The organism is Cupriavidus sp. CuC1 (genome assembly GCF_044627735.1).
Taxonomy (GTDB): Bacteria; Pseudomonadota; Gammaproteobacteria; order Burkholderiales; family Burkholderiaceae; genus Cupriavidus; species Cupriavidus ulmosensis.
Genome location: NZ_JBIUHC010000039.1, coordinates 1 through 56,711 on the forward strand (window position 1 = coordinate 1; position 56,711 = coordinate 56,711).

The 56,711-nt window shown below is 66.6% G+C and carries 47 protein-coding genes, 1 pseudogene and 2 riboswitches (1 of these 50 running past the window's edge); of the genes and pseudogenes, 29 read left to right on the forward strand and 19 right to left on the reverse strand.

The features are described 5' to 3' along the window. Window positions 1–587: 587 nt before the first annotated feature. Entirely contained in the window at window positions 588–1,097 is a 510-nt protein-coding gene (locus ACGLHR_RS18270; protein WP_400095757.1) for a lecithin retinol acyltransferase family protein, read from the forward strand. Between the two features lie 124 nt (window positions 1,098–1,221). Here ACGLHR_RS18270 and ACGLHR_RS18275 read toward each other — a convergent pair whose 3' ends face one another. Continuing rightward, a complete protein-coding gene (locus ACGLHR_RS18275; protein ID WP_400095685.1) occupies window positions 1,222–1,839 on the reverse strand; it encodes a TetR/AcrR family transcriptional regulator in 618 nt (205 codons plus the stop codon). 164 nt (window positions 1,840–2,003) lie between these two features. Here ACGLHR_RS18275 and ACGLHR_RS18280 point away from each other — a divergent pair, with 164 nt between their 5' ends. From ACGLHR_RS18280 to ACGLHR_RS18330, 11 genes are all read left to right on the forward strand, one after another. Next, complete coding sequence (locus ACGLHR_RS18280; RefSeq protein WP_400095687.1) at window positions 2,004–3,092, forward strand: MBL fold metallo-hydrolase; 1,089 nt, start codon at window positions 2,004–2,006, stop codon at window positions 3,090–3,092. An 8-nt stretch (window positions 3,093–3,100) separates the two neighbouring features. Next, entirely contained in the window at window positions 3,101–4,051 is a 951-nt protein-coding gene (locus ACGLHR_RS18285; protein ID WP_400095688.1) for an SDR family oxidoreductase, read from the forward strand. A gap of 85 nt (window positions 4,052–4,136) precedes the next feature. Then, window positions 4,137–4,300, forward strand: a riboswitch (FMN riboswitch). A gap of 87 nt (window positions 4,301–4,387) precedes the next feature. Next, the gene (locus tag ACGLHR_RS18290) at window positions 4,388–4,900 is read left to right on the forward strand and encodes a 6,7-dimethyl-8-ribityllumazine synthase (protein WP_400095689.1); all 513 of its coding nucleotides are present in this window, start codon (window positions 4,388–4,390) and stop codon (window positions 4,898–4,900) included. Window positions 4,901–5,119: 219 nt separating this feature from the next. Then, window positions 5,120–5,237, forward strand: a riboswitch (guanidine-I (ykkC/yxkD leader). A 58-nt stretch (window positions 5,238–5,295) separates the two neighbouring features. Next, the gene (locus tag ACGLHR_RS18295; RefSeq protein ID WP_400095691.1) at window positions 5,296–6,309 is read left to right on the forward strand and encodes an ABC transporter substrate-binding protein; all 1,014 of its coding nucleotides are present in this window, start codon (window positions 5,296–5,298) and stop codon (window positions 6,307–6,309) included. Between the two features lie 7 nt (window positions 6,310–6,316). After that, complete coding sequence (locus ACGLHR_RS18300; protein WP_400095692.1) at window positions 6,317–7,219, forward strand: ABC transporter permease; 903 nt, start codon at window positions 6,317–6,319, stop codon at window positions 7,217–7,219. Window positions 7,220–7,223: 4 nt separating this feature from the next. After that, window positions 7,224–8,108, forward strand: coding sequence for an ABC transporter ATP-binding protein (locus ACGLHR_RS18305; RefSeq protein WP_400095694.1), 885 nt, complete (start codon window positions 7,224–7,226; stop codon window positions 8,106–8,108). A gap of 22 nt (window positions 8,109–8,130) precedes the next feature. Then, on the forward strand, window positions 8,131–8,937 hold the full coding sequence (locus ACGLHR_RS18310) for an urea amidolyase associated protein UAAP1 (protein ID WP_400095696.1): 807 nt from the start codon (window positions 8,131–8,133) through the stop codon (window positions 8,935–8,937). A gap of 18 nt (window positions 8,938–8,955) precedes the next feature. Next, on the forward strand, window positions 8,956–9,627 hold the full coding sequence (locus ACGLHR_RS18315; protein WP_318235941.1) for an urea amidolyase associated protein UAAP2: 672 nt from the start codon (window positions 8,956–8,958) through the stop codon (window positions 9,625–9,627). 128 nt (window positions 9,628–9,755) lie between these two features. Beyond that, window positions 9,756–13,418, forward strand: coding sequence for an urea carboxylase (gene uca / locus ACGLHR_RS18320; RefSeq protein WP_400095698.1), 3,663 nt, complete (start codon window positions 9,756–9,758; stop codon window positions 13,416–13,418). Further along, entirely contained in the window at window positions 13,415–15,256 is a 1,842-nt protein-coding gene (gene atzF / locus ACGLHR_RS18325) for an allophanate hydrolase (protein WP_400095700.1), read from the forward strand. The genes uca and atzF overlap by 4 nt, the downstream gene beginning before the upstream one ends. 90 nt (window positions 15,257–15,346) lie before the next feature. Beyond that, on the forward strand, window positions 15,347–16,327 hold the full coding sequence (locus ACGLHR_RS18330; RefSeq protein ID WP_400095701.1) for a TorF family putative porin: 981 nt from the start codon (window positions 15,347–15,349) through the stop codon (window positions 16,325–16,327). 263 nt (window positions 16,328–16,590) lie between these two features. Here the strand turns inward: ACGLHR_RS18330 and boxA are convergent, their stop codons facing one another. The 4 genes from boxA to ACGLHR_RS18350 all read right to left on the reverse strand — a co-directional run bounded on the left by boxA (window position 16,591) and on the right by ACGLHR_RS18350 (window position 22,229). Next, window positions 16,591–17,871, reverse strand: coding sequence for a benzoyl-CoA 2,3-epoxidase subunit BoxA (gene boxA / locus ACGLHR_RS18335; protein ID WP_400095702.1), 1,281 nt, complete (start codon window positions 17,869–17,871; stop codon window positions 16,591–16,593). A 91-nt stretch (window positions 17,872–17,962) separates the two neighbouring features. Beyond that, window positions 17,963–19,390, reverse strand: a complete 1,428-nt coding sequence (boxB, locus tag ACGLHR_RS18340) for a benzoyl-CoA 2,3-epoxidase subunit BoxB (protein ID WP_318235951.1) — start codon at window positions 19,388–19,390, stop codon at window positions 17,963–17,965. Window positions 19,391–19,478: 88 nt separating this feature from the next. Then, on the reverse strand, window positions 19,479–21,137 hold the full coding sequence (gene boxC / locus ACGLHR_RS18345; RefSeq protein WP_400095704.1) for a 2,3-epoxybenzoyl-CoA dihydrolase: 1,659 nt from the start codon (window positions 21,135–21,137) through the stop codon (window positions 19,479–19,481). Window positions 21,138–21,254: 117 nt separating this feature from the next. Then, window positions 21,255–22,229 (reverse strand): helix-turn-helix transcriptional regulator, encoded by a 975-nt coding sequence (locus ACGLHR_RS18350; protein WP_400095705.1) that lies wholly within the window; start codon window positions 22,227–22,229, stop codon window positions 21,255–21,257. 89 nt (window positions 22,230–22,318) lie between these two features. Between ACGLHR_RS18350 and ACGLHR_RS18355 the strand changes: the two genes are divergently transcribed. The 8 genes from ACGLHR_RS18355 (at window position 22,319) to ACGLHR_RS18390 (ending at window position 32,755) form a co-directional block, all read left to right on the forward strand. Further along, a complete protein-coding gene (locus ACGLHR_RS18355; RefSeq protein WP_400095706.1) occupies window positions 22,319–22,783 on the forward strand; it encodes a DUF4863 family protein in 465 nt (154 codons plus the stop codon). 10 nt (window positions 22,784–22,793) lie between these two features. Then, window positions 22,794–24,338 (forward strand): 3,4-dehydroadipyl-CoA semialdehyde dehydrogenase, encoded by a 1,545-nt coding sequence (locus ACGLHR_RS18360; protein WP_400095707.1) that lies wholly within the window; start codon window positions 22,794–22,796, stop codon window positions 24,336–24,338. Window positions 24,339–24,435: 97 nt separating this feature from the next. After that, a complete protein-coding gene (locus ACGLHR_RS18365) occupies window positions 24,436–26,007 on the forward strand; it encodes a benzoate-CoA ligase family protein (protein WP_400095709.1) in 1,572 nt (523 codons plus the stop codon). Window positions 26,008–26,230: 223 nt separating this feature from the next. Next, the gene (locus ACGLHR_RS18370; RefSeq protein ID WP_400095710.1) at window positions 26,231–27,610 is read left to right on the forward strand and encodes an MFS transporter; all 1,380 of its coding nucleotides are present in this window, start codon (window positions 26,231–26,233) and stop codon (window positions 27,608–27,610) included. A gap of 109 nt (window positions 27,611–27,719) precedes the next feature. Next, window positions 27,720–28,652 (forward strand): LysR family transcriptional regulator, encoded by a 933-nt coding sequence (locus ACGLHR_RS18375; protein ID WP_400095711.1) that lies wholly within the window; start codon window positions 27,720–27,722, stop codon window positions 28,650–28,652. A gap of 335 nt (window positions 28,653–28,987) precedes the next feature. Then, window positions 28,988–29,899 carry a porin gene (locus ACGLHR_RS18380; protein WP_400095712.1) on the forward strand — a complete coding sequence of 304 codons (912 nt, stop codon included), beginning with the start codon at window positions 28,988–28,990 and terminating at the stop codon, window positions 29,897–29,899. A gap of 20 nt (window positions 29,900–29,919) precedes the next feature. After that, window positions 29,920–31,257, forward strand: a complete 1,338-nt coding sequence (locus ACGLHR_RS18385; RefSeq protein ID WP_400095713.1) for an MFS transporter — start codon at window positions 29,920–29,922, stop codon at window positions 31,255–31,257. Between the two features lie 4 nt (window positions 31,258–31,261). Further along, a complete protein-coding gene (locus ACGLHR_RS18390; RefSeq protein WP_400095714.1) occupies window positions 31,262–32,755 on the forward strand; it encodes a carboxylesterase family protein in 1,494 nt (497 codons plus the stop codon). Between the two features lie 283 nt (window positions 32,756–33,038). Here the strand turns inward: ACGLHR_RS18390 and ACGLHR_RS18395 are convergent, their stop codons facing one another. Next, window positions 33,039–34,280 carry an MFS transporter gene (locus ACGLHR_RS18395; RefSeq protein WP_400095716.1) on the reverse strand — a complete coding sequence of 414 codons (1,242 nt, stop codon included), beginning with the start codon at window positions 34,278–34,280 and terminating at the stop codon, window positions 33,039–33,041. Between the two features lie 125 nt (window positions 34,281–34,405). Here ACGLHR_RS18395 and ACGLHR_RS18400 point away from each other — a divergent pair, with 125 nt between their 5' ends. From ACGLHR_RS18400 to ACGLHR_RS18410, 3 genes are all read left to right on the forward strand, one after another. Further along, window positions 34,406–35,368, forward strand: coding sequence for a LysR family transcriptional regulator (locus tag ACGLHR_RS18400; RefSeq protein ID WP_400095717.1), 963 nt, complete (start codon window positions 34,406–34,408; stop codon window positions 35,366–35,368). 133 nt (window positions 35,369–35,501) lie between these two features. Then, window positions 35,502–36,485, forward strand: a complete 984-nt coding sequence (locus ACGLHR_RS18405) for an NAD(P)H-quinone oxidoreductase (protein WP_400095718.1) — start codon at window positions 35,502–35,504, stop codon at window positions 36,483–36,485. Window positions 36,486–36,561: 76 nt separating this feature from the next. Beyond that, on the forward strand, window positions 36,562–37,092 hold the full coding sequence (locus ACGLHR_RS18410; RefSeq protein WP_400095719.1) for a DUF3016 domain-containing protein: 531 nt from the start codon (window positions 36,562–36,564) through the stop codon (window positions 37,090–37,092). A gap of 27 nt (window positions 37,093–37,119) precedes the next feature. On the opposite strand, the gene ACGLHR_RS18415 is transcribed toward ACGLHR_RS18410, so the two are convergent. Further along, window positions 37,120–39,174 (reverse strand): NAD(+) synthase, encoded by a 2,055-nt coding sequence (locus tag ACGLHR_RS18415; protein WP_400095759.1) that lies wholly within the window; start codon window positions 39,172–39,174, stop codon window positions 37,120–37,122. 405 nt (window positions 39,175–39,579) lie between these two features. Further along, a complete protein-coding gene (locus ACGLHR_RS18420) occupies window positions 39,580–40,131 on the reverse strand; it encodes a hypothetical protein (RefSeq protein ID WP_400095721.1) in 552 nt (183 codons plus the stop codon). 445 nt (window positions 40,132–40,576) lie between these two features. On the opposite strand from ACGLHR_RS18420, the gene ACGLHR_RS18425 reads away from it, so the two are divergent. After that, the gene (locus ACGLHR_RS18425) at window positions 40,577–42,862 is read left to right on the forward strand and encodes a helicase C-terminal domain-containing protein (RefSeq protein WP_400095722.1); all 2,286 of its coding nucleotides are present in this window, start codon (window positions 40,577–40,579) and stop codon (window positions 42,860–42,862) included. A gap of 66 nt (window positions 42,863–42,928) precedes the next feature. On the opposite strand, the gene ACGLHR_RS18430 is transcribed toward ACGLHR_RS18425, so the two are convergent. Next, window positions 42,929–43,207, reverse strand: a complete 279-nt coding sequence (locus ACGLHR_RS18430) for an MFS transporter (protein WP_400095760.1) — start codon at window positions 43,205–43,207, stop codon at window positions 42,929–42,931. A 145-nt stretch (window positions 43,208–43,352) separates the two neighbouring features. Continuing rightward, complete coding sequence (locus ACGLHR_RS18435) at window positions 43,353–43,793, reverse strand: DoxX family protein (protein WP_400095723.1); 441 nt, start codon at window positions 43,791–43,793, stop codon at window positions 43,353–43,355. Window positions 43,794–44,050: 257 nt separating this feature from the next. On the opposite strand from ACGLHR_RS18435, the gene ACGLHR_RS18440 reads away from it, so the two are divergent. Then, window positions 44,051–45,055 (forward strand): tripartite tricarboxylate transporter substrate binding protein, encoded by a 1,005-nt coding sequence (locus ACGLHR_RS18440; RefSeq protein ID WP_400095724.1) that lies wholly within the window; start codon window positions 44,051–44,053, stop codon window positions 45,053–45,055. 38 nt (window positions 45,056–45,093) lie between these two features. Here the strand turns inward: ACGLHR_RS18440 and ACGLHR_RS18445 are convergent, their stop codons facing one another. From ACGLHR_RS18445 to ACGLHR_RS18460, 4 genes and pseudogenes are all read right to left on the reverse strand, one after another. Next, the gene (locus ACGLHR_RS18445; RefSeq protein WP_400095725.1) at window positions 45,094–45,570 is read right to left on the reverse strand and encodes a hypothetical protein; all 477 of its coding nucleotides are present in this window, start codon (window positions 45,568–45,570) and stop codon (window positions 45,094–45,096) included. A 242-nt stretch (window positions 45,571–45,812) separates the two neighbouring features. Continuing rightward, the gene (locus ACGLHR_RS18450; RefSeq protein WP_400095727.1) at window positions 45,813–46,118 is read right to left on the reverse strand and encodes a hypothetical protein; all 306 of its coding nucleotides are present in this window, start codon (window positions 46,116–46,118) and stop codon (window positions 45,813–45,815) included. A gap of 117 nt (window positions 46,119–46,235) precedes the next feature. Beyond that, entirely contained in the window at window positions 46,236–47,312 is a 1,077-nt protein-coding gene (locus ACGLHR_RS18455) for a LacI family DNA-binding transcriptional regulator (RefSeq protein ID WP_400095728.1), read from the reverse strand. 10 nt (window positions 47,313–47,322) lie between these two features. After that, window positions 47,323–47,642, reverse strand: a pseudogene (locus ACGLHR_RS18460) (TRAP transporter large permease subunit); the annotation flags it as partial. Between the two features lie 379 nt (window positions 47,643–48,021). Between ACGLHR_RS18460 and ACGLHR_RS18465 the strand changes: the two are divergent. The 3 genes from ACGLHR_RS18465 to ACGLHR_RS18475 all read left to right on the forward strand — a co-directional run bounded on the left by ACGLHR_RS18465 (window position 48,022) and on the right by ACGLHR_RS18475 (window position 51,325). Then, window positions 48,022–49,155 (forward strand): alkene reductase, encoded by a 1,134-nt coding sequence (locus ACGLHR_RS18465; RefSeq protein ID WP_400095730.1) that lies wholly within the window; start codon window positions 48,022–48,024, stop codon window positions 49,153–49,155. A 48-nt stretch (window positions 49,156–49,203) separates the two neighbouring features. Further along, complete coding sequence (locus tag ACGLHR_RS18470; RefSeq protein WP_400095731.1) at window positions 49,204–50,184, forward strand: TIGR03571 family LLM class oxidoreductase; 981 nt, start codon at window positions 49,204–49,206, stop codon at window positions 50,182–50,184. A gap of 217 nt (window positions 50,185–50,401) precedes the next feature. Then, window positions 50,402–51,325, forward strand: coding sequence for a transcriptional regulator GcvA (locus ACGLHR_RS18475; protein WP_400095733.1), 924 nt, complete (start codon window positions 50,402–50,404; stop codon window positions 51,323–51,325). 18 nt (window positions 51,326–51,343) lie between these two features. Here the strand turns inward: ACGLHR_RS18475 and ACGLHR_RS18480 are convergent, their stop codons facing one another. From ACGLHR_RS18480 to ACGLHR_RS18500, 5 genes are all read right to left on the reverse strand, one after another. Continuing rightward, a complete protein-coding gene (locus tag ACGLHR_RS18480) occupies window positions 51,344–51,751 on the reverse strand; it encodes a thioesterase family protein (protein ID WP_318238054.1) in 408 nt (135 codons plus the stop codon). Window positions 51,752–51,760: 9 nt separating this feature from the next. Continuing rightward, window positions 51,761–52,690 carry an amidohydrolase family protein gene (locus ACGLHR_RS18485; RefSeq protein WP_400095734.1) on the reverse strand — a complete coding sequence of 310 codons (930 nt, stop codon included), beginning with the start codon at window positions 52,688–52,690 and terminating at the stop codon, window positions 51,761–51,763. Window positions 52,691–52,694: 4 nt separating this feature from the next. After that, on the reverse strand, window positions 52,695–53,675 hold the full coding sequence (locus tag ACGLHR_RS18490) for a tripartite tricarboxylate transporter substrate binding protein (RefSeq protein WP_400095735.1): 981 nt from the start codon (window positions 53,673–53,675) through the stop codon (window positions 52,695–52,697). Window positions 53,676–53,788: 113 nt separating this feature from the next. Beyond that, complete coding sequence (locus tag ACGLHR_RS18495) at window positions 53,789–55,021, reverse strand: CaiB/BaiF CoA transferase family protein (RefSeq protein ID WP_400095737.1); 1,233 nt, start codon at window positions 55,019–55,021, stop codon at window positions 53,789–53,791. Window positions 55,022–55,073: 52 nt separating this feature from the next. Further along, window positions 55,074–55,853 carry an enoyl-CoA hydratase-related protein gene (locus ACGLHR_RS18500; protein WP_400095738.1) on the reverse strand — a complete coding sequence of 260 codons (780 nt, stop codon included), beginning with the start codon at window positions 55,851–55,853 and terminating at the stop codon, window positions 55,074–55,076. A gap of 315 nt (window positions 55,854–56,168) precedes the next feature. Here ACGLHR_RS18500 and ACGLHR_RS18505 point away from each other — a divergent pair, with 315 nt between their 5' ends. Next, window positions 56,169–56,711, forward strand: the start of a protein-coding gene (locus ACGLHR_RS18505; protein WP_400095740.1) for an iron-containing alcohol dehydrogenase. The gene runs 597 nt beyond the window's last position; the window shows 543 of its 1,140 coding nt (coding positions 1–543); it begins with the start codon at window positions 56,169–56,171; the stop codon falls past the right edge of the window.

Below are 56,711 nucleotides of genomic sequence, written 5' to 3' on the forward strand. Positions count from 1 at the left end.
CAGGTGGCCGCCGGAAACGACGCCGGCATCGCGCGTCTTCTGCTTGAGAGTGTCTTCGGCCGTGGTGGTCTCGGGCCGCGTGGATACGACTGCAGACATGTTTTGGTCTCCTCGTTGACTTTAGCGACTGGGGTGAACGAGCGTTGCTGGCACCTACCGGCGCTCGCTGCCCGCCACGTGAAGTCTTCGCTCACGTTCGCTGATCGTCTTTGCGAAATACAATATGTGATATATCAAAACGCCACAAGAAAAATTTGCGGCTTTGACACGTGAGAATTGGATGCTGCGGCGCAGCAGATGGCTACTCGTGGCGGGATTCGGGCGCAAACACTGGATTCAGTGGACGCATTCCACGTCCGCGGCAACGTTACACACCACATCGAGCGAAGGGATTTACGCGCGCAGGGAGGCTCGGCGCCTTATAGCTTCCAGCCTACCCAGGACGGGATGTTGGTGATCTGGGCCGGTCCAGTAGCAAATGGCATGGCATAAGCAAAGACTTATCGTTATGCCAAAAACCTTTAATTGTTATTAATGTATTGCCACGGCTACGCTTTGATCAAAGTCACCTCCTGGGGCATTTGATCATGGGCCGGCCAACCACCTATCCAATCCACACCGCGCAGGCGGTGTCGGCACCGTGGCATCTCGATGTCGGGATGGAACCACCCCTCGGTGCCCATCTCGTCACCCCGAGGCACGGCTACAGCCACCATGGCATTTATGTTGGCCACGGCAATGTGGTGCATTACGCCGGGCTTGCCGAGGCGCTGCGTCGCGGTCCTGTCGAGGAAGTCAGCATTGAGCGCTTCGCCGCCGGCTACCAGGTCTCGATCAAGCCAAGTCCTCAGCCGGCTTACGGCGAGAACGAAGCCGTGCAACGTGCGCGCTCAAGGCTGGGCGAGAATCGCTATCGGCTCCTGACCAATAACTGCGAGCACTTCTGCGCATGGTGCCTGTATGGTGTAAGCCGCAGCCAACAGGTGCGGGCCTGCTTTATCGACCCTCGCGCTGCCCTGCAAACGGCGATATGCCTGCTCACGGCAATCCTTTCGGCGGCATTGCAGCTACGGCACATTGGATCTTCCGTGGCCTGAGGCTCGAAGTTTGGCGAACCGGAAATAGTGCTGGCTCAGGGCCGCTAGAGCTTGAGGCGTGACGGGCTTGTACATGCTCAGGTATCAGGGCCGGTGCTTTCAGCCTTGTCCAAGCTGGAGCCCTTCAAGCCCCATCCACCCCGTACTGCGCAAGAAACATCGCAACCGCCGAATCCACCACCTTCCGCTGCATCGCCGCATCCAGCGGCGGCTGTCCCATGGTGATCTGCGGCCAGAAGGCAAACGCCTTGATCAGCGCTTGCAGCTGACAAGCGGCAAAGCCGGGATCCGCCGCCTTCAGCTTCCCGTCGGCCTGGGCCGCGCGTATCCAGACGTTGATGCCCTCTTCCCGCTCGCCTAGCCTGGCCACCATTTCCCGCGCCCGTTCCGGCGAGTGAATCGTCTCGGCAATGGCAACGCGCGCCAGATCCATGAAGCTGGCGTTGTTGAGCATGTTCATCTTGAGCCGCATCAGCGCGCGCAACTGCGCATCCATCGGCTGATCGCTGGCGTAAGCCACTTCAAGCTCGCCCTGGCTGCTCTCCCACAACTGGGAGAGCATCTCGGCAAACAACTCGTCCTTGCTGGCGAAGTGGTTGTACACCGTGCGCTTCGATACCTCCGCCCGGGCGGCGACCTTGTCCATGCTGGTGACTTCGAAGCCGTTGTCGCGGAACTCGGCAATGGCGGCCTGAATGATGGCTTCGCGCTTGCGATCCGTCAGGCGTTGGGCTGGGGGCATGGCGTTTCTGGTGTCCTGGGCATCGGGGGAAGTCAGCAATTTTACACCGACAAGTTTACTTTCCAGAAAATTACACTACACTGTGCAGTGCAATTTATGCAGCCATGGCAGGTCGATGCCCCCCCGCCGCTTGCCTTGCTCCTCTTGGGATCCTGATTGCCATCATGACCATTCCATCGCCCCACCCCGCCAGCAGCAAGACCCTCGTCCAGTCGCCAGAATCGCGCGCGAGCCAGAAACGCGCCCTGGCCGGCCCGCCAAAGGGCGGCTTGCTCAAGACCCTTGGCATCGCCTGGCGCTTCCTCTTCGACAAACCCGCGGATACCCAGCCCGCCGGCCCGGTGCCGGTGCAAACGCTGACGCAGGCCGACCTGCTCGCCGCGCCGGACAACACGGTGTTCCGCCTTGGGCATTCGACTGTCCTGCTCAAGCTGCGCAATGCATTCTGGATCACCGACCCGGTCTTTAGCGAACGCGCTTCGCCGGTGCAGTGGGCCGGGCCGCAGCGCTTCCATCAGCCACCGATCGGTATCGACGCTTTGCCGCCCATCAGGGCGGTGATTCTCTCGCACGATCACTACGACCACCTGGATCGCGCCGCCATCATGGCGCTGGCGGGCAAGGTCGAGCACTTCCTGACGCCGCTCGGCGTAGGGGACCGCCTGATCGACTGGGGGATCGACCCCGCCAAGGTGCGGCAGCTCGACTGGTGGCAAACCACCGAGGTCGAGGGCATCCGTTTTGTGGCGACGCCGGCGCAGCACTTCTCCGGGCGCACGCCGTTCGACGGCAACCGTACGCTGTGGGCGTCGTGGGTGATTCTGCACGCGGATCTGCGTGTGTTCTTCAGTGGCGACACGGGATACTTCGATGGTTTCAAACGCATCGGCGAACGCTACGGCCCCTTTGATCTCACCCTGATGGAAACCGGCGCCTACGACGTCAACTGGCCTGCCGTGCACATGCAGCCGGAGCAGACCCTGCAAGCGCATATTGACCTGAACGGCCACTGCCTGCTGCCGATCCACAACGGCACCTTTGACCTGGCGATGCATGCGTGGCATGAGCCCTTCGACCGTATCGTCGCGCTGGCGGCCGCGCGCGGCGTCCCTGTCAGCACCCCGCGCATGGGTGAGGCCGTGAGCATCCTGCAGGCACACAGCGCAGATCGCTGGTGGCTGGACGTGAAAACGCGCCGCAACACCAGACCGGCGCCGGCTGCAAATACGCGCGTCGTGAACGAGCAACCTTGAGAGCGGCAATGACCACCTGGACCACCAAGGACATCCCCACGCAGGCCGGCAAGCGGGCCGTCATCACCGGTGCCACCGGCGGCCTGGGCCTTGAGACCGCACTCGCGCTGGCGGGTGCCGGGGCCGATGTGATTCTTGCCGGACGCAATGCGGCCAAGGGGCACGAAGCGCTGCGCCTTATCCGTGCCACGCATCCCCGGGCAACGCTGCGGTTCGAGCTGCTGGACCTTGCCAGCCTTGCCTGCGTCGCGGATTTCTCGCGTCGGCTGATCGAAGAGGGACGCCGCATCGACATGCTGGTCAATAACGCAGGCGTCATGGCCCTGGCGACGCGGCAAGTCACGGCCGATGGTTTCGAGATGCAGCTCGGGACGAACTACCTGGGGCACTTTGCGCTTACCGCGCAACTGCTGCCGCTATTGCACGGCGGGCAGCACTCGCGCGTCGTCAGCCTGAGCAGCATGGCGCATCGGCAAGGACGGATCAACCTGGACGGCCTCCAGGGCAGCCGTGTCTACAAGCCCTGGGGGGCCTACGCGCAATCGAAGCTCGCCATGCTGATGTTCGCGCTGGAGCTGCAGCGGCGCAGCGATGCCAACGGCTGGGGCCTGCTGAGCAATGCGGCGCATCCGGGCTGGGCGCGCACCGACCTGATGGCCAATGGCCCGGGCACCAACGGCATGCTTGGGATCCTCTCCCGGCTTTTCGCGCCGTTCTTCAGCCATTCGGCGGCGCACGGCGCATTGCCGACCTTGCTGGCGGCAACCTCGCCCGAAGCACGGGCCGCGGCCTACTACGGTCCTGACGGGTTCTCGGAAATGAAAGGCGCGCCGGCTCGCGCGAAGATCATGCCGCAAGCCGTGGATGCGCAGGTATCGGCGCGGTTGTGGGAGCGTTCGATCACGCTGACCGGGGTGAAATGGGAAACGAGCGCTAGCCTGGCTTTGCGTCATTCCTGACAGCCAAACGGATGGTCCGGGCCGCGCCAAACTCACATTCGCATCAAGGTGTATCATTGCCGCGTTGCAGGCTTTGCGCCTGCATCAGCGTTCTCAGGGCGGGGTGAAAGTCCCCACCGGCGGTGATGGCGATTTTTTCGCATAAGCCCGCGAGCGCCCGGTTCTCCCAGAAGTCTCAGGGAGCCGGGGTCAGCAGATTCGGTGTAACTCCGAAGCCGACGGTCATAGTCCGGATGAAAGAGAGCGCGATGTTTCTGTCCCCCGCCCCGTCTCCCGGCGCCGGGGGACTAAACTCGTGCGCCCTGATTCTGGTAACCCACTCTTCTGAAGAAGACCATGAATCAGCTAGTTTCTCCTGTCCAGCGCGATCCTCGCGACCTCCAGAACACCGCTCCCGTCAATCCGGCCTGGCGCTTTGCGTTTATCCACGCGCAATGGCATGCGGATATCGTCCATCAGGCCCGCGACGCCTTCCTCGCTGAAATGGCCGCGCGCGGCGTATCGCGCGATGCCGTGGACGTGATTGAAGTGCCTGGCGCGTTCGAGATTCCGCTGCATGCACGCAAGCTGGCGGACACCGGGCGCTATTCGGCGATCGTGGCGTCGGGCTTTGTGGTCGATGGCGGCATCTATCGCCACGAGTTTGTCGCGGACGCCGTCATCAGCGGCCTGATGCGCGTGCAGCTCGATACGCAAGTGCCTGTCCTGTCCGCGGTGCTGACGCCGAAAAGCTTCCATGATCACGAAGACCACCGCAAGTTTTTCAGCGAGCACTTTGTCGTGAAGGGCCGCGAGGCGGCGCAAGCTTGCGTGAAGACGGTGGAAAGCCTGAGCAAGCTGTCGGCGTGACCGGATCGGGCTCGCGCACCGGAAGCGCTACATCACGCGCACCCTGACGGTGCGCGCGGGCACCGCCCGCGCACCAAGCGATGGCATTCAGCCAGGCAGATCCAAAATTCGCGCCTGACATTAGGCATTCAGCGCCACATTTGCCGGCCAGCGCGCTTTCCATGCGCCTGGCATGCCGTTTGCTGAGTAACCCACAGGGAAGCGACCAAGCGTCGCTCACCGAAGGGTAGCTAGGGTTCCGGTCGTGCCGTGCGCACGATGTCTGGTCCGAGAGCAACCGGCCTCAGGCGCGCTAGTTCGCGCCCAGGCTCCACGGCGGGACAAAAGCCCGGGAGGTTCACTTCGTTGAGAGGTGGCTTCCCTGCCATTTGTCACCGCCGATCGGAGCCGAACCCATGCCTGCATTTCCTTTTTCACGTCTTACGCGACGCCCGTTCCGGCGTACCTGCGCCGGCCTTCTGAGTGCCGCGCTGCTTGCCATTGGCCTGGCCGGCGCGCGACCCGCCATGGCCGAAATCAAGGTCGGCGTCTCCGACTGGCCGGGCTGGGTTGCCTGGTACGTCGCCGAGCAGAAGGGCTTCTTCAAGAAGCATGGCGCGGACGTGAAGCTGGTCTGGTTCGCCAACTACACCGACTCCATCGCGGCGCTCTCTTCGGGGCAGCTCGACGCCAATTCCCAGACCTGGTCCGACACCCTCGGCCCGCTGGCCAAGGGCCTGCCGCTCAAGGCCGTGCTGGTCAACGACAACTCCTCCGGCAACGACGCGCTGGTGGTCAGCGGCAAGATCAAGTCCTTCGCCGATCTCAAGGGCAAGACGGTTGCGCTGGAGCAGTACAGCATCTCGCACTTCGTGCTGGTCACGGCGCTGGCCAGGAATGGCCTCAAGCCCTCCGACGTCAAGATCACCAACCTCTCGGCCGGCGATGCCGCCGCGGCCTTCATGACCGGCCGCGTCGACGCGGCGGTGGTCTGGAACCCGTGGATCGACCAGATCACCCGCAGCGGCAAGGGCCGCGCGCTGTTTACCTCCAAGGACATGCCGGGCCTGATCCCCGACCTGCTGGTGGCGCAGGACAAGGCGATCCGCGCCAAGCGCCGCGACCTGGTCGGCATGATCCGCGCCTGGTTCGACACCGAGAAGTTCATCCGCGAGCAGCCCGCCGAGGCGGCCAGGATCATGGCCAAGGTGGTCAGCATGAAGCCCGATGAATACAGCGTGTTCTTGCCCGGCACGAAGTTCTTTGATGTTGCCGCCAACCACGGCGCGCTCGACCCGGCGCAGGCCACTTCGCTGCAGGCCGTCACGCCGACCATTGCGGCATTCCTGCTGGAGAACAAGCTGATCGACGGCAAGCCGGACCCGGCGCGCGGCGTCGACGCCAGCCTGCTGGCCGAAGCCCTGAAGTGAGGCGGCCATGAGCGAGAACACCGGACTCCTGCCCGCTACCGCGCGCATTGCGCACGTACAGCCGCCGTCGCCGGACACGACCAATGCCACGCCCGCACTGCCGGCATGCCACGCAAAGCGCCAGCCCTGGTGGGGCATACGCAGCGCCATTCCCGCGCACCGCACGGCAGCGCTGGTCAGCCTTGGCCTGCTGCTGCCACTGGTGGCGTGGGCCTGGCTGGCCGCCAGCGGCTGGGTCGAGCCTGTCTTCATGCCCAGCCCGGTGCAGGTGCTGCAGCGGCTGCACGGCTGGTATGCCGACGAGGGTCTCGCCGGCGACATCGGCATCAGCACGTTGCGCGTGATCACGGGCTGGGCCTTGTCAGCGGTGATCGCCCTGCCGCTGGGCCTGGCGATCGGCACGTTCCGCAGCGTGCAGGCCTTGCTGGAACCGCTGACCGATTTCGTGCGCTATATGCCGGCGGTGGCATTCATCCCGCTGGTAATGGTGTGGGTTGGCATTGATGAGGGCGCCAAGATCGCCATCATCTTCATCGGCACTTTCTTCCAGATGGTGCTGATGGTGGCCGAGGACGTGCGCCGCGTGCCGATGGCGCAGATCGAAGCGGCCCAGACCATGGGCGCGAGCCGCGGCGAAGTGATCCGGCTGGTCATCGTCCCTGCCGCCAAGCCGGCTTTGCTGGATACGCTGCGCATCACCATGGGCTGGGCCTGGACCTACCTGGTGGTGGCCGAACTGGTCGCGGCCAGCTCGGGCCTGGGCTTCTCGATCCTGAAGGCGCAGCGCTTCCTGCAGACCGACAAGATCTTCGCCGGCATCCTGCTGATCGGCGTGATCGGCCTGGCGATCGACCAGTTGCTGCGCTGGACGCACCGGCGCGCGTTTCCCTACCTGCACGCGAGGCGCTAAAGCCATGTCCCTGACGCTATCCCCCAAGCTGCGCGTGCGCGGCGTATGGAAATTCTTCGGCCGCGACAAGACGCCCGACAGCGCGCCACCGGCGGCATTGCAGGACATCCACCTGGATATCGGCAACAACGAGTTCGTCACGCTGGTGGGCGCATCCGGCTGCGGCAAGTCCACGCTGCTGCGCTCGCTCGCCGGCCTGGAGCCGCACAGCGCGGGCGACCTGCTGTGCGACGGCAAGCCGATCGAAGGCCCGGGCCCGCAGCGCGCAATGGTGTTCCAGCACTACAGCCTCTACCCGTGGCTCACGGTCATCGAGAACATCCGTTTCTGCCGCGAGCTCAAGGTCAATACCAGCAGCCGGACCAGCGCCGATGTGGAAGCCGCTTCCGGGCGGGCCGATGCCTTGTTGCGCCTGATGGGGCTGTGCCACGTCAAGGATGCCTATCCGGGCCAGCTCTCGGGCGGCATGCAGCAGCGCGTGGCCATTGCGCGCGCGCTGATGAGCCGCCCGCCGGTGCTGCTGATGGACGAGCCCTTCGGCGCGCTGGATGCGCAGACCCGCGAGGTCATGCACGACCTGATCCTGCATGTGCACCGGCTGGAGCAAAGCACCATCGTGTTCGTCACGCACGATGTGGAAGAGGCGATCTACCTCGGTCAGCGCGTGGTGCTGATGGCCCCGCGCCCGGGACGCATCGACACGATCTACGAGGTGCCGCTGCCGGCCGCGCGCACGCAGGAGATGAAGCTCTCGCCCGCGTTCCTGAACCTCAAGCGCGAGGTGCTGGCGCGCATCCGCGCCACCTCCGGCATGCAGACCGATTTCGAATTGCTCGAGCAGCTTTCGCATGCCGCATCCACCGACCTTGCGCCCGAGCCGCAGGCCTGAGTTGCCCCCCGGAGACCAACGAATGCAAACCCCTGAACACGCCCTTGCAAACCCACCCGCGCATGCCGCGGTGGATGTCATCGACCACTGGCGCCGCTTCGCGCCCGACCTGCCCGCCAGCCAGGTGGCCTGGAGCGAAGTCCTGCCCGGTGGCTGCCACTGGAGCTGGCGCCTGTCGCGCGGCACGGCCCTGCGCTTTGCCGCGCTGGACGCGCGCGCCAACTGCTCGGTGGTGCTCTACGCCGCGCATGACCGGCTTGAGCGCTACAGCATGCCCGACACCTGCAAGGCGCTGCACACCGCGCATTTCACGCGTGGCCATGTGTTGATGAGCGACATGGGCCGCGCCATGGCCTCGATCACGCACGACACGCTGGGCTGGCACGATCCGTTTGGCGGCTTGCTCGACCTTGCGCGACTGCATGAGAAATACGGCGAGCAGCGTTTCGAGCAACACCGCAATGCCATGTACCGCGCCGGCCGCGACGGCCTGCTGATCGAGATCGGCAAGTACGGCCTCGCCGCGCGCGACCTGATCGCGCCTGTCAACCTGTTCAGCAAGATCGCGGTGGACGCGCAAGGCCGCTTCGCCTTCGATGCCAGCCAGCCGGTAGAAGGCACCACGGTGGAACTGCGCTGCGACATGGACCTGATCGTGGCCGTCTCCACCGCCCCGCATCCACTGGACCCGCGCCCCGGCTACGCGCCCGGCAAGGTGGGCATCGCGGCCTGGCGCAACGGCCCGGCCCCGGCCGACGACTTCTGCCGCGGCTACCGCCCCGAATGCGCGCGGGCATTGCACAACACCGATGTGTTCGCACTGTCCTGAAGACCACGAGGAACCGACATGACAAACGCTGCCACCGCCACCCTGCGCACGAGCTTGCTGGACCCTGCCCACGCCGCCCTGCGCCACCGCCAGCCGGCGGGCGAGCCCTGGCTCGCCGAGATCCGTGCCGGGCAGACCGTGCGCATCGTCGACCTGGAAGGCAACCAGGCCGCCGACGTGCTGTTCTACAACCGGCATGACGTGGCCGAGCACTACAGCGCCACCGATACGCTGTTGCGCCAGGGCGGCATCTACCTCTCCAGCGGCTCCGTGCTGGTGTCCAGCGAGGGCCGGCCGATGCTGACCATCGTGGCCGATACCTGCGGCCGCCACGACACGCTGGGCGGCGCCTGCGCGGCCGAGAGCAACACGGTGCGCTATGCGCTGCAGAAGAAGTTCATGCACTCCTGCCGCGACAACTACCTGCTGGCGATGGCGCATGCCGACGTGGGCCTGAGCAAGCGTGACCTGGTGCCCAACATCAATTTCTTCATGAACGTGCCGGTCACGCCGGAAGGCGGCCTGTGCTTTGCCGACGGTATCTCCGGCCCGGGCAAGTATGTCGAGCTGCGCGCCGAGATGGATGTCTGGATGCTGGTGTCCAATTGTCCGCAGCTCAACAACCCGTGCAACGCGTACAACCCCACGCCGGTGGAGTTCATCGTGTGGGATGCCGCGGCCGCTGCCTGACCGTGGATCGTGTAGTTCGCACAGCGTAGTACCAGCCTGACCATTCCGCGCCCCAAGGGCGCCGCTGCGGGACGACCCGCAGCCGAGATGATTCCCGCAGGACGACCTGCCCCGAGGGAACCACCCGCATGTCCTCGCCATCCGCACGATTCGACACCGTCCTGATCGCCAATCGCGGCGCCATCGCCTGCCGCATCATCCGTACCCTGCGCGCGCTTGGCCTGCGCTCGGTCGCCGTCTACTCCGAAGCCGATGTGGATTCGGCCCACGTTGCGCAGGCCGATGTGGCAGTCTGCATCGGCCCGGCGCCCGCGGCGCAGAGCTACCTCGATGCCGAGCGCATCCTGGCCGCCGCCCGCGAGACCGGCGCCGGCGCCATTCATCCCGGCTATGGCTTCCTGTCCGAGAACGCCGGCTTTGCCGAAGCCTGCGAAGCCGCCGGCATTGCCTTTATCGGCCCGACGCCCGCGCAGATGCGCGCCTTCGGCCTCAAGCACACGGCCCGCGCGCTGGCGGAGCTGCACCGCGTGCCGTTGCTGCCCGGCAGCGGGCTGCTGCCCGACCTGGCCGCGGCCCGGGCCGAAGCGCTGCGCATCGGCTATCCCGTGATGCTCAAGAGCACCGCGGGTGGTGGCGGCATCGGCATGCGGCTGATCCGCAGCGAGGCCGAGCTGGCCCCCGCCTTCGAAGCGGTGGAGCGCCTGGCGCGCGCCAACTTCAAGGACGCCGGGCTGTTCCTGGAGAAGTTTGTCGAGCGCGCCCGCCATATCGAGGTGCAGTTGTTCGGCGATGGGCGAGGCAAGGTGGTCACGCTCGGCGAGCGCGATTGCTCGGCGCAGCGCCGCAACCAGAAAGTCATCGAGGAAACACCCGCGCCGGGGCTGGATGCGGCCACGCGCAGCGCGCTGCTGGGCGCAGCCGAGCGGCTTGGCCAAGCGGTTGGCTACCGCTCCGCCGGCACGGTGGAATTCGTGCTCGACGCGGACACCGGTGCCTTCTACTTCCTGGAGGTCAACACGCGCCTGCAGGTAGAGCACGGCGTGACCGAGCAGGTCACGGGCATCGACCTGGTTGCGTGGATGGTGCGTCTCGCGCGCGGCGACGACTTCGCGCTGGAAGCCCCCGCCCCACGAGGCGCCTCGATCCAGGTGCGCCTCTATGCCGAAGACCCTGCCCGCAATTTCCAGCCAAGCGCGGGCTTGCTGACCGAAGTGCGCTTTCCCGAACAAGCCCGGGTCGATACCTGGATCGGCGCGGGCAGCGAGGTGCCGCCGCACTACGATCCGATGCTCGCCAAGCTGATCGTCACCGGCACCGACCGCGCTGACGCGGTGGCAAAGCTGCAGGCCGCGCTGGGCACGACGCGGCTGGCCGGCATCGAGACCAACCTGCGCTACCTGCGCGCGGTGGCAGCCAGCGACGACTTCATCCACGGCCGCATCATCACGCGCTCGCTGGCGGATTTCACCTACCGGCCCAACGCGGTCGAAGTGCTGGATGCCGGCGTGCAGACCACGGTGCAGGACTGGCCGGGCCGCGTCGGCTACTGGGACGTGGGCGTGCCGCCGTCCGGCCCCATGGACGACCTGGGGTTCCGGCTGGCCAACCGGCTGGTCGGCAACGCCGACACCGCGGCCGGGCTGGAATGCACGCTGAGCGGGCCAACGCTGCGCTTCCACCATGACGCGGTCATCGCGCTGTGCGGCGCGCCCATGCCTGCCACGCTGGACGGCGTAGCGCTGGCGCCCTGGCAATCGCACCGCGTGACGGCAGGCAGCGTGCTGCGGCTGGGCGCGGTGGCCGCCGGCGGCAGCCGCGCCTACCTGGCCGTGCGCGGCGGCATGGATGTGCCGCACTACCTCGGCAGCCGCGCCACCTTTACGCTGGGCCAGTTCGGCGGCCATGCCGGGCGCACGCTGCGCGCCGCCGACATGCTGCACATCGGCCTTGAGACCGCCGGCGAACCGGCAACGGCGCTGGCGCGCGAGCAAACACCCGACTATGCCGGCGGCAGCCGCGCCTGGGATATCGCCGTGCTCTACGGCCCGCACGGCGCGCCGGACTTCTTCACCGATGACGACATCGATACGTTCTTCGGCACCGAATGGCAGGTGCACTACAACTCCAGCCGCACCGGCGTGCGCCTGATCGGCCCCAAGCCAGCGTGGGCGCGCCGCGATGGCGGCGAGGCGGGGCTGCATCCCTCCAACATCCACGACAACGCCTACGCCATCGGCGCCATCGACTTCACCGGCGACATGCCGGTGATCCTCGGCCCGGATGGCCCCAGCCTCGGCGGCTTCGTCTGCCCGGCCGTGGTGATTGCCGCCGAGCGCTGGAAGCTTGGCCAGCTGCGCCCGGGCGATGCGGTGCGCTTTCATGGCGTGACGCAGGAGCAGGCCGCGCAGCGGCAAGCGGCGCAGGACCGCTGGGTGCGCGAGCTGACCGCGCCGCCGGCCTTCCTGCCCGGCACGGCAGCAGGCGAACGCGGCTCGCCGATCCTGCGCGAGCGCGCGGCCTCGGCCAGCCGCCCCGGCCTGGTCGTGCGCCAGGCGGGTGACCGCTACCTGCTGGTGGAGCTGGGCGAGCTGCAGCTCGATATCGCCTTGCGCATGCGCATCCATGCGCTGCATGCCGCGCTGCAAGCCCTGCGGCTCGACGGCGTGGTCGACCTGACGCCCGGCATCCGCTCGCTGCAGGTGCATTTCGACCCGCGCCGGCTCGCGCGCGCCGCGCTCATCGACACCATCCTGGCCGCGGACGATGCGCTGGGCGATACCGACGACCTCGTCGTGCCGTCGCGCACCGTGTATCTCCCGCTGTCGTGGGACGACAGCGCCACGCGCCTGGCCATCGACAAATACATGCAATCGGTGCGCCCGGATGCGCCGTGGTGCCCGAGCAATATCGAGTTCATCCGCCGCATCAACGGGCTCGATGCGATCGAGGCGGTGCAGCGCATCGTCTTCGATGCCAGCTACCTGGTGCTGGGGCTGGGCGACGTGTACCTGGGCGCGCCCGTGGCCACGCCGCTGGACCCGCGCCACCGGCTGGTCACCACCAAGTACAACCCGGCCCGCACCTGGACGCCGGAGAACGCGGTGGGCATCGGCGGCGCCTATATGTGTGTCTACGGCATGGAGGGTCCCGGCGGCTACCAGTTCGTCGGCCGCACGCTGCAGATGTGGAACCGCTGGCGCGACGCGCAAAGCGGCGCCGCCGACTTCGAAGCGGGCAAGCCGTGGCTGCTGCGCTTCTTCGACCAGATCCGCTTCTATCCTGTCAGCGAAGACGACCTCACCAGAATCCGCCGCGACTTCCCCGCGGGCCGCTATCCGCTGCGCATCGAGCAAGGCACCTTCGGCATGCGCGACTATCGCCGCTTCCTGGACGCGAATGCAACGGATATCGCGGCGTTCAGGCAATGCCAGCAAGCCGCGTTCGGCGCGGAGCGAGAACGCTGGCGCGCGCTGGGGCAGGCCGAGTACGTGGATGAAACCGAGACGTCCGTGGCGGCTGCCACGGACGCCGCCGAGCTTCCCGAACAAGCCCATGTGGTATGCAGCCAGGTGCCTGGCAGCGTGTGGCGTGTGCTGGTGCACGAAGGCGACGCGGTGGCCGAGGGCGACACGCTGGCCATCGTGGAATCGATGAAAATGGAATTTGCCGTCACGGCGCCTTGCGCCGGCTACGCCTGGCGTGTTGCCTGCCGGGAAGGCGCGCCCGTCAGCGCCGGGCAGGAGGTCGTCATCGTGGTGCCGCAAAGCGTGGCAGCGAAGGAGGCTGCATGACGGTCCCGGTCCCCTTCTCGCTCGATATCGCCTCGCTGCAGGCGGCCTACCAAAGCGGCGAACGCACACCCGCCGAGGTGATCGAATCGGTAATTGCGGCGACGCAGCACGATCCGCATCACGCGTGGATTCATCGCCTCGACGCCACAGCCTTGCGTGCCCGCGCAAGGGCACTGGAACAGCGCGGGCCGGCCGGCCTGCCGCTGTATGGCATCCCGTTCGCGATCAAGGACAACATCGACCTGGCCGGCGCGCCGACCACGGCGGCCTGCCCGGACTTCGCCTATACGCCGGCTCGCAGTGCGTTCGTGGTGCAACGGCTGGTGGATGCAGGGGCCATCGCCGTGGGAAAGACCAACCTCGACCAGTTTGCCACCGGGCTCAACGGCACGCGCTCGCCCTATGGCGCTTGCCTGAATGCGTTCGATGCGACACGCATCTCCGGCGGGTCCAGCTCGGGCTCCGCCGTGGCGGTGGCGCTGGGGCAAGTGAGCTTTGCGCTGGGCACCGACACGGCGGGCTCGGGCCGCGTGCCGGCCGCATTCCATCACCTGGTTGGCCTCAAGCCGAGTTGCGGACTGCTGTCGACCAGCGGCGTGGTGCCGGCTTGCCGCTCGCTCGATACGCCATCGGTCTTCGCGCTCACTGCCGATGACGCACACCGTGTGTTCGCGGTGGCGCTGGGGTTCGACGCGGATGACCCCTACTCGCGCGCGGCGCAGCCGCACGGCTTCGATTTCGGGCTGGCTACGACGTTCCGCCTGGGCGTGCCCGCGCCGGGCCAACTGCAGTTCTACCAGCCCGGCTATGCCGAAGCCTTCGAGCAAGCCTGCGCGCATGCCCGCATGCTGGGCGCGGAACTGGTGGAGATCGACTTCGCGCCGTTCCTCGAAGCGGCCCGGCTGCTCTATGACGGACCCTGGGTGGCCGAGCGCTACCAGGCGATCCGGAAGTTCATCGATGGCAACGCAGACTCCTTGTTCCCGGTGACGCGGCAGATCACGCTGGGCGGTGCCACGCCGCTGGCCGCCGATGCCTTCGCGGCCAAGTACCGGCTGCGCGCGCTCCAGCGCCAGAGCGAGGCGGCGTGGTTGCAGGCGGACGCGCTGCTGCTGCCGACCGTGCCCTCGCACCCGAGCATCGCCGCCATGCTGGCGGAGCCGATCGCGCGCAACAGCGAACTTGGCCTTTACACCAATTTCATGAACCTGCTGGATTGCGCCGGCGTTGCGGTGCCGGCAGGCTTCCTGGCGGATGGCCTGCCCTTCGGCATCACGCTGGCGGCGCCGGCGCATCAGGACGTGCCGCTGTTGCATCTGGCGCGGCGGTGGCAGCAGGCACTGACTGGCAAGGCGGCGACGCTGGGCGCAACGGGTCGCAGGGGCCCTGCGCAAAGCGCAACCATGCCGAGCGCAGTGTGCCGCGGCCAGCTACGGGTTGCGGTTTGCGGCGCCCACCTGGAAGGCCAGCCCCTGCATCATCAACTCGCCGAACGCGGCGCGCGCCTGGTGGCGCGCACAAGCACGGCTCCCTGCTATCGCCTCTACGCGCTGGCTGGCGCTGGCGTGCAGCGGCCCGGGCTGGTGCGCGTGGGCGACGCAGAGGCAGGCGCCGCCATCGAGGTCGAAGTGTGGGAGATGCCCGAAGCCCGCTTCGGCAGCTTTGTCGCGGGCATTCCCGCGCCGCTCGGCATTGGCCGCACGGTACTGGCCGATGGCAGCAGCGTGCCCGGCTTTATCTGCGAGCCCGGCGGCCTTGCGGGCGCCACTGATGTCACCGCCTTTGGCGGCTGGCGCGCGTGGCGGGCTCACCAGGCCGCGATCCCCACTGAGCCTTAGCCGCGCTTGCAGGCTCAGGCGGGCGCATCGCCCGCCCCGATTTCCGTTGGCTTTACCTCCCACCCACCGTTGTTGACCGTGAGTTCGACCATGTTCGCCCCTACTACTGGCATGCTTCCCCGTCGTCCGCTTCGTCCATTGTTGCTGCGCGCCGTGCCGGCGTGCTTCGCCGCCTGCGCGCTGACTGCCTGCGCCACGCAAGCCCACGCGCAGGACAGCGGCCAGCCGGCCGATGCCGGCGCCGTCAAGCCCGCCGAGCCGGCCAGCCCCTACACGTTCACCGGCCATCTCGATGCGGTATCGCGCTACGTGCTGCGCGGCGCGACCACCACCTACGGCAACGGCGCCCCGTTGGGCAACGCCGGCGGCGACGCGCCGGAATCCTCGATACCGGCCTTGCAGTGGGGCGTGGACCTGGCGCACGAGAGCGGCTGGAGCATCGGCTATTGGGCGTCGATGATCAACTACTCGTACCAGCAGCTCGGCAACTCCTACAGCGACCGCTCGATCACGAGCTTCCAGACCGCCAAGTCGGTCGAGAACGATTTCTATGGCGCCTACAGCGGCAAGATCATCGGCGACCTTGGCTACACGGCAGGACTGACCGGCTACTACTACATCAATGGTTCGCACGCCAACGCGCTGGAGACAAAGCTTGGCTTGAGCTACGGTCCGTTCAGCCTCAACGCGCAGACGCTGCTCAACGACGTGGTATGGGGCAACAAGGGGGACACGTACTGGACGCTGGTCTATAGCACGACCCTGCCATACGGCATTACGTTCACCGGCACGGTCGGGGCTTATACGTACAAGAAGGAGGGCAAATACCTGGGCACTACGGATACGCTGACCGGGACTTCATGCGGGCCGCATAGCGCTTTTGTGGTCAATGGCTGCTTTGCAGGCAACACGCCCTCTAGCGGCGCTTTCCGGCATCTGACCCTGGCGCTGGCCGCGCCGATCCCGGGGACTCCCCTTAGTGCCGGGGTGCAGTGGATCATCGGCGGTTATAACCGGTTTGGCGTGCATCAGGAGAATCGGGTGATCGCTTCGGTTAGCTATGGGTTTTGAGGAAGAGGGTTGGGTCGGCTGTGGCGTATCGTTCCTGGCGAACGACTGCCCTCTCCCCCGGCCCTCATCCGCTGCGCCGGAGAGGGGCAAACCATCAGCATCGGTCGAGGCCGACAGGGCAAAACCCATTGGCTTCGCTTTCAGTGGCTCCTAGCCAAACCGCCCCTCTCCCCAACCCTCTCCCCATGAGGGGAGAGGGAGCGAGCAGCCGTCGTCATTCCAAACGGCTTTGGCGCATCCATATAGTTGTAGTTCACACCCTCTCAATACGTCTCCAAGTGCAGCCGCCCATCCTTCTTCAGCGCGGCACCCAGCGTGTCCCACGACAAACCCGCCTGCTGCGCCACGTCCCGCAAAGCCAGCACCACGCCCTCCTCCATGCTCTTCAGCCCGCAGACGTAGAAGCAGGTGTTCGGGTCCGCCAGCAACGGGCCCAGGTCGGCCGCGCGCTCGCGCATCACGTCCTGCACATAGCGCTTGGGCTGCCCCGGCGTGCGCGAGAATGCAAGGTTGATATCGATGAAGTCCCTGGGCAAGCTCTGCAGCGGGCCAAAGTAAGGCAGCTCCTCCTGCGTGCGTGCGCCGAAGAACAGCATCAGCTTGCCGCCCTCGAACTTGCCTGACTTGCGCAGCCGGCGGCGCCATTCCGTCATCGCGCGCATCGGTGCGCTGCCGGTGCCCGTGCAGATCATCACGATATTGGAGCGTGGATGGTTAGGCATCAGGAAGCTCGCGCCAAACGGCCCGATCACATCCACCTTGTCGCCCACCTGCAGGTCGCACATATAGTTCGACGCCACGCCGCGCACCGGATTGCCCTGGTGGTCTTCCAGCACGCGCTTGATGGTCAGCGAGATATTGTTGTAGCCGGGCCGCTCGCCATTGCGCGCACTGGCGAGCGAATACTGGCGCGCATGGTGCGGGCGCCCGCTGGCATCCACGCCGGGCGGCACGATGCCGATGGACTGGCCTTCCAGCACCGGGAACGGCGCGGTGCCGAAGTCCAGCACGATGTGGTGCGTATCGTAGTCACGCCCGACCGCGGTGACGCGCGCGTTGCCGACCACGGTGGCCGTGACGGAGCGAGCGGCGGACTTGGCGCCGTAGAGGTTGGTATAGGCGTGCGCCGCCGACCACGGCGGCACGGTGGCGCCGTATTGGGCGCTGGTGAATACGTCGTCGCCGGTGACAGCCGCAGGCAATGACACCGCCGCGGATTCGAGAACCGGTTCTGCATCCGCCGCCACGCCTTCCTCGGCAAGTTGCTCGGGCGAGAGGTCGTCAGGCAGCGTGTCCCAGCCAAACTGCTCGACGATGCTGTATGCCTTGGCGCGCGGCATGGTGCGCCAGTTGTCAATCGAGCCGGTCGGGCATGGTGAGATGCAGGCCATGCAGCCGTTGCACTTGTCCGCATCGACCACGTAGTTGCGCGAATCGTGGGAGATGGCGGCGACCGGGCAGGTGGCCTCGCAGGTATTGCAGCGGATGCAGATCTCGGGGTCGATCAGGTGCTGCCTGATGACCTGGATGTCGGACATGTCCATGGCGAACTCCGGGGGTGATGCGACCCCTGTGGCCGGGGCCTTCGGGCGTGGGGCCCGCAAGCCCTCGCGCCACTGTCTTCTTGCGTGCCGCTCAGTTGAAGCGCACGTACTCGAAATCCACCGGCTGGCGGTTGATGCCCATCACCGGCGGCGCGATCCAGCCGGCGAACTTGCCGGGTTCCACCACGCGGCCCATCAGGCTCGCCACATAGGCGCGGTCGGTCTCGCTCGGCAGCCACTGGTCGACGTTGGCTTTCCATTCCGCATCCGAGATCACCCGGCCATCCGGCGAGATCTTCACGCCGGAGAGTGCGCCGATATTGCGGTGGAACGCCTTGTGCGGGACCTTCAGGCGCAGCGGGATGCCGGCCTTGTCGATGACGCGGTTCCAGCGGTCCACGCCGGCCACGCTGTCCTTGATGTAATCGTCGCGCAGCACTTCGTTGAGCGCGTTGAGCATCGGCACTTCCTTCTCGACCAGCTGGCCGCCGGTGGCCTGCAGGACCTTGTACGTCTGCCCCTTGAGCACGTGGTCGTCGGTGCGCTTGCCTTCCTCGTAGCGGCCCTTGAGGCCGGTGCTGTAGAAGGTGGCGGCGTTGCTCGACTCATCCGCGCCGAACAGGTCGATGGTCACGCTGTAGTGGAAGTTCAGGTAGCGCTGGATGGTCGGCAGGTCGATCACGCCGGCGGCGCGCAGGCGGGCCGGGTCATCGGTCTTGAGCTCGTTCATCACCTGGCAGGTGCGCTGGATCACGCGCGACACGCCGCTCTCGCCAACGAACATGTGGTGCGCTTCCTCGGTCAGCATGAACTTGGTGGTGCGGGCAAGCGGATCGAACGAGCTCTCGGCCAGCGCGCACAACTGGAACTTGCCGTCGCGGTCGGTGAAGTAGGTAAACATGAAGAACGACAGCCAGTCCGGGGTCTGTTCGTTGAACGCCTGCAGGATGCGCGGGTTGTCCTGCTGGCCGCTGCGGCGCTCCAGCAGCGCTTCGCCTTCTTCGCGGCCGTCGCGGCCGAAATACTTGTGCAGCAGGTAGACCATGGCCCACAGGTGGCGGCCTTCTTCCACGTTGACCTGGAACAGGTTGCGCAGGTCGTACATGCTCGGCGCGGTCAGGCCGAGGTGGCGCTGCTGCTCCACCGATGCGGGTTCGGTATCGCCCTGCGTGACGATGATGCGGCGCAGGTTGGCGCGGTATTCGCCGGGGACGTCCTGCCAGGCGTCTTCCCCCTTGTGGTCACCGAAGTGGATCTTGCGGTTGGCCTCGGCGGGGTTCAGGAAAATGCCCCAGCGATAGTCCGGCATCTTCACGTGGCCAAAGTGCGCCCAGCCCTGCGGGTCGACGCTGATAGCGGTGCGCAGGTAGATATCGAAATCCTGCGAGCCGTCCGGGCCCATGTCGTTCCACCAGCTCAGGTAGTTGGGCTGCCATTGCTCGAGCGCGCGCTGCAGCGTGCGGTCTTCGCTGAGGTTGACGTTGTTGGGGATCTTGTCGCTGTAGTTGATGCTGGACATCATGGTCTCCGGGCTGGCTATGCGTTGGATGCGGCGTGTTCGGGTTCGGCTTCGGGTCAGGCTTCGTGTGCGATTGCAGGATTGCAGGTCAGACGCGGTTCCAGTCGAACGCGGCCTTGTCACCCTTGCCGTAGACCTTGAGCGCGCCCTTCTCGCCCACCGCGTTGGGGCGCTGGAAGATCCAGTTCTGCCAGGCGGTGAGCCGCCCGAAGATGCGGGTGAACATGTTTTCCTGGCCGTTGAAGCGCAGGTTGGCTTCCATGCCGGTCAACGCATCCGGCGACATGGCCGCGCGCTCTTCCAGCGCGATGCGCACCTCGTCGGTCCAGTCGATGTCGTCCGGGTTGGCGGTGACGAGGCCCACCGCGAATGCGGCGTCGGCGTCCAGCGGCTGGCCGGCCTTGGCGCGCACCGCGTCCAGCGCCGGTTGCTCGTCATAGAAGCGCCGGCCCAGGCGGCTCTGCCCGGTCACCATCGGGTACAGCCCGAAATTGGTCTCGGCCACGGTGATCCTGGGCGCGCGCGCTTCGTCGTCCGGCAACGCCAGGTGGTAGCTGCGGTCGCACGCCAGTGCCAGCTCAAGGAAGGTGCCGGCAAAGCAGGAGCCCGGCTCGATCAGCGCGAACAGGCTGCGCGAGGACACATCCAGGCGGGAGAACGTGCGGCGCAGCAGGCCGATGGTCTCGCGCACCAGCCAGTGATCCTTGTTGGCCAGCAGCGTGGCGTCCATGGCCAGCACGTTGGCGGCATCGCCTTCGGTCTTGATCAGCCAGGTGCCGATCTCGAGTTCGTTGGTGCGCATCGACAGGATGGCGTCTTCCAGTTCGCGCGCCAGTTGCAGCGGGTACCAGGCGGCGCCGGCCTCGGCGATGGCGCTGACGCTCGTGGGCTGCGTGGCAGATGGGCCTTTCACGATGAAGGTAGCCTTGCGCGCCGCGCGGTCGATCTCTACGGTGACGTGGGTGTAGCGCAGCGCGTCGGCCTCCAGCGTGCGCGCGACCGGGGTCAGCGCCACGCCGCTGGCGTTCGCCGGGCGGTCGCTCTGCGCGGCCAGGGCCAGGGCGCGCTCCTGTACCTTCTGCGCGAACACAGCAGGCTTGGCGATGTCGTCCACCAGGCGCCAGTCCTTGGCACGCTGGCCGCGCACGCCTTCGGTGGTGGTGCAGAAGATATCCGCGAGGTCGTGGCGCACATGGCGCTTGTCGGTCACGCGGGTCAGCCCGCCGGTGCCGGGCAGCACGCCCAGCAGCGGCACTTCGGGCAGGCTCACGGCAGAGGAGCGGTCGTCCACCAGGATGATCTCGTCGCAGGCCAGCGCCAGCTCATAGCCGCCGCCGGCACAGGCGCCATTGACCGCGGCGAGGAACTTCAGTCCGCTGTGCCTGGAGGAGTCTTCCAGCCCGTTGCGCGTCTCGTTGGTGAACTTGCAGAAGTTCACCTTCCAGGAGTGGCTGGAGACGCCCAGCATGAAAATATTGGCGCCGGAGCAGAACACCTTGTCCTTGCCGCTGGTGACCACCACGGTGCGCACCTCGGGATGCTCGAAGCGGATGCGGTTGACCGCATCGTTGAGCTCGATGTCGACGCCGAGGTCGTAGCTGTTGAGCTTGAGCTTGTAGCCGGGACGCAGGCCGGCGTTCTCATCGATGTCTACCGCCAGCGTGGCAATGGGGCCGTCGAACGTCAGCTTGAGGTGCTTGTACTGGGACGGGTCAGTCTGGTATTCGACGCGGGGGGCGGTAGTCATGGCTGTGTCTCCTCAGCAATGAAGCACAATAGTGCATGGATCGGGTGTTAGTGAACGAACTATAGTTCATGCACTAAAAATCCGTCAAGCAATATTGTGCATCTACCCACAAAAGAGTCAGAGCGGCAACTGCAGTGCGTAGCGGACCCGCTCCCGCAACGTCAGGAAGGTGGAGTCCAGCGGCTCGGCGCTGGTGTCGACACTGAAATCCGCCTTGGAATAGAAGGCGGCACGGCCGGCCAGGATGTGGCGCAGGTCTTCCATGGCCTCCTTGCTGGCGGCCATCGGCCGGAAATCGCCCTGGGCGCGCACGCGGTTCATGTGATCTTCCGGGCTCGCCTGCAGCCACACCGTGGTGCAATGGGCCAGCAGCAGGTTAAAGGTGGCGGGGTCGGATACCAGGCCGCCGGGGGTGGCGATCACCGCTTCGGGATAGATCTGGATGGCCTCTTCCAGCGCGCGCCGCTCGTAGCGGCGATAGGCGTTCATGCCGTACAGCCCCTGGATTTCCGAGATGCTGCAGCCGGCAAACTTCTCGATCTCGCGGCTGAGCTCCACAAAGGGAAAGCCCAGTTCCTCGGCCAGCATGCCGCCCAGCGTGGACTTGCCGGCGCCGCGCAGCCCGATCAGCGCCACGCGCGGGCTGCGCGCGGCGTTGCCGCCCCCGGTGCCGAGCAACTCGCCAACGGCAATGCGCACGCGGCGCAGCGTGCCTTCGTCGCGGTGTTCCAGCAGTTCCCGGATCAGCAGCCATTCGGGCGATGAGGTGGACACATCGCCAAGCAGCTCGGCCAGCGAGCAGTGCAGCGCCGAGGCGATTTGCAGCAGCACCAGGATGGACGCATTGCCGCTGCCGTACTCCAGGTTGGCCAGATGCCGCTCCGACACACCCGCGGCCAGCGCCGTGGCCTTGCGGGTCAAGCCACGGCGCGAGCGGAGCTCACGCACGCGCTCGCCCAATGCGACGAGAAAGGCGTTTTTCTCGGCCCCGCCCGCTTCTGTGGCGCTGCCGTTGCCTTGCGCGGCATCGGCGTCGTGCTCGTCAGCAGCCTCCCGCGTTAACCCGGGAACATGCAATATAGTGCTTGACATGGTTTCTTCGCGGCTCTATGTTTCACACATGCACAATAATGCATGGAGCGCGGGTATGCAACCCGGCTAAGTCCAACGGAGCCCCTTTCATGTCCCCAACCGAATTCCGCGAGCAGATCGCGCGGCTCACGGCCCGCATTGCCGGCCGCCCTCTCGATGCCGCCCTGGATACCTGGCTGAATGCCGAGCATGGCGCAGGCAGCACCACGTACTCCGAACTGAAGGACGCATGCCTGGCCGGCGTGGCCGAGGGCTGGCTGTGCGAGCGCGAAGGTGGCGGCATCCGCTATGGCCGCATCTTCAAGCCGGCCGAGGACCTCCACGGCTTCTCCGTCGATGTGGTCGACATGACAGACATCGCCGGCCCGCATCACGCGCACCCCAACGGCGAGATCGACCTGATCATGCCGATCGACGACACCGCCGAGTTCGACGGCCGCCCCGCCGGCTGGCTGGTCTGCCCGCCAGGCAGCGCGCACCGGCCCACCGTCAGCCATGGCCGCGCGCTCGTGCTCTACCTGCTGCCCGAAGGCCGCATCGACTTCACCCGCTGAGATCCCCTCCATGACCGAACTGCTCTCCAACTATCTCGGCGGCCGCTGGCAAGCCGGCTCCGGTGCCGGCGCAACGCTGTCCGACCCCGTGCTGGGCAATGCGCTGGTGCGCGTGGACGCCACCGGCCTGGACCTTGCCGCCGGCTTTGCCTTTGCGCGGGAGCAAGGCGGCGCCGCGTTGCGCGCCATGACCTACCGCGAGCGCGCCGCCATGCTGGCCGCCATCGTCAAGATCCTGCAGGCCAACCGCGATGCCTATTACGAGATCGCCACCGCCAACAGCGGCACCGTGCACAACGATTCCGCCGTGGATATCGATGGCGGCATCTTTACCCTCGGCACCTACTCCAAGCTCGGCGACGCGCTGGGCGACCGGCGCTACCTGATCGACGGCGATGCGGCGCGGCTCGGCAAGGACCCGCTGTTCCAGTCGCAGCATGTGCTGGTGCCCACGCGTGGCGTGGCGCTATTGATCAACGCCTTCAACTTCCCGAGCTGGGGCTTGTGGGAAAAGGCCGCGCCGGCACTGCTGGCGGGCGTGCCCGTGATCGTGAAGCCCGCGACGGCCACCGCCTGGCTGACCCAGCGCATGGTCAGGGACGTGGTGGATGCCGGCGTGTTGCCCCCCGGCGCGCTGTCGGTGGTGTGCGGCAGCGCGGCCGGGCTGCTGGACCAGTTGCAGCCGTTCGACGTGGTCTCCTTCACCGGCTCGGCCGAGACCGCCGCGCTGATCCGCTCGCACGCGGCGGTGACGAAGCGCTCGGTGCGCGTCAATATCGAGGCCGACAGCGTCAACTCGGCCCTGCTGCTGCCCGGCGAGGCCGCCGGCAGCGAAGCGTTCGACCTGCTGGCCAAGGAGGCCGCGCGGGAGATGACCGTCAAGTCCGGGCAGAAATGCACGGCCATCCGCCGCATCTTCGTGCCCGAGGCGCTGTATGGCGCTGCCGCCGACGCCATCGGCGCCCGCCTGGCCAAGATCACAGTGGGCAATCCCCGCAATGAATCGGTGCGCATGGGCGCGCTGGTCAGCCGGGCGCAACTCGCGTCCGTGCGCGATGGGCTCACCTATCTGCAGGTGCAAGCCGAGGTGCTGCACGACGGCGCCAAGCACGCGCTGGTCGATGCCGATCCGGCCGTGGCCTGCTGCATCGGGCCCACGCTGCTGGGTGCGCGCAACGCGGATGCCGCCGATCGCGTGCACGACACCGAGGTGTTTGGCCCCGTGGCCACGCTGGTGCCCTACCGCGATAGCGCGCATGCGCTGGCGCTGGTGCGCCGGGGCCAGGGTTCGTTGGTGGCATCGCTATACGGCAGCAATGCCGATGCGCTGGCCGCCGCCGCGGTGGAACTGGCCGACAGCCACGGCCGCGTCCACGTGATCTCTCCCGAGGTGGCCCAGCTGCATACCGGCCACGGCAACGTCATGCCGCAATCGCTGCACGGCGGGCCCGGCCGCGCCGGTGGCGGCGAAGAACTAGGCGGGCCGCGCGCGCTGAATTTCTATCATCGGCGCAGCGCCGTGCAGGCCAGCACCAACGTGCTGGCACAGCTGTAGCGCATCCATCTAGCGCCTATACAGCGCCTATACAGCGCCAAAGAGGCAAACCCACCGAGGCATCGATCCATCGATGCACCCATAAGGGGAGACAAGCATGACCGCCGAACCACAAGTCCAGCCGCCCGGCACGCCGTTCAACTTCGCCCAGCACCTGATCGCGTGCAACGCGCAGCGGCCCGGCAAGACCGCCTACATCGACGACCACGGCACGATGAGCTACGGCGAGCTGGCCGAGCGCATCCGCCGCGTTGCCGCCGCGCTGCAGGCCCTCGGCATCCATCGCGAAGAACGCGTGCTGCTGCTGATGCACGATGGCAACGACTGGCCCGTGTGCTTCCTCGGCGCGATGTACGCCGGCATCGTGCCCGTGGCGGTCAACACGCTGCTCACCGCCGACGACTACGCCTATATGCTGCAGCACAGCCGCGCGCAGGCCGTGCTGGTATCGGGCACGCTGCTGCCCGTGCTGCAGCAGGCCATCGCCCAGGGCGGCCACGAAGCCGGCACCGTGATCGTCTCGCAGCCAACCGCCCCGCTGGCCGATGGCATGGTCGCGCTCGATGCGCTGATCGAGCGCCACGCGCCGCTGTCCGCGCCGGCGGCCACGGGCCCCGACGACCCCGGCTTCTGGCTCTATTCGTCAGGCTCCACCGGACGCCCCAAAGGCGTGCTGCACAGCCAGGGCAACCCGTACTGGACCGCCGAGCTCTATGCCAAGCCCGTACTCTCGCTGGGCGAGGCCGACATCTGCTTCTCGGCCGCCAAGCTTTACTTTGCCTACGGGCTCGGCAACGGCCTGACCTTCCCGCTCAGCGTGGGCGCCACGGTCGTGCTGATGGCCGAGCGGCCAACCCCGGAGGCCACGTTCAAGCGCTGGCTGGACTATCAGCCGACCGTGTTCTTCGGTGCGCCGACCGGCTACGCGGGCATGCTCGCCGCGCCCGGGCTGCCAGCGCGCGATCAGGTCTCGCTGCGCCTGTGCTCCTCCGCCGGCGAGGCCCTGCCGGCCGATCTGGGCGAGCGCTTCACCGCGCATTTCGGTTGCGAAATCATCGACGGCATCGGCTCCACGGAGATGCTGCATATCTTCCTGTCCAACCGCCCCGGGCAGGTTCGCTATGGCACCACGGGCTGGCCGGTGCCGGGCTATGCGGTGGAGCTGCGCGACGAAGACGGCCACGCCGTGCCCGACGGCGATGTGGGCGACCTCTATATCCAGGGTCCGAGCGCGGCGTTGATGTACTGGGGCAACCGGGAGAAATCCCGCGAGACCTTCCGCGGCGGCTGGACCAAGAGCGGCGACAAGTACGCGCGCAACGCCGACGGCAGCTACAGCTACGCCGGGCGCAGCGACGACATGCTCAAGGTCAGCGGCATCTATGTCTCCCCGTTCGAAGTGGAAGCCACGCTGGCGCAGCACCCCGCGGTGCTCGAAGCCGCCGTGATCGGCGTGCCGGACTCGGCCGGCCTCACCAAGACCAAGGCATTCGTGGTCCTCAAGGCCGGTGCACAGGTCAGCGAGGCGGAGCTGAAGGCCTTCGTCAAGGAACGGCTCGCGCCCTACAAGTACCCGCGCGTCATCGAGTTCGTTGCCGCACTGCCCAAGACGGCCACGGGCAAGATCCAGCGCTTCAGGCTGCGCGAGCTGGAAGGCGCGCCAGCCTGAGCAGATAGGCCAAAGCCGTTCGCCATGACGACGGCTGTCACTCCCTCTCCCCTCATGGGGAGAGGGTTCGGGAGAGGGGCGGTTTGGCCAGGAGCCCCTTGAAGCGAAGCCAACGGTGTTGACAGCACCACGGCATAGCGGGCGCCCGCCCTCTCCCCCAGCCCCTCATACGCTGCGCGGGAGAGGTGGGGGCAAACCACCAAAAAACACAAGGAGACAAAGCATGCGACAAATCGATGTCCACAAGCTGGCCGACGAGGCCCGTTTCAACCGCTTCCACGGCCTGGTACTGCTCTGGTGCGCGCTGATCATCATCTTCGACGGCTATGACCTGGCCGTGGTGGGGATCGCGCTGCCGTCGATCATGAAGAGCATGGGCGTGGACGCCACCAGCGCCGGCTTCATGGTCAGCGCCGCGCTGTTCGGCATGATGTTCGGTGCGATCTTCATGGGCACCGTGGCCGACCGCATCGGGCGGCGCCGCGCCATCGCCATCTGCATCCTGCTGTTCAGCGTCTTCACCGCGGCGGCGGGCTTCACCAGCGATCCCGTCACGTTCAGCGTCACGCGCTTCCTGGCCGGCCTGGGCATCGGCGGCGTGATGCCGAACGTGGTGGCGCAGATGACCGAATACTCGCCGCGCAAGCTTCGCGGGACCATGGTCACGCTGATGTTCAGCGGCTACTCGGTCGGCGGCATGCTGGCCGCCCTGCTCGGCAAAGGCATGATTGAAAACTACGGCTGGCAATCGGTCTTCATGGCCGCCGGCCTGCCGGCGCTGCTGATCCCGGTCATCCTGAGATCCTTGCCGGAGTCCATGCCCTTCCTGATCAAATCGGGCCAGATCGACGCGCTCAAGCACATCGCCTCCCGCCTGGAGCCGGGCTACCAGCCCCAGCCCGGCGACCAGTTCGCCCTGCCCGCCGGGGACAAGGCCGGCGATGCGCCCATCGGCAAACTGTTCCAGGACGGACGCGGCTTTTCCACGGTGATGTTCTGGGTGGCGTTCTTCATGTGCCTGTTCATGGTTTACGCGCTCAGCTCCTGGCTGGCCAAGATGATGGCCGGCGCAGGCTATAGCCTGGGCTCGGCGCTCACCTTCGTGCTGGTGCTGAACTTCGGCGCCATGGTCGGCGCCATCGGCGGCGGCTGGCTGGCGGACCGCTTCAATATCAAATACGTACTGGTCGGCATGTACGCCCTGGCCGCGGTATCCATCACGCTGCTGGGCTACCCGGTGCCCACCGCGCTGCTGTTCGTGCTGGTGGCGCTGGCCGGTGCGTCGACGATCGGCACGCAGATCGTCACCTACGCCTATGCGGGGCAGTTCTACCCGATGGCGGTCCGCGCCACGGGTATCGGCTGGGCTTCGGGCATCGGGCGCAGCGGGGCCATCCTGGCGCCGATCGTGATCGGCGCGCTGGTGGGCATGTCGCTGCCGCTGCAGCAGAACTTCGTGGCCATCGCCATTCCTGCGGTGATCGCGATGATGGCGGTTCTGCTGATCGATCATCGGCGCTCGGCGTCGGCGCAGCATGGAGATGGCAAGGCAGGGCATGTGGCACCCGTAGCGCTGGTGGCGGGGTCAGGCACAACCTCGTAGTTGGGCGCGCGCGGCGCAGGCGCCGCCTCGGCGGCACTTGCGGGTAAGATCGCGGTTCCCGTCGCCCGGATTGAGGGGGCGCATCCCGAACGTGCATTCAAACCCAACAATGACCCCATTTCGCGGAAAGCTTCGGACGCGGCATCTGGAGATCATTCTCTCCGTCGCGGAGCTTGGAAACCTGTCCAAGGCCGCCGAGCAATTGCACATGACGCAGTCCGGCCTCTCCCGCGCAGTTTCCGAGGTCGAGGAGATCGTTGCCGGAAAGCTATTCGAGCGCTCCGCGAAGGGCATGATCGCCACGGCGCTCGGGACCGCGATGTGCCGCCATGCGGCATTGCTCCTGAGCGGCTTCCACAAGGCCGAGGCGGATCTGGGCGCCATCGCCAGGGGCGATCTCGGCAATATGATCCTGGGTTGCTTTTCGATGTTCAGCAGGTGGCCGCTAGCGGAAGCCATCCTGCTGTTCAGGCAGGCGAATCCTCGCGTGGAGATCACGGTAGAGGTCGGGTCGCACGAGGCCCTGATCGAGAAGCTGGATGCAGGCGCTATCGACCTGCTCATCAGCCGCACCCCGAGAAGCCAGAGCGCGGAAACCTACCGGACTGCCACTCTGGTGCATGACGGCATCGTGCTTGCATGCGCACCGGATCATCCGCTGGCCAGGCAGGATGTCGATCTCGCTACGTGCGTCCAGTACCCCTGGATCTCCGCGCCACCAGGAAGCATCTTTCGCGAAATGCTGGTGAATGAAGTCCGGGAAGCCGGTCTCCCGGCCCCTGAGATCGTGGGCGCGCTCTCGCTGGAACTAGGGCGCGAGCTGATCTCGCGCGGCCACTTCCTGTGGCAACTCCCGGAAAGCGCGGCACGCTTCATGGCCGCGCACAATGAGGTTTGCATCCTCCCGCTGTCGTTTAACCTCAGCCCTGGTCCGCTATCGGCCATCTGGCGGCGCGACCGGACCAGCACGCGACAGATGCGCAGCTTCATCCTCAGCCTGCGGCGCGTGGTCGAGTCATCCTGGGGTGCCGGCAACCCCTGAGCATCCGGCTCGTCCCGTTTGCGGGCACCCCGACTCGCCGTCAATCACACCCGCAGCGCACTGCTGCCCTTGCGGCCTTCCAGCGCCGGGGCACGCGTTCGCCTTCCTTCTTTCAATCTTCCTCAAGTTTTCTCAAACATATCGGCTGCCTGCGTGAGGCCATGCGACCTACGCATGAGGCTTCTCAAATTCGTCATGTCCTGCCGCTCCGGCTTCGCTCTACCATCGGCGACGGGTAAAGACATCGCCTATGCGGCACGTCTTGGCCGGACAGAAAAGAGGTCGCCGCGCAATGCGCTGAGCGGATCCAACCCAATCCACGAAAGGAGGAAACGATGACGAAGAGAGGCTGTAGGCCCGCCATCCCGGGGAGTGCATTTCCGCGAGCCCATCTGCGCCAGCTATGCCTGGCAAGCCTGGCGACAACCGCACTGGGCGTGGCGCCCAATGCGGGGGCCGCGCAACCCAACGGCATTTCGCTCAGCGGCCTGGTAGCGGCGGGCCCCACCATGACGTCGAACGTCGGTGGAGCGTCCCGCTACGGCGTCGACTCCGCTCCGTACCGGCCCAACTACATCGCCATGAACGGATCCGAAACGCTGTCGCAGGATATGGCGGCTTATTTCAGGCTGGCTGGCCGATTCTTTGCGAACAACGGCCAGACGGTCGGGCAACTCTTCAACACCAACGCCATTGTCGGGCTGCGCGGCTCGCTGGGCGACCTGGCCCTGGGATACACCCGCGATTTCATGTTCGACTACCTGACGATTCCTGGCTTCAGCGGCTCATGGTTCGGCGGCATCTGGGGCAGTCCGCAGGGGCCCTTCCTGAACTTCGGCGGCGTCTATAGCCCAGCTCGCATCGGTTCATTCGACGCGGACCGGACCAACGGCGAAGCGCTGGCCAATGCGATGAAGTACACGAAGCAGTTCGGGCCACTCAAGCTTGGCGCGATGTATGCCTTGGGCGAGCGCACCAGCTCGATCCACGACGGCAGCACCTACAGCCTTGGCGCTCTCTATGAAACCCCGCGCTATGGCGCCGCCGCCGTTTATACGGATTTCAGGGATAGCGGCACGCCGACCAGCCACGCACGCTTCCAGACGATGGGCTTGGGGGCGAAGTGGAACATCGACGAAGCGACGATTGCGGGGGCGGACGCCAAGGCGTTTATCAACGGCGCCGCCGGCCCGTCGGACAACAGCAAGCAGGTGCTGTCCGGGCTCTTTATCGAGCACGCATTCTGAGCGGACAAGGAGAGCCAGCCATGAAGAATCCCCCATTGCGCGTCGATCCCCAGGATATCTCCGAGGTGATCGACAACATCCCGCCCAACCGGCGTCGCCGCAGCATCGTCGCCATCTGCTTTGCCGTGGTTGCGCTCGAAGGCTTCGATGCGGCCATCATCGGCTTCATAGCGCCGCAGATTGCCACGCACTTCGGCGCGAAGCCGGCCGAGATCTCCGCTGCCATCGCAGCGGGCATGTTCGGGCTGCTGCTTGGCTACATCACCGCGGGGAGCGTTGCGGATACGCGAGGACGAAAGCCTGTGCTCGTTGCCGGCACATTCGCCTTTGCGCTCGCCACGCTCGCCTGCGCGTTCAGCGCGTCGCTGGTCCAGTTGGTGGCCTGGCGATTCATGACCGGCGTGGGCGTCGGCGTGGCGATGCCCGCCGTCGCCGCGCTGCTGGCGGAGTTGCTGCCGGCCCGCCGGCGCGCATCCGCGCTTTCCGGCGTGTTCTGCGGATTCCTGTTCGGCTCGGCCGTGGCGGGATTCCTGACCGGGCAACTGATCGATGCGATCGGCTGGCAGGGGCTGTTTCTCCTCGGTGGCATCGGGCCGCTCCTGCTCGTCCCCGCCATCCTTGCGCTCCTGCCCGAATCGCCAAAGTTCCTGGTGCAGATTGGCGCCGCTTCGGACCGGATCGCCGCCGCGCTTGCCAGGCTAGGTGCGTCCCAGGCTGGCACAGCGCTGTTCAAGACGCCAACGCCTTCGGTTGAGATCACGAAGGGGAGCGTGGCGCAGCTGTTCGGTTCGCAGTACAGGTCGGCCACGATGCTGCTGTGGCTGCTGATGTTCCTGATCTTGGGGAGCTTCTACGTCATCGCCAGCTGGTTGCCCACCTTGATCAAGAGCAGCGGGGAGAGCGTTGCCGTTGCGTCCGGGACGGCAACGCTATTCCAGTTTGGCGGCCTGGTTGGCGCGGTGGTAGGTGCCTTCGCCATCCGGCGCATCGCGCCGTTGAAGTTTATCGGGATCGCCTTGCTGATCGGTGCGGCCAGCCCGCTCCTGATCGCCTCGCCCGATGCCACCGCAAGGTACGCCATCGCCGTGTTCTGCTCGGGCTTTTTGATCAGCGGACCTATCGTCGTGCTCAACGCCGTGGCGGTTGCTGCCTACCCCACGCAGATACGTTCCGTGGGCGCGGGCTGGGCCAGCGCGCTAGGCCGCATCGGTTCGCTGGCGGGCGCGGGCTCCGTCGGGCTGTTGATCAATTCCGGCGTGGGACTGGCCGAGATCATCGCGGCCGTCAGCGCCACGGTGCTGGTGTGCGCCGCGATCGTACCGTTCCTTTTTCGTAAATTGCGTGAACCTGGAGTCTGATCCCATGCATGTCAAAGAGAAGTCCGTCGTGTTGTCCTTGTCCACCGGCGCCATCCGTGGCGAGGCGTCAGATGGCGTCTTTGCGTTTCGCGGAGTGCCATATGGTGATCGGGCCCAGCCCGGGAACCGGCTGTCCGAAGTGAAGCCGCCGTCCGCGTGGACTGGCGAACGCGATGCCACCGCGCCCGGCGCCGTCTTCCCGCAAGCGCCTTCGCGGCTGGCTAATGTCATGGGCAACGGCATCGACCGCAGCCCGCAATCCGAAGACGCATTCCTCCTCAATGTGTGGGCGCCGCAAGATGCGCAGCGTCGGCCCGTTTTCGTCTTTATCCACGGTGGCGGCTTTCTCAGCGGCGGCGGCACGGCCGCATGGTATGACGGCGAGCGCGTGGCCAGGGAAAGCGGGATGGTTGTGGTAACGGTCAACTACCGGCTTGGCGCGCTAGGACATTTCACGGATGCCCGCGATGCGCGCGGCGCCAATCGCGCCGTTCGCGACCTGATCCGCGCGCTCGAGTGGGTGCAGGAGCATATCAGCCGGTTTGGCGGCGATCCGGCGAGCGTCACGGTGGGCGGCCAGTCGGCCGGGGCCTATTACGCCTGGTTGCTTGGCGTCAGCCCTGCGTCGAAAGGGCTGCTCCACAGGAATGCCATGTTCAGCCTGCCGGCCTTGCCGCCGCTGGCGCCCGAAGACGCATATCGGACCAGTCTCGCGCTGCTCGACGCCGCAGGCGAGCAAGACATCGGCGCATTGTCTGTCACGGGCATCCTTGCCGCGCAAAGCCAGTTGATGCGCGCACGTGCCAGGTTCGGCGAGGTATCGGTCGGCTTCCGGCCGGTGGCAGAGGATGGCCTGGTCCCCGACTGGCTCTTCGACCTGCCGCGCGCGGCCAGGGAGGCACACGTGTCGTCGTCGCTGCTGGGCTTCACGGCGGACGAGAATGCCGCCTTCATGGCGGCGGCGCCCGAGGTAGTGCATGCCACGGAGCCGCAGGTCAAGGCATGGTTCGAGACCAGTTTCGGGGCGGACGCGATGAAGCACTACGCGGCCTTTGCCGCCGCGCGCCCGGATCACACGCCGTACACCCAGCTGGTCGATGCGAGCGGGTATCGCCTGTTCGGCGCCGCGGCACGCGAGATCGCAAGCGCGTTCGCCACCGCCGGCAAGCCGGTCTATCCGTACCGGTTCAGCGTGCAGAGCCGTGTGCCAAATCTCATGAGCCCGCACTGCCTGGAACTGCCTTTCCTGTTCGGCAACCGCAACGACTGGCTTGATGCCCCCATGATGGCGAACATCCCCGACGAAACGTTCGAGAAGGTGGGCGCCGAGTTCCGCCTGGGGATATCAAGCTTTGCCAGGACGGGCAAGCCGGCAACGCTGTCCGGTGCCACGTGGCTGCCCTTCGATGTCGCCGAGCCACGTATCGCAGACTTCAAGGATCACGGCACTAGCTGGATGGCGTGGCACCCCTTGCTTGCCGCTTGGCGCCTGCCATGATCCGGGTCGCGCACTGCCCGCGCAGGATCCGGTCGTGTCCGACCCCACGATAGACGCCATGCAAGGCGCATTGTCGACTTGCTGGCGCGTGGCCGGGTATCTTCTCCACGCGATGCAGCTGGCGGCTGGTGCCGGCCTCATTCTGTGCGGCGACAGACATTCGACGCGCGCTCCCTGCCCCAGACTCGTCCCCGTACGTGAGTGGCCCCTAGCACCGTACCTTCGCCCCGCCATGCCCTTTCCCTGGCTGGCGGGGCTCCTTTCATTTACGGCTGGGAAGACCTCACCGGGCCAGCCGCGCCCCCGGCCACATCCGCACAACCAGCGCCCCGATTGCCGTCGCGGTCGACAACAGCGTCACGGCCATCCAGCCCCAGCGCGCCAGCAGCAGGCTGCCCAGCGCGGCGCCGGCCGCCATCCCCACGAACATGCCGACGAACAGGACCGCATTGAGGCGGCTGCGGGCGCCGGGCTCGATCCCGTAGACGATGGTCTGGTGGGCGACCAGCGTCACTTGCACGCCAAGGTCGAAGCCGAGCGCGCTGGCCGCGATCAGCCACAGCCGTGCGTGCGGTGCGAGCAGCGGCGAGAGCAGCATCCCGGCGAACGAGATCGCGGTCAGCGCGATGCCCAGGCGGGTGACCAGCTCCGGGCCTTTGCGGTCGGCCAGGCGGCCCGCCAGCGGTGCGGCGAGCGCGCCGGCGGCACCGGCCAGGCCGAACGCGCCGGCGGCCGCGCTGCCCAGGTGGAACGGCGCGCCGTGCAGCATCACGGCCAGGGTCGACCAGAATGCGCTGAATCCGATCGACAGCAGCCCCTGCGACAGCGTCGCCCGGCGCAGCGCGCCGTGCTTCTTCCACAGCTTGCCCAGCGAGCCCAGCAGCGCGCTGTATGCGAGGTGCGTGGTGGGCTTGAAGCGCGGCAGGCCGCGCGCGGCCACCAGGCCAATCAGCGCGATGCTGGCCGCCGCGATCACGAACATGATGCGCCAGCCGAAGTGCTCCGCCACAAACCCGCTGAGCACGCGCGAGAGCAGGATGCCGAGCAGCAGCCCGGTCATCACGGTGCCGACGACCTTGCCCCGGTCTGGCGCCAACGTGGCGGCGGCCGGCACGATGTCTTGCGCCATCGTCGCGGCCAGGCCAATCGCCAGGCTGGTGGCCAGCAGCAGCCCGATGCCGGAGGCGGCGCCGCTGGCCAGCAGCGCGACGCTGAGCACGGCGGCCTTGGCCAGGATGATGCGCCGGCGGTCGTAGCGGTCGCCCAGCGGGGCCAGCAGCAGGATGCCCAGCGCATAGCCTAGCTGCGTGAGCGTGGGCACCAGGCCGACTGCCCGGTTGGACGCGCCAATTTCCGGGCCTAGCACGCCAAGCATGGGCTGGCTGTAGTACAGCGACGCCACGGCAAGGCCGGCGCCCGCGGCAAGCAGCAGGACCAGCCGTGCAGGCAAGCCGGTGGCGGGGGAATCCGCCGTGTGCGCTGTGTGCGCGGCAGCGGTTGTATGTGTAGCTTGAATGGAAGACATCGCGTTAGCCCTCAGATTGAAAACATGGCTGGAGTTTGCCGGTGGCCCACGGCACGCGGTAGTACTACACTTCGCACAATGCCTATACGCCGGGCGCATGACCAAGAGCCGCCAAGCCACAAACCATGAAACCGCAGCCCTCCGCCCCAGCCGCCCCCTCCGCCCCCTCTGCCCCCTCGGCTCCCTCTGCCGACCGCATCGAGCTGATGCAGACCTTCGTGCGGATCGTCGAAGCCGGCAGCCTGTCGGCGGCGGCCGCGCAACTGGGCACCACCCAGCCCACCATCAGCCGCCGCCTGCAAAGCCTGGAGCGCTCGCTTGGCCTGCGCCTGCTGCAGCGCTCCACCCATGCGATGAAGCTCACCGAGGATGGCGAGCGCTGCTTCGACCGCGCCAAGGAGCTGGTGGCGGGCTGGGAGGCGTTCGAGGCGGACCTGCGCGGCGCCGGCGACGAGCCCGAGGGCACGCTGCGGGTGGTGGTGCCCCATGCCTTCGGCCAGCAGCAACTGGTCGGGCCGCTGGCGGAATTCCTGCGCCGTCACTCACGGGTGACGGTGGAGTGGCTGTTGCATGACCAGACCCCGGATTTCATTGCCGAGGGCATCGACTGCGCTATCCACGTTGGCGAGGTGAGCGACCCGTCGGTGGTAGCGATCCGGCTGGGCGAGGTGCCCCGCATCGTCGTGGCGGCGCCCTCGGTGCTGGACGGCGCGGCGATGCCGTCGCACCCCAACGAGCTGGCACGGCTGCCGTGGCTGTCGCTGCGCGCCTTCTACCGCAACGAGGTGTCGCTGACCCACGCGACCACGGGAGAGAGCCAGCGGCTGACCTTTCGCCCGCGCGTGGGCACCGACAGCCTGTATGCGTTGCGCAGCGCGGCGGTAATGGGCCTGGGCGTTTGCGTTGCCTCCGCGTGGCTGCTGGCGGACGATATCGCCGCAGGCCGCTTGCTGCACCTGGTACCGCAGTGGCGCGCGTCGTCGCTGCCCATGTACCTGATCTATCCCTATGCCAGCTTTTATCCCGCCAAACTGCGCCGCTTTGTGGAAACGATGCGGCAGGCCGTGCCGACCGCGATGGCAGGCTGAATGCGTTGCGCGCAAAGCGCTCAGGCCGCAGTTTTGCGCCCCACGCAAAAGCGTTGCCGACATTCAGCCCATTATCACGGCGCACGTGCAGGCATATGCTGCGAGGTTCCATGTCATCCGCAGCAAAAAAACCATGAAAGCCATCGATTTCAACGAATTCGGCGATGCCGGCGTACTGCAACTGGCCGAGGCGCCGGCGCCCGAACTGCGCACGCATGACCTGCTCGTGCGCAATCACGCGGTGGGCGTGAATCGCGCCGACCTCACGCACCGGCGCGGCGGCTATGGCCGGGCCAACTTCGGCGACTCGGCCATCATGGGCCTGGAAATCGCCGGCGAAGTGATCGCCGTGGGCCCCGAGGCTGTGGGCTTCAAGGCCGGCGATCGCGTGATGGGCATTGTGGGTGGTGGCGCTTACGCGGAAGTCGCGCGCATCGACCACCGGATGGCCATGCGTATTCCGGACGGCCTCGACTACGTCCACGCGGCGGCGATTCCGGAAGTGTTCGTTACGGCGCATGAGGCGCTGATCCACCTTGGCCGCCTTGCGCCCGAAGAGTCGGTGCTGATCCACGCGGCCGGCGGCGGCGTCGGCTCGGCGGCGGTGCAACTCGCGCATGCCATCGGCGCAAAGGTCTTCGCCACCGCCGGCGCCAGCAAGCTGGATCGCGTGCGCGCGCTTGGCGCGGATGTGGGCATCGACTACAAGTCGGTGGATTTCGCCAAAGCCGTTGCCGAGGCCACCGGCGGGCGCGGCGTGGATGTGGTGATCGACTTCGTGGGCGCGCCCTACCTGGAGCGCAATGTCCGCTCGCTGGCGGATGGCGGCCGCCTGGTCCAGGTCGGCATCATGGGCGGCACCGAAGGCGGCGTGCTGCCGCTGGACCGGGTGCTGTTCGGGCATCTCCAGATCATCGGCACCGTGATGAAATCCCGGCCGGCGGCCGTCAAGCACGCCATGACGCGCCGCTTTGGCGAGCGCTGGCTGGATGGCTTCGGGCAGAACGGCCTGGTGCCGGTGATCGACAGCGTCTTTGCGCTGGCGCAGGCAGCCGATGCGCACCGGCGCATGGAGTCGAACCAGAGCGTCGGCAAGATCGTTCTCTCGATCGCGTGAGAGCGGGCAAGCATAGGGGGCTGGCCCAGCCCGGAACAAGCGTTCCCCGTCCGGTGTCGAACCCGATAGGTTCGTCATGGAACGGAAGGTTGCAATGCGCAAGGACCTGTGTTTTGCCGCCGCGGCACTGTTTGGCGTCAACGCGCTTGCCGCGCCGCCCGACGGCCGTCTCTCCGTCTCCTTCGTCAATCCGGAAAGCTACACCGACGCCGCATACAGCCACGCGTACGCAAGCGAGAGAGACCTCGCCGCCGTGGAGCACGATATACGGCAGCACCTGGACCGGCTGGCCGAGCGCAAGCTGCCGCGGGACGACACGCTCAGGATCGAAGTGCTCGACATCGACCTGGCGGGCCGCTTCGAGCCACTGCGCTTGCGCGGCCAGGATCTGCGCGTGGTGCGGGACATCACCTGGCCGCGCATGACGCTGCGCTACACCCTGAGCCGTGGCGACCAGGTACTGGCCAGCGGCGAAGACCGGCTCGTCGACATGAATTTCATGATGTCGGTGAACATCTACGCGAGCAGCGACCCGCTGCGCTACGAGAAGGCCATGCTGGATGACTGGTTCGACAAGCGCATCGTCAAGCGCGTCGTCGGGCGATAGCCAGAGTCGACAGCCACCCCGGCTCGGTCAAATCTCGTCCGGCACCCGCTCCAGATCCTTCATCCACACCACGGACTCCGAATCGCTAGGCGCCCGCCAGTCGCCGCGCGGCGACAGCGAGCCACCCGACCCCACCTTGGGCCCGTTCGGCACGCACGAGCGCTTGAACTGGCTGGTCCGGAAGAACCGGTCGAGGAAGATGCGCAGATTGCGCTTGATGTCGGCGACCTTGTACACGTTGCGCACCACGTCCGGCCCGTCGGGCCAGTTGCCCTTGTCGCGGTCGCCCCATGCGCTCAGGGCAAGGAACGCGATCTTGGTCGGCGTAAAACCGAACCGCAGCGTGTAGTACAGGTTGAAATCCTGCAGCTCATACGGGCCGATGAAATTCTCGGTCTTCTGCTGGGGCGCGTCGGCGGAGTCGCCCGGCACCAGTTCGGGACTGATCTCCGTGCCGAGCACGTCGAGCAGCACGTCGGAGCCGGCATTGCCGATCTGCCCGGTCTCTGCCACCCAGCGGACCAGGTGCGAGATCAGCGTCTTCGGCACGCTGCCATTCACGTTGTAGTGCGACATATGATCGCCCACGCCATACGTGCACCAGCCCAGGGCCAGCTCGCTCAGGTCGCCGGTGCCGATCACAATGGCGTGGCTGTGATTGGCAAAGCGGAACAGATGGTTGGTGCGCTCGCCCGCCTGTACGTTCTCGAACGTGACGTCGTACACGGGCTTGCCGGACGCGTAGGGATGGCCGAGGTCCTTGAGCATCTCGACGCAGCTTGGCCGGATGTCGATCTCCTTCGCCACGCAGCCCACCACCTCCATCAGCTTGCGCGCCTGGAGCAGCGTGCGGTCGCTGGTGGCAAAGCCCGGCATGGTGATGCCGATGATGTTGGTGCGCGGCAGCTTCAGCCGATCCATGGCCTTGGCGCACACCAGCAGCGCGTGCGTGGAATCCAGCCCGCCAGAGACGCCGATCACCACCTTGGAGATGCCGCTGGCCGACAGCCGCTGGACCAGCGCCTGCACCTGGATGTTGTAGACCTCGCTGCAGCGCTCGTCGCGCCGGCGCGCGTCGGACGGCACGTAGGGGAATCGCTCCACCGTCCTGCGCAGCGGCAGTGGCTTGTCCAGCGCCATGTTCATGGCGAAGGGGATCACCTTGAACTTCGCCACCTCCGCGCCATGGCGCCGCACCGAGTGGCCGAACGTGGTCTGGTGCATGCGCTCACGCGACAGGCGCTCCAGGTCGACATCCGCAAAGGTCAGGTGCGAGCTGTCCGCAAAGCGCTCGGACTCGGCCAGCAGCTCGCCGTTCTCGTAGATCAGCGCCTGCCCGTCCCACGCCAGGTCAGTGGACGACTCGCCCTTGCCCGCCGAGCTGTACAGGTACGCCGCCAGGCAGCGCGCCGACTGCTGGCTGACCAGCTGATGCCGGTAGCCGGACTTGCCGACGACGATGTTGGAGGCCGACAGGTTCACCAGCACGGTCGCGCCCGCCAGCGCCGCGAACGACGACGGCGGAATCGGCACCCACACGTCCTCGCAGATCTCCACATGGAAGCGCAAGAACGGCACGTCCTGCGCTTCAAACAGCAGGCCAGCGCCGAACGGCACCTTGCTGCCGCAGAGCAGCACCTCGGTGGCTACCGCGCTGTCCGCCGAACTGAATTGTCGCGCCTCGTAGAACTCCCAGTAGTTCGGCAGGTAAGTCTTGGGGACCACGCCAAGGATCCGCCCGCCGGATACCACCGCCGCGCAGTTGAACAGCTGATGCTCGACCCGCAGCGGCAGCCCCACCACCAGCGTGGTGGCAATCGTCTTTGATGCATCGACAATGTCCGCCAGGGCCGCCTCGCAGGCATCGAGCAAGGCGCGCTGATGAAACAGGTCGTCGCAGGTATAGGCGGACAAGCCCAGTTCCGGAAAGGCCACCAGCGCCGCGCCCTGGCTGGCGGCATCCCTGGCCAGCGCGATCGTTTCGGCGGCATTGAAGGCCGGGTCGGCCACGCGGCACACCGGCACGCCTACCGCCACGCGGGCAAAGCCATGGGCGTAGATATTGAGGAACGGGTTCTTCATGTCAGTCATGTCAATCATCCTTGCACTGCGCGGCGCAGCGCTTCCGGCGCAAGCCGAGCGGGGAAGTGGGTTGTGCGGTATATGGCGCAATTCTACGACGCGCGCGGCCAGCGGTGCTGGAGTGTGTTCGGATGGGGCCGGCTGTCCAGGGGCGCAACAGCAGCGCCAAGCCCGGCGAAAGTGGTTTTTTCAAGCAGGATTCATCCAACAATTATCGGTTGACGTGGACCACAAAGGCGAAAGCGCTCATAGGCTGCGAATTTCCTCGAACTCAAAACATGCCCCGACGGTGGCACGTACCGTTGCGGCAGCCATTTCGCCGACCGCCTCATCGAAGGTATCGCATTGTTCGAGCAGGCGCCGCGCGGCAGGGCACAGCCAACCTACGACGCGGTCGATATCCCGCTAAAGATTGTTGAGCTTAGGGTTGTGAGCCACGCGTTCCCAGTGGGCAACCCGGTTGCGCAAATCTCTCAACAGGTTGAGCACTCTGCTGATGTGGGCTCTGTTCCGAGCGTGACGCGGCGCTCGCGGGAAAACTGCTTGCAGCAGCGAGACGTTGGCGCGCCACAGGTGGTGCTCGTAGTTGCTGGAGAACAATCCGACCCAGAATCCAAGCGTCAACTCTGCGACCAGGCGGTCTGGTGTATCGGCCTTGTTGGCGGCACTGAGCTTGCCCCGCCCGACCGCAAGTTGCGATTGCTGCTTGACGCCCAGCAGGCCCGGTTTGTCATACCACTCGGGGTCAGCAAAGTGCGTCCTGAATGCCTGATGCACGTTGTTCCGCAGCCCGACCTCAAAGATGTGCAGAGCGGGGTTCAGCCTCTGTGAGACGACCATGTTGTGCGCGTATCGCGCCACCACATCCAGGTTCAGAGGCGTGCCGTCGCTATCGTGATACGCATTAAACCGGGCCGTAGAGAAGGTTTTCACGAGTGCGGGGTAGAAGTCTTGCATGCCTTATTTCGCGTTTGCTATACTCGCCCGGTAATCCCCGGTGAGGTCTTCTCCTGGCCACGCCCGCGCAAGCGGAGTGCCAAACAGTCAGTGCTCAGACTCCGGGGCCGGTTTTGAAAGGGCGCCTAATAAGCGCCCTTTCGCATTTCCAGCTGGCAGCACAACAGCCAAAAGCAAATGTAGCCTGAGCAACCAGCCGAATCTCCGTTGCATACGTCAAAAATTGTGTCCGTCGGGTTCGGGCGCCAAACGCAATCCCCTGCACTCTCCCGAAGCCCCACAGAGTCGTCAGGCCGGAATCCGCGCCTCCCACGGCGCAAAGCAGAAACCCGCTATATTCCTACCGTCCGCCACCGCAGCACGCTTATCCAGTGACTCCCGCTCGCAATTGCCTCGTTCCTGACATAGAGACGAATTTCTTCCCTCTAGCCTCCATCCCCCCACGATGACCTACACCGTCGCCGTGCGCGCACTGTGCGAGTTCACTGCGAAACAGGGCGACCTCGATGTGCGCTTCACGCCCTCGCCAACGGCTGCCGACGGCATGGCCGCGCATGCGCTGGTGCAGTCGCGCCGCGGGTCGGGTTACCAGTCGGAGATCAGCCTGGAGGGTGAGTTCAGGGATCTGCGGGTGCGCGGGCGTGCCGATGGCTACGACCCCGCCAGGAACCTGCTGGAGGAGATCAAGACGGTGCGCGGGGACTGGGCGGCGCTGCCGGAGAACCATCGGCACCTGCACCTGGCCCAGGCCAGGATTTACGCCTGGCTGTTGTGCGAGAAGCTCGGCCTTGCTGGCATGAACGTGGGCGTGGTCTATTTCGACATGGCGAGCCAGCAGGAATCGACCTTCAGCGAGCATCACGAGGCCGCGCAACTCAAGGCCTTCTTCGAGGAGAAGTGCGAGCAGTTTGCCAGCTGGGCCGCGCAGGAAGCGGCCCACCGCGCGACGCGTGACCAGGCGCTGGCGGGCATGGCGTTTCCCCATGCGTCGTTCCGGCGCGGGCAGCGCGAGCTGGCCGAGGCGGTTTATCGCGCGGGGCGCTCGGGCCGTTGCCTGCTGGCGCAGGCACCCACGGGCATCGGCAAGACGGCGGGCACCTTGTTCGCCATGCTCAAGGCGGTGCCGCAAGGCGAGATCGACAAAGTGTTCTACCTGACGGCCAAGACCACTGGCCGGCGGATGGCGCTGGATGCCGCGCAGGGACTGCGCGACGCCAACGTGGGCTTGGCGCTGCGGGTGCTGGAACTGACCGCGCGCGACAAGGCCTGCGAGCATCCCGAGCTCGCCTGCCACGGCGAATCGTGCCCGCTTGCGCGCGGCTTCTACGATCGCCTGCCGGCGGCGCGGCTGGATGCCGCCGGGCAGGAACGGCTCGATCGCGCCGCGATCCGCCAGATCGCGCTGGCGCACGATATCTGCCCATATTACCTGGGGCAGGAAATGGCGCGTTGGGCCGATCTCGTGGTCGGCGACTACAACTATTACTTCGACCGCGGCGCGATGCTCCATGGCATGGCCGCGGCCAACGACTGGCGCGCCGGGGTGCTGGTCGACGAGGCGCACAACCTGCTCGACCGCGCGCGCAAGATGTACTCGGCGGAACTGGACCCGGCGGTCCTGCCCGGGCTGCGGCGCGAGGCGTCTGGCCCCGTCGCTGCCGCGCTGCGCCGCCTGGGACGCCAGTGGAACCTGCTCACGAAGGCGCAGGAAAGCGACTACGCCGCGTATCCGGAGATTCCCGCGCCGTTTCTCTCGGCGCTGGAGCGCACCGCCTCGGCCATCCTCGACCAACTCACCGAGGAGCCAGCCAGCGTGAGCGCCGATCTGCAGCGCTTTTACTTCGATGCCCTGCATTTCTGTCGCCTGGCCGAATCGCTGGACGCGCATTCCGTCTTCGACCTGAGCAAGGAGGCGAGTACCCGCGACGTCACAACACACCTGATCAAGGGCAAAGGCGACAAGGGCCGGCTCGCCGTGCGCAACCTCATCCCCGCACCCTTCCTGGCGCCACGGTTCGCCGCATCCCATAGCACCACGCTGTTCTCCGCCACGCTCAACCCCGCGCGCTTCGTCAGCGACACGCTTGGCCTGCCCCAGAACACGGTCTGGATGGAAGTGCAGTCTCCCTTCAGCGCCGACCAGCTGACGGTACGCATTGCCGGCAGTATCTCCACGCGCTACCGCGACCGCGAACGCTCCGTGCCCCCGATCGTGGACCTGCTCGCCGCGCAGTACCGGGCGCGCCCTGGCAACTACCTGGCGTTCTTCAGCAGCTTTGATTACCTGCGGCAGGTGGCCGATGCGTTTGAGCGCCGCTGCCCGGACATCACCGTGCGCCGCCAGGCCCGCACCATGAGCGAAACCGAGCAGGCCGCGTTCCTGGACGCGTTCACGCCGGATGCCTGCGCGATCGGCTTTGCGGTGCTGGGCGGCTCCTTCGCGGAGGGCATCGACCTGCCGGGCGACCGGCTGATCGGTGCGTTCATCGCCACGCTGGGCCTGCCGCAGTTCAATGCGGTCAATGAGCTGACCATGCGCCGGATGGAGTCGGTGTTTGGCTCTGGCTACGAGTACGGCTATCTCTATCCCGGCCTGCAGAAGGTCGTGCAGGCGGCCGGGCGCGTGATCCGCACGGAAGCGGACCGCGGCGTGGTGCACCTGATCGATGACCGCTTCGCGCGGCCGGAGGTTCGCGCCCTGCTCCCGCCGTGGTGGGAGGTGGCGGGGTAACCGCCGCGGGCGAACGCGGCGGCCACCGCTCGAACAAGCCGCTTTGCGCGCCGTCGCGTGCGCTCGCTAAGGCGGGGCCACGAAGTGCCTGACCTTGGGCGCCGCCGGCCCCAGGTGCAGCGCATGGACGCGGGCCTGGATCGCCTTGTCGTTCACACTGAAGCGCTCATGCTGGCGCAGATGCTCCAGCCACGACTCGATCACAAACGTCTCCACATAGCGCCCAGGCTCGTCCATGTCCTCGAACAGGCTCCATGACAGCGCCCCGCCCCGCCGGCGCACGCGCCGCATCTCGCGGGCGGCGGCATCCAGGTGCCGATGTTGGATGCCAGCGTGGCCAGCCAGATGGCCCGGAACAACTTGTTGCGCAAGGGAGGCTCCACGGCCCGCCCGCGGGCGCGGCCAGCGCGGCGCCTGCGCCGGAAACCTCCTGGCTCATGTCAACTCCAGGTCCGGTGACGCCGGCGGCGCGCCGCGGCCATGCGCCCGGCTAGCCACGATTGCGCCGTTGACGCAGGTCGTACCAGGCCACCAGCACGAAGCCGCCAACCAGGCCGAGGTGTTCGAAGAAAGCATTGGCCGCCATGAAGCGCTCCGGCGGCGCCATCAGCCAGAACCGGTTGGCGAGAAAGGTGGCGAAGGCGGTGAACACCGCCAGCGCCAGGGCGCCGGCCCAGCGATGGAAGCCAAGCAGGATCATCAGCGAAGCCCCCAGTTCGAGCACGATGGTAGCCGCCGCCAGGGGCGCGGCGGGCGACAGCCCGAAGTGGGCCAGCTCGGCCACGGCGCCGGGGAAATCCAGCGCCTTGTTGATGCCGCCCTGCAGATAGGCCGCGCAAAGTCCCAGCAAGCCTAGCCACGCAATGACGGCCCCGGTGCGCGACAGTCCATTGTCCCGGGCGGTCCCGGCGTACGAGCTTCTCGATTCCATCGATGCATCCCCTTGGTAGGTATGTTGCCAACTCGCTTGCCAACCCGCAAAAAAAAAAGCAAAACCGGGAGTGCCCGTGCCGCCAACCGTCCTGCCGGTCACGAGCCGCGACGGCGTCACACCATGGATTGTAGGATGCGGCGCGGGCCAGGACGAAGCGAACCGGGCAGGGCGGCGCCCATGCTGCGGCAATAACCCTGCCGCCATGTGTGCGCACACGCTGCTCTATCATGTCGGTCATCCGAAGATGGCTTCACATGAAATTCTCATCCGTCGTACGCTGCCTCGCGGCGATCTCGCTGCTTGGGGCGGCGCTGGCAGGCATGCCGGCCCGGGCCAATGCCAGCGCCAATGCCAACCTTGGCGCCGACTTCCCGCAGCGGCCGATCCGCCTGGTAGTGACCTTTCCGCCGGGCGGCGGCACCGATACCCTGGCGCGGGTGATCGGCACGGAACTGGGGCGCAGCCTCGGGCAGGCCGTGGTGGTGGACAACCGGCCCGGCGCCAGCGGCAATATCGGCGCGGAGCTGGTAGCAAGGAGCCCGGCGGATGGCTATACCCTGCTGGTGGTCAACAGCAGCTTCGCCATCAATCCCGGCGTATTCCGCAAGCTGCCCTTCGAGCCAGGCAAGGACTTCAGCGCGGTCATCGCGTTTGCGTCGGTGCCGTCCGTGATCGCCGTGCCTGAGCATTCCCCGATTCATAGCTTCAAGGACCTGATCGCTGCCGGCCGCTCGGGCAAGCCGCCCAGCTATGCGTCGTGCGGCAACGGCACGCCGCAGCACCTGGCGGGCGAGTTGCTCAAGATCTCGGCAAAGATCGATTTGCTGCACATTCCCTACAAGGGATGCGCTCCCGCCATGACCGACGTGCTGGGCGGCCAGGCGGACGTCAGCATCAACACGCTCACCAACACCCTGCCCTACCTCAAGACCGGCAAGCTGCGCGCGCTGGCGGTAACGTCCCGCGGCCGCTCGCCGTTCCTGCCCGAAGTGCCGGCGGCCAGCGAGCTGGGCCTGCCCGGCTACGACGTCGACCAGTGGTTCGGCATCCTGGCGCCAGCGGGCACGTCGCCCGAGGTCGTGCAAAAGCTCAACCTGGAAATCGCCAGGGTCATTGCCAGGCCGGAAGTCAGGGCCAGCCTGGCGAACCTGGGATTCGCCACCACCCTCAGCACGCCGGCGGAGTTCCAGCGGGTGGTGAACGCCGATATCGCGCGGTGGACCAAGCTGGCCCTGCGGATCGGCCTCAAGGCGGATTGATGCGGATTGATGCGAATTGATGCAAGGAGAGGGCAACGTCAGCGCAAGGGCTCGGCCTGCAGGTAAGCCGCCGGCTGCGGCCATGGGCGGAAGCCCACGGCCTTGCGGCCTGCCTGCGCAAGGCCGAAGTCGCTCGCGTCCAGGCTGGCGGCAAGCAGCTTGCCGAAGGCGTTGAGCAAGACGTCGGAGGTCAGCCCCGAGGGGCCGGCCAGCGCCGGGCAGACGATCCAGGTGGTGTCGTCGCGCGTGAACACCCGCAAGGATTTCACCAGGTCGGCGGGCTGCAGCTGCTCGTCGCGCACCGCCGCGTAGTCCAGCGCGAACGCGTCGACGAAATCCTCCGTATGCCGGTGGCCAAGGCACACCACCACCTTGGGCCGCCAGCGCGCGCACATCTCCGCCAGGAAGCGGAAGCGCCCGCCGTGCCGGCACAGGTCCAGGTAGCGCTCCTTGGGCACCAGGGCTGGCTGGCCGCGAAACACCCTGGACCAGGGGGTCAGGCCATCGAGCTGCATGGGGAAACAGGTTGAGCTTGAACTCCGCCCCGCAGGCGGCGTACAGGTGGTGCTCGTAGTAAGGCATGATTGCCTGGTGGGTCCCCTCTTCAGCTCTTGCCGTAACGTGCCGGTGCCTGGAAGGCCGCGCGTGCCGTTGCGATCGTTCGCCGGATATCCGGCGCCGGCCAGGGCTGGCGCTGCATCGATCCGGTCATTTGTGGTGCGCCGCGTCTGCTGCATGCTGGATGGCCTTTGCAATCCTATTGGTCCGCCTTCCCGGTCTTGAGCATCTCGGCAATCGTGCTTGCGCTGGCCGGTGCGAATTGCGCTACGCAGGAGCGCGTCAGCGCCAGCGTGTACGAGAACGCCATGGCGCGGTCCTCGAACGTGCGGTCGAGCATGAAGTGCGCGGCAGGCACCTGGCCGTCGGCCAGCCTTGACAGGCGTACCAGCGCTCCCCAGTTGCCATCCGCCACCTGCAGGATATCCACCTCGATGGCATATCCGGCCTCGATATACGTCCTGGCCGGGCCTGCCAGCCGGCGTTCCGGTTTGTCGAGCGCCATCTCGTTCCTCCACGATTCAGGTCGATTTGAGACAACCACAGCCACGCACGGCGTGCGTGGTTCCATCAGCCCATGGCAGCGGGCTCCCCCCGCGGCCACGGGCGTGCAACACTGGCCTCAGCCGTGCATTGATACGCTCGCGCCAGCCAGCCGGTTGACGGCCGGCGGCTTCGCGGTGGACTGGCGCACCACCAGCCCGCTGGGAAAGCACAGGCGGATCGGCGCTTCGTCCGGTTGCGCCAGCCGCAGCATGACCCGGCGCACCATGGCCTCGGCCATCTCGCCAAAGGGCATGGCCACGGAGGTCAGCGCGGGATTGGTGTACGAGCACATGCCGATGTCGTCCATGCCGATCACCGAGACATCGGCCGGCACCGACAAGCCCGCCTGGTGCAGGCCGGACATCAGCCCGATCGCCATCATGTCGTTGACCGCGACCAGCCCGGTGGGGCGCGCGCTGGCCTGCGCCAGTTGTGCCCCCAGGATCTGGCCCAGTTCCGCCAGTTCGGCATCGCCATAGTGTGCGGCGGGCGGGCACTCTATCACCACCGCGTCTCCCAGCCCGGCCTCTTTCACCGCGGCCTGGAAACCGGCGATCTTGCTCGCGCGGCTCACCGTGCGCCCGGCGGGCATCACAAAGGCAATGCGCCGGTGGCCCCGCTCGATCAGGTGCGACGCGGCCAGGTGGCCTGCCTGGAAGTTGTCGGGCGCCACATGATCGATGCGCGCCGGCATGTTCGGATCGGCGCCGCCGTCATAACTGACCATCGCCAGCCCCTGCCTGGTCGCCGCCTCGAAATGCCGCTCGTCGGTGAGCGACGACACGATGATTACGCCATGCACGCCAAACGAGAGCAGGTCGTCGAGCATGCGCGACTCCTGTTCCCGGTCCCGGTTGGTATTGCCCAGCAGGACGCGGTAGCCGGTCTGGCGCTGTGCCTCGGCCTCGATCTTCAGCGCGAGCTGGCCGTACATGGGGTTGGCGGTGGACGGCACCAGCAGCCCCAGCATCGGGGTCTGGCCGGTCTTGAGCTGGCGCGCGACCTGGCTGGGCCGGAAGCCGAGCGCGCGGATGGCCTCCTGCACCCGCTCGAACGTGGTGGGGTTGAGGCGCTCGGTGCGTCCGTTGAGCACGTTGGAAACGGAGCTCACGGATACGTTCGCCAGTCGGGCGACATCTTGTATGGTTGCCATTATCGGGATCTCATGCCAGCTTCATCAGGCGGGGCAGCCATAGCGTCAGCGATGGTAACAGGTCAACAACAGCAAAATCAGCAGCAGCATGGCGAGGTACTTCAGCATCGGCCCGGCCACCTGCTCCATGCGCGTGCCGGTCATCGCGCAAGTGGCGAACAGCCCCAGGCCCAAGGGCGGCATGAACAGCCCGAAGCCCATGGCGATCGCCATCACCGTGCCGAAGTGTAGCGGATGCACGCCGGCCTGCTGCGCAATGGGCGTGAACAGCGGGCCAAACTGGATCAGCGCCGGCGCGCCTTCCAGGATCGTCCCGAACAGGATGGAGAGCGCCAGCGGCCAGGGCCAGGCAGGACGTCACTAACCTGCGGCGAAACGGATCGTGTTGTACTTCGCCTGATTCCACGATTGCCACGGCTGCGCACTTGACCCTTGGCATTAAGTGTTTCAGTAAAACGATTTACTAAAACGATTTACAAGATCATAGGCGGTTGGGAGACAAATGCAAGGCCGCCACGCTGCCAGGTACCTCTTCGCCATCCTTGATCCGGCCGCAAGAATGATTTGCCGGTCACGGGGTTTTTGCAAAAACAGCTTGTCCCGATAATCCAATGCATCTGCCCGGCAACGCTCGCCAATGCGCCAAGCCTCTTCGAGGCCCTCGCCGCATCCGAACTTCCTGCCTGACCAACCTCCCATTGAGAAAGCCATGCTGTTCACCCCCTACGCCCTTGGCAACATCGCCACCCGCAACCGCATCGTGATGCCCCCGATGACCCGCTCCCGGGCCGCCGCCGGCGACGTGGCCACCGAGCTGATGGCCGAGTACTACAGCCAGCGCGCCAGCGCCGGCCTGATCATTTCCGAAGGTACCCAGATCAACCGCCAGGGCCAAGGCTACGCCTGGACGCCGGGCATCTACAGTACCGAGCAGGTCGCCGGATGGCGCAAGGTCACCGATGCCGTGCATGCCGCCGGCGGCCAGATCTTCGCGCAGCTCTGGCACGTGGGCCGGGTGTCGCACACCTCGCTGCAGCCGGGGCAAGGCGCGCCTGTGTCTTCGTCCGCGCTGGTGGCCGAGGGCGTCAAGGTGTTTGTCGATGCGACCGGGCAAGGCCCGCGGGGCGGCATCGGCGAGATGATCCAGCACTCCGCGCCGCGCGCGCTGTCGATCGACGAGATCCCCGGCATCGTGGCCGATTACGCGCAGGCCGCGCGCAACGCACTGGAAGCCGGCTTCGACGGGGTCGAGCTGCATGGCGCCAACGGCTACCTGATTAACCAGTTCATCGACTCGCAGGCCAATGCCCGTGACGACGCCTACGGCGGCTCGCTGCAAAACCGGCTGCGTTTTCTCAATGAGGTGGCGCAGGCCGTGACCGACGTGGTCGGCCGCAACCGCATCGGCGTACGCCTGGCGCCGCTGACCACGCTGCAAGGTGCAGTCGACGACACGCCCGAGGCAACCTACCTGGCCGCCGCGCATATGCTCGGCCGGATCGGCGTGGGCTACATCCATATCGCCGAGGCGGACTGGGAGGATGCGCCGGTGATGCCGGCCGCGTTCAAGGAGGCGCTGCGCGCGATCTATCCGGGCACGCTGATCTACTCGGGCAACTACAGCAAGGCGCGCGCGGAGCAAGCACTCGCCAAGGGCTGGGCGGACCTGATCGGCTTCGGGCGCCCGTTTATCGCCAACCCGGACCTGCCCTACCGGCTGCAGCACAACCTGCCGCTCAATGCTGGCGACCGCACGAAGTACTTCGGCGGCGGTGCCGCGGGCTACACGGACTACCCGCGCTTCACGGGCCAGGACGCGCCCGAGGCCAAGGCCGCCGCATAAGCCGGCAAGCAGTCAATCGAGCAAGACGAGAAGAACCAGGAACCCACCATGCCATCCGCATTGGATAAACTCACCGCCGGCGGCTTCAGCGTCGGCGTGGAACTGCCGCTGGACAATGACTGGTCGCCCGCCGGAGACCGCGCGCGGCGCGAGGCCCGGCGCCTGCCCGGCGAGCCCGACCTGGCGCGCCACGGCGAACTGGCCCGGCTGGCGGACCAGCTCGGCTTTCGCGCGCTGTGGGTGCGCGACGTGCCGCTGTATGACCCGCAGTTCGGCGACGCCGCGCAAGTCTTCGAGACCTTCAGCTACCTGGGCTACCTGGCCGGCGTGACCGAGCGCATCCTGCTCGGCACCGCCGCCGTGGTGCTGCCGCTGCGCGAGCCGCTGCTGACCCTGAAATCCGCCGCCACGGTGGACCACCTCAGCAACGGCAGGCTGATGCTGGGCGTGGCCAGCGGCGACCGTCCCATCGAGTACCCGATCTTCGGCCGCGACTTCGCGCAGCGCGGCAAGGCCTTCCGTGAGCAGGTGGCGCTGCTGCGCGATGCGGGCGCGGCTACGCTGCCGGCCGGCGTGCAATTGCTGCCTCGCCTGCGCAAGCCGCTGCCGTTGCTGGTGGCGGGGCTCGCGCAGCAAGATCCCGCCTGGGTGGGCGAGCACATGGACGGCTGGCTGGCTTACCCCGGCACGCCGGAAGATCATGTGCGCCGCAGCGGGTTGTGGCGCAGCGTGGCCGGCAGCACTCCGAACACCAAACCCTACATCAGCTTCATCCACCTGGACTTGCTCGACGATCCGGATGCGCCCATGCAGCGTCACCGCTTTGGCGCGGCGGTCGGGCGCAACGGGCTGATCGACGAGCTCCACGCAATGCACAAGGCTGGCGCCGCGCACATCGGCCTGCACTTGCGCCGCAGCCACCGGCCGGTGCGCGAGGTGATGGAGGAAATCGCGGCGTATGTGCTGCCCCGCTTTCATGGTGCAGGCGAAGCAGCAGGCAGTACGGTGCCACTGGCCTCGGCGGCATGAAGAGAAGTGGATGTTGCCAGGCGCAGTCCGCAGGCAGCGCTCCCTCCCCTTTGCCGCGTACCCCGGGACTCATCCCTATTCCATCGGAAAGCGCTAACTGCTAGTCTGGCTGACTTGGTGTCGTCCATCGGTTCGGGCCCCGCCCTGGTCCTGGCGCGTAGCCATCCTGGCCAGCTTTTTCGATCCCCTGCTTTTGGCTTCCGTTGGAAAGACCCGCATGTCGCGACAAATGCCCCCTCTGAATCCTCTGCGAGCTTTCGAGGTTGCGGCCCGGCATCTCAGCTTCACGCGGGCGGCGGACGAGCTGTACGTCACGCCGTCCGCCGTCAGCCACCAGATCAAGACGCTGGAAGAAAGCCTCGGCGTGCAGCTGTTCCTGCGCGAGGCCAAGTCGCTGGTGCTGACCCCTGCCGGCATGGCATACCTGCCGAGCGTGCAGCAGGCATTCAAGCAACTGGCCGACGCCACGCAGCGCCTGCACAGCAAGGACCTGCCGGCGCTCAAGGTCAACATGCCGCCGACCTTTGCCGTCAAATGGCTCATCCCGCGCATGGACCGCTTCATGAAGGAGTACCCCGCGGTCGATCTCAAGGTCTCCACTTCCAACCACGCCATCAACTTCGACCGCGACGATTTCGACCTGGCCATCCGCTATGGCCGCGGCAACTATCCGGGCCTGCATTCCGAGTTGTGCCTGTCGGTCGAGGTGATTCCCGTGTGCAGCCCTGAGCTGCTGGCCGGCCCCCGCCCGCTCAAGGAGCCGGGCGACCTGAAACACCATACCTTGCTGCATGACGACAGCACCTACACCGATGTGAGCAACCCGGACTGGTCCATGTGGCTCAGCCACGCAGGCGTGACCGATGTGGATGCGTCGCGCGGGCCGTCGTTCTGGCCGAGCCACCTGGTGATCAATGCCGCGATCAGCGGCCTTGGCGTGGCGCTGGTCAAGAAGAACTGGGTCGAGGAAGACCTGCGGCAAGGGCGGCTGGTGCGATTGTTCGAGCAGATCCGCCTGCCGGTGGAATTCTCCTACTTCGTGGTGTTCCCGGAAGAACGCTTGAGCGACCCGCGCGTAACCACCTTCGTCAACTGGCTGCGCGCCGAGGTCGCGGCGGGCGACAACCTCCAGCACGCCTGACCCCGCCGCGCTTGCCGCTCAGCCTGCGCGACCCCGCGCCGCCTTGGCTTCCACCCGCGCGCGCAGCTTGTCCACGTTCACCACGAAGCGGCTGTGCGTGCCGGTGCAGATCTCTTCCATGCCATCGCTGGCCGCCACGCGGAACGTGACGCTGCGGCCGTCGATGGCCGTGACTTGCGCGTGGATCGTCACCTCGCCGCCGAGCAGCGTCGCCCCGCTGTGCCGGATCGAGACCTCGGTGCCAACCGAGCTTTCGCCCGCGTCCACGTGGTCCTGCAGGAAGTCCAGGCAGGTCTGCTCGATATCGCGGATCAATTCCGGCGTGGCGTAGATGCGTAGCGTCTCGCCCAGGAAATCGATCGTGCGTGGGCGGTCCACGGTCAGCGAGCGGGCTGCCGTCGCGCCGGTTTTCAGGCTGTCTTTCATCTGCGTTCCTCAGGGGTGCGGCATGCCGGCAAACCGGTAGATGCGAGCGGCGTTGTCGTGCAGCAGCTTGCGCTGCTCGTTCGGCGGATAGATCTCGATGGCTTTGAGGAAGCCTTTGAGAATCGTCTCATAGCTGGCTACCAGGCTGTCCACCGGGTAGTTGCTCGCGAACAGGCTGCGATCGGTGCCGAAGATGGCGATGGCTTCGCGGATCACCGGCACGTTGTCCACTGCCGTCCACGCGCGGCCCGGCAGCCCTAGCCCCGAGATCTTCACCGCCACATTGGGCTGCGCCGCAAGCGCCGCCATGGCATCGCGCCAGCCTTTCAGCCCCGCTGCGCTGCGGTCCGACGGCAAGCCCGTATGGTTGAGGATGATCTGCGTGCCGGGAAAATCACGCGCCAGTGCCGCGGCCTGGTCCAGGTTCCACCATGGCGCCTGCAGGTCGTAGGACAGGCCGTGCCTCGCCAGCAAGGCATAGCCTTGCCGCCAGCGCTCGTCGTCCATCGATCCGCGCAAGCCGCGAGCGGCGCTCTCGCGGGTGGCGCTGGTCACCGGCTTCTGCCGGATCCCGCGCACCATCGGGAAGGCCGCCTGCGCCGCCAGGATTTCCGCCACATCACCGCGGTCCAGCTGCGCATGCGCGACCAGCGCGCACGGGCGGCCCACGCGCTGCGCCAGCGCAGTGAGCCATATGGTCTCGTCCACCGGATTGGCCCGGGCCCACTCCGCTTCCACATGCACGGTCCGGGCGGGCGCGAAGCCGCGCGTGTCGCGCTCGAAATCCTCGGGCAGGTAGTTGCGCTTCAGGGCGGCGTAGTCGCCATAGCGAAAGCCCTTTACGTCCTCCCCCTGCAGCCACGGATAGGGATTGGCTTGCAGGTCCCAGAAGTGATGATGCGCATCGATAAACGGCTGGTCGAATGTGAAATCAGGCATCGCGCTAATCCTTGACCGCGATCCGGCTGGCCAGTTGCTTGTATTGTGCCGACTCCTTCGCCATCACGGCCTGCAGCGTCACATCGTCCGCGTAGGTATCCGTGCTGAAGTGCAGCTTTTCCAGCGTCTGCCGCATGATCGGCTCCTGCACCGATTTGGCCACGGCCGCCTTGAGGATGCTGATGACTTCCGGCGGCGTGCCCTTGGGCGCCGAGATGCCACGCCAGATGCCCATCGACAAATCGATGTTGCGCTCCTTGAGCGTCGGCACGTTATCAAAGCCGGCAACGCGCTTGTCGGCCATCACCGCCAGCACCTTGAGCTTGCCCGCCGCCACATAGGTGGCGACCTCGGCCGTGCTCACCGTCACCGCTTCGATATGGCCGCCAAGCAGCGCCATGGTGGCCGGCGCGCCGCCGGGATAGGGGATGTGATTGAATTTGGCACCGGTCTTCTCGGCCAGCGCGGCGGCGGCCATATGCCAGGCGGAACCCTGCCCGGCATTGCCCACGCGGATGTTTGCATCCGGCTTGCGGGCCTCGGCAAGGAACTGCTCCAGCGTGGCGTAGGGCGCGTCCGCACGCACGACCACCGCTGCCGGATCGGCATTGAGCCGCGCGATCGGCACCAGGTCCTGGTAGGTGAACTTGGCCAGGCCCAGGTAATTGAGGAAGGTCACTTCGCTGGAGGACAGCACCAGCTTGTAGCCATCCGGCTTGGCGTGCACGACTTCGCCAAGCCCGACCGCGCCGGTGGCGCCAGGCTTGTTGATGACGACCAGCGGCTGCGGCAAGTGCTTGGCGGCGGCAGCGGACAAGGCCCGCGCAACTACGTCGGCGCCGCCGCCGGCCTGCCAGGGCACGATCAGCTCAATCCGGTGGTTGGGGTAGGCATCGCCCTGCGCGGCGGCTACGCCAGCCCACGCGGCGACGGTGGCGATGACGATGTGCGCCGCCACCCGCCACGGGTGTGAGTAAAACTTCATGATGCTTGTCTCCGTGATTTTTATGCTTTGTGCTTGTGATGATTGTGGTGATTGTGGTGCTTCCAATGTTTCAAATGCTTCAAATCTTTGCTTCCAATGCTGTGCAGGTCTTCTCAGGCAGTGCCGTTCTTCAGCGTTTGCGGCGCAACCGGCTGCCCGAAGGCGCCACGTTCGCGCAGTGCCTCGATCGCCATGTCGTCCAGGCCAAACTCGCCAAGTACCTCTTGCGTGTGCTGCCCGAGCAAGGGCGCCGGATAGCGGACCTGCTGCGGCGTACCGCTAAGCTTAACGGGAAAGCCGAGCGCCTTCACGCGGCCTTCCACGGGATGGTCGATCTCCAGCACCATCTCGCGCGCCACGGCCTGCTCGCTCACCAGCGCCTCGTCATAGGTGTAGATCGGGCCGGCCGGCACGCCGGCCGCCAGCAACGCGTCCACCCATTCGTCCGCGGGCTTGCGGGCGAACTCGCCTTCAATCTCGCGGATCAGCACATCGCGGTTGCGGATGCGCGCCGCATTGTCGGTAAAGCGCGGGTCCTGCAGCAGGTCGGTGCGTTCGATCACCTCGCACAGCGCGGCCCACAGCTTGGGGTTGGCCGCGCCGATGACAAAGTGCCGGTCCGCCGCGCGCACGGCCTGGTAGGGCGCGCTCATGCGGTTGGCGCTGCCGATCGGCACTGGCACCGTGCCCGTGCCCCAGTACTCCGCGGACTCCCACACCGACAAGCCCAGCGCGGTCTCGAACAGCGATGCGTCCACATACTGGCCTTGTCCGGTATGGCCGCGCCCGATGATTGCGCTCAGGATGCCGTAGGCGCTGAACAGGCCCGCACCCAGGTCGGCAATCGGCACGCTGGACTTCACCGGCGGCGCGTCCGGATGGCCCATCACGCTCATCACCCCCGACATCGCCTGCGCGATCAGGTCCAGCCCGGGCCGGCGCGACCACGGGCCGGTCTGGCCGAAGCCGGAAATGCTGGCATATACCAGCCGCGGATTGATCTCGCGCAGTGCCGGGTAATCGATCTTGAGCCGGGCGGCCACGCCGGGGCGGTTGTTCTCCACCAGCACGTCAGCGCCGCGCACCAGTTCATAGAACGCCTCCAGCCCGGCGGGATTCTTCAGGTCGATCTCCACGCTGCGCTTGTTGCGGTTCAGCGCCAGGAAGCCGCCGCTGTCCTCGCCCTTGAGCCGGAAGCCCATGGCCTTGCGCGTCTGGTCGCCGACGCCCGGCGTTTCCACCTTGATGACATCCGCGCCCATGTCGCCGAGCAGCATGCAGCAGAATGGGCCAGCCATGATCTGGCTGACATCGAGGACCTTGATGTTCGACAAAGGCAAATTCATTAGAAACCTTGTGGCTTGGTAACGGATGGCTTGATAGCGGAAGGCAGGCGGATCAGCGGCCCTGGAAGGCTGGCTTGGATTTGTCGACGAAGGCCTGGTAGCCGATGCGGAAATCCTCCGTATCGAAGCAGGCATAGGCCTCGGCGTGTTCTGCCGCGCTAAGCGGCGCGGGGTTCAGCAACCGGCGCACGAACTGCTTGTGCCAGCGCGCGACCAACGGCGCGCCCTGGCTGATGCGGCGTGCCGCGGCGTACGCTTGCGCCGGCACCTCGGCATCGGGCACGACCCGGTTGACCAGGCGCTTTTCCAGCGCCTCGGCTGCCCCGAACACGCGCCCTTCCAGCACGATCTCCAGCGCCACGGCAGGCCCGGCCAGCGCCATCAGCCCACCCAGCTCGCCATACGACATGACCAGCCCCAGCCGGTTGACCGGCACGCCAAAGCGGCTGGACTCGCCGCAGATGCGCATATCGCACACCGACGCAATCTCCAGCCCGCCGCCAACGCACGCGCCCTGGATCATCGCCACCGTGGGATGGCGGCTGCCGGCAATCGCCTCCATGGCGGCGTGGGTAACCTGCGCGTAATCCTGCGCCTGCGCCGAGCTGGAGCGCATGCGGGTGAACTCCTCGATGTCCGCCCCCGCGGCAAAGGCCTTGTCGCCTGCGCCGCGCAGCACGATGCAGCGCAGGTCATCGTTGGCCGAGAGCGTCTGGAACGCCTGCGTCAGGCCCTGCCACATGCCCAGGTCGAGCGCGTTCAGCTTGTCGGGGTTGTTCAGCGTGATGGTGGCGATGCGCTCGTCGTACTCGATCAGGATGGCTTGTCTCATGGTCTGTATTTGTCGTTGGATGTCGTTGAATGTCGGCTGGATGGCGCTTGCCCCAAGGACAGGTTCGGTGCGGTGCCTTGACCTGCGCAAGTCTAGGGTTTCCGCCGCCGCCCGCCAAACGAGAAAAACTCAGCGGCATTTCAAGAAAAACTAGGGCGCGCGCGGCTATGAAAAAAACTTGGGGCCGCTTCAAGTAAATCCACGTTGTGGCGCTCGCGGCTTGTTTCTAGACTTCGTCACCAAAGCCGCTCTCGCCAGCTCCCTGCCATGCTCGAGAAGCGGCGCATCACATCCCGCATGGAGACAAGAGACAAGATGGCCCTCATCAACTACATCACCCAGATCCAGATCGATTTCGGCGCGGTTGCGCTGCTGGCGCAGGAATGCGAGCGCATCGGCGTCTCCCGCCCGCTGGTCGTCACCGATGCCGGCGTCAGGGCGGCAGGCATCCTGGACCGCGTGCTGGCGCAGTTGCCTGCCGGTATCGAGCCCGTCGTCTTCGACGGCACCCCCTCCAACCCGACCGAGCGCGCCATGCGCGAAGCCGTGGCGCTCTACCTCGAGCACCGCTGCGACGGCATCATCGCGGTCGGCGGCGGCTCTCCCATCGACCTGGCCAAGGGCGTGGCCGTGTGCGCCACGCACCAGGGCCCGCTCAAGGCGTTCGCCGCCATCGAAGGCGGCGTGGCGCGCATCACCGCGGCCACCGCTGCGCTGATCGCCGTGCCCACCACCGCCGGCACCGGCAGCGAGGTGGGCCGTGGCGCCGTGCTGATCCTCGACGACGGGCGCAAGGTCGGCGTGCTCTCGCCCTACCTGGTGCCGCGCGTCGCCATCTGCGATCCGGAGCTGACCTTT

What these genes read in the sequence shown, in the direction of transcription:
- ACGLHR_RS18270 (WP_400095757.1), top strand. Translation starts at nt 588, where the DNA reads ATGGGCCGGCCAACCACCTATCCAATCCACACCGCGCAGGCGGTGTCG.
- ACGLHR_RS18275 (WP_400095685.1), bottom strand. Translation starts at nt 1,839, where the DNA reads ATGCCCCCAGCCCAACGCCTGACGGATCGCAAGCGCGAAGCCATCATT.
- ACGLHR_RS18280 (WP_400095687.1), top strand. Translation starts at nt 2,004, where the DNA reads ATGACCATTCCATCGCCCCACCCCGCCAGCAGCAAGACCCTCGTCCAG.
- ACGLHR_RS18285 (WP_400095688.1), top strand. Translation starts at nt 3,101, where the DNA reads ATGACCACCTGGACCACCAAGGACATCCCCACGCAGGCCGGCAAGCGG.
- ACGLHR_RS18290 (WP_400095689.1), top strand. Translation starts at nt 4,388, where the DNA reads ATGAATCAGCTAGTTTCTCCTGTCCAGCGCGATCCTCGCGACCTCCAG.
- ACGLHR_RS18295 (WP_400095691.1), top strand. Translation starts at nt 5,296, where the DNA reads ATGCCTGCATTTCCTTTTTCACGTCTTACGCGACGCCCGTTCCGGCGT.
- ACGLHR_RS18300 (WP_400095692.1), top strand. Translation starts at nt 6,317, where the DNA reads ATGAGCGAGAACACCGGACTCCTGCCCGCTACCGCGCGCATTGCGCAC.
- ACGLHR_RS18305 (WP_400095694.1), top strand. Translation starts at nt 7,224, where the DNA reads ATGTCCCTGACGCTATCCCCCAAGCTGCGCGTGCGCGGCGTATGGAAA.
- ACGLHR_RS18310 (WP_400095696.1), top strand. Translation starts at nt 8,131, where the DNA reads ATGCAAACCCCTGAACACGCCCTTGCAAACCCACCCGCGCATGCCGCG.
- ACGLHR_RS18315 (WP_318235941.1), top strand. Translation starts at nt 8,956, where the DNA reads ATGACAAACGCTGCCACCGCCACCCTGCGCACGAGCTTGCTGGACCCT.
- uca (WP_400095698.1), top strand. Translation starts at nt 9,756, where the DNA reads ATGTCCTCGCCATCCGCACGATTCGACACCGTCCTGATCGCCAATCGC.
- atzF (WP_400095700.1), top strand. Translation starts at nt 13,415, where the DNA reads ATGACGGTCCCGGTCCCCTTCTCGCTCGATATCGCCTCGCTGCAGGCG.
- ACGLHR_RS18330 (WP_400095701.1), top strand. Translation starts at nt 15,347, where the DNA reads ATGTTCGCCCCTACTACTGGCATGCTTCCCCGTCGTCCGCTTCGTCCA.
- boxA (WP_400095702.1), bottom strand. Translation starts at nt 17,871, where the DNA reads ATGGACATGTCCGACATCCAGGTCATCAGGCAGCACCTGATCGACCCC.
- boxB (WP_318235951.1), bottom strand. Translation starts at nt 19,390, where the DNA reads ATGTCCAGCATCAACTACAGCGACAAGATCCCCAACAACGTCAACCTC.
- boxC (WP_400095704.1), bottom strand. Translation starts at nt 21,137, where the DNA reads ATGACTACCGCCCCCCGCGTCGAATACCAGACTGACCCGTCCCAGTAC.
- ACGLHR_RS18350 (WP_400095705.1), bottom strand. Translation starts at nt 22,229, where the DNA reads ATGTCAAGCACTATATTGCATGTTCCCGGGTTAACGCGGGAGGCTGCT.
- ACGLHR_RS18355 (WP_400095706.1), top strand. Translation starts at nt 22,319, where the DNA reads ATGTCCCCAACCGAATTCCGCGAGCAGATCGCGCGGCTCACGGCCCGC.
- ACGLHR_RS18360 (WP_400095707.1), top strand. Translation starts at nt 22,794, where the DNA reads ATGACCGAACTGCTCTCCAACTATCTCGGCGGCCGCTGGCAAGCCGGC.
- ACGLHR_RS18365 (WP_400095709.1), top strand. Translation starts at nt 24,436, where the DNA reads ATGACCGCCGAACCACAAGTCCAGCCGCCCGGCACGCCGTTCAACTTC.
- ACGLHR_RS18370 (WP_400095710.1), top strand. Translation starts at nt 26,231, where the DNA reads ATGCGACAAATCGATGTCCACAAGCTGGCCGACGAGGCCCGTTTCAAC.
- ACGLHR_RS18375 (WP_400095711.1), top strand. Translation starts at nt 27,720, where the DNA reads ATGACCCCATTTCGCGGAAAGCTTCGGACGCGGCATCTGGAGATCATT.
- ACGLHR_RS18380 (WP_400095712.1), top strand. Translation starts at nt 28,988, where the DNA reads ATGACGAAGAGAGGCTGTAGGCCCGCCATCCCGGGGAGTGCATTTCCG.
- ACGLHR_RS18385 (WP_400095713.1), top strand. Translation starts at nt 29,920, where the DNA reads ATGAAGAATCCCCCATTGCGCGTCGATCCCCAGGATATCTCCGAGGTG.
- ACGLHR_RS18390 (WP_400095714.1), top strand. Translation starts at nt 31,262, where the DNA reads ATGCATGTCAAAGAGAAGTCCGTCGTGTTGTCCTTGTCCACCGGCGCC.
- ACGLHR_RS18395 (WP_400095716.1), bottom strand. Translation starts at nt 34,280, where the DNA reads ATGTCTTCCATTCAAGCTACACATACAACCGCTGCCGCGCACACAGCG.
- ACGLHR_RS18400 (WP_400095717.1), top strand. Translation starts at nt 34,406, where the DNA reads ATGAAACCGCAGCCCTCCGCCCCAGCCGCCCCCTCCGCCCCCTCTGCC.
- ACGLHR_RS18405 (WP_400095718.1), top strand. Translation starts at nt 35,502, where the DNA reads ATGAAAGCCATCGATTTCAACGAATTCGGCGATGCCGGCGTACTGCAA.
- ACGLHR_RS18410 (WP_400095719.1), top strand. Translation starts at nt 36,562, where the DNA reads ATGGAACGGAAGGTTGCAATGCGCAAGGACCTGTGTTTTGCCGCCGCG.
- ACGLHR_RS18415 (WP_400095759.1), bottom strand. Translation starts at nt 39,174, where the DNA reads ATGAAGAACCCGTTCCTCAATATCTACGCCCATGGCTTTGCCCGCGTG.
- ACGLHR_RS18420 (WP_400095721.1), bottom strand. Translation starts at nt 40,131, where the DNA reads ATGCAAGACTTCTACCCCGCACTCGTGAAAACCTTCTCTACGGCCCGG.
- ACGLHR_RS18425 (WP_400095722.1), top strand. Translation starts at nt 40,577, where the DNA reads ATGACCTACACCGTCGCCGTGCGCGCACTGTGCGAGTTCACTGCGAAA.
- ACGLHR_RS18435 (WP_400095723.1), bottom strand. Translation starts at nt 43,793, where the DNA reads ATGGAATCGAGAAGCTCGTACGCCGGGACCGCCCGGGACAATGGACTG.
- ACGLHR_RS18440 (WP_400095724.1), top strand. Translation starts at nt 44,051, where the DNA reads ATGAAATTCTCATCCGTCGTACGCTGCCTCGCGGCGATCTCGCTGCTT.
- ACGLHR_RS18445 (WP_400095725.1), bottom strand. Translation starts at nt 45,570, where the DNA reads ATGCAGCTCGATGGCCTGACCCCCTGGTCCAGGGTGTTTCGCGGCCAG.
- ACGLHR_RS18450 (WP_400095727.1), bottom strand. Translation starts at nt 46,118, where the DNA reads ATGGCGCTCGACAAACCGGAACGCCGGCTGGCAGGCCCGGCCAGGACG.
- ACGLHR_RS18455 (WP_400095728.1), bottom strand. Translation starts at nt 47,312, where the DNA reads ATGGCAACCATACAAGATGTCGCCCGACTGGCGAACGTATCCGTGAGC.
- ACGLHR_RS18465 (WP_400095730.1), top strand. Translation starts at nt 48,022, where the DNA reads ATGCTGTTCACCCCCTACGCCCTTGGCAACATCGCCACCCGCAACCGC.
- ACGLHR_RS18470 (WP_400095731.1), top strand. Translation starts at nt 49,204, where the DNA reads ATGCCATCCGCATTGGATAAACTCACCGCCGGCGGCTTCAGCGTCGGC.
- ACGLHR_RS18475 (WP_400095733.1), top strand. Translation starts at nt 50,402, where the DNA reads ATGTCGCGACAAATGCCCCCTCTGAATCCTCTGCGAGCTTTCGAGGTT.
- ACGLHR_RS18480 (WP_318238054.1), bottom strand. Translation starts at nt 51,751, where the DNA reads ATGAAAGACAGCCTGAAAACCGGCGCGACGGCAGCCCGCTCGCTGACC.
- ACGLHR_RS18485 (WP_400095734.1), bottom strand. Translation starts at nt 52,690, where the DNA reads ATGCCTGATTTCACATTCGACCAGCCGTTTATCGATGCGCATCATCAC.
- ACGLHR_RS18490 (WP_400095735.1), bottom strand. Translation starts at nt 53,675, where the DNA reads ATGAAGTTTTACTCACACCCGTGGCGGGTGGCGGCGCACATCGTCATC.
- ACGLHR_RS18495 (WP_400095737.1), bottom strand. Translation starts at nt 55,021, where the DNA reads ATGAATTTGCCTTTGTCGAACATCAAGGTCCTCGATGTCAGCCAGATC.
- ACGLHR_RS18500 (WP_400095738.1), bottom strand. Translation starts at nt 55,853, where the DNA reads ATGAGACAAGCCATCCTGATCGAGTACGACGAGCGCATCGCCACCATC.